Origin of the sequence: Collinsella ihumii (genome assembly GCF_900046475.1) — a bacterium.
Lineage (GTDB): Bacteria > Actinomycetota > Coriobacteriia > Coriobacteriales > Coriobacteriaceae > Collinsella > Collinsella ihumii.
In genome coordinates this window covers 288,358-346,028 of sequence record NZ_FCOU01000003.1, presented here as the reverse complement: position 1 = coordinate 346,028, position 57,671 = coordinate 288,358, and the positions used below count along the sequence as shown (strand labels likewise).

Genomic DNA, 57,671 nt, shown 5'->3' with positions numbered 1-57,671 from the left:
AGGAAGGAATAAGGGGTGATTCCCGCAGGGGAATCTCTCACAACGGTAAAGGAGGGAATTCATGACTCTAGCTGCGGCCGTTGGCCTAATCATGATTCTCATCTTCATCATCGGCGTCATGAAGCGCTGGCTGAGCCCGTATGTCGGCCTTGCCGTCGTTCCTCTGGCCGCCGGTATGATTTACTGCCTCTTGACCGGCCAGAACGTTTTGGACGTATTCGAATGGGTCTACAGCGGCGTGTTCTACGCCGTCGAGGACGGCGAGGTCTCCGCAGGCACCGTTCGCTCCGCGATGATGGTCCTGTTCGCCTGCACCTACTTCACGCTCATGATGCAGGTCGGTCTGTTCGATCCGTTGGTCATCGCGATGATCAAGCTCGTCAAGGGCGACCCGATGAAGATCATGGTCGCTTCCACGCTGGTTGCCGCCGGCGTGTCCCTTGACGGCGACGGCACCTCCACGGTCCTGATCACCACCGCGGCCTTCGTTCCGCTGTATAAGCAGTTCGGCATCAAGACGCCGTACCTGGCGCTGCTCATCTGCCTGCCCACGTCGGTCTTCAACATGTCTCCGTGGGGCGGCCCGCTCGCTCGCGTGCTTTCCGCGCTGAACCTCGACGTGACCGAGCTCTTCCCGCTGCTGCTTCCCGGCATGGGCGTCGCGCTCATCTACTGTGTCTTCGTCGCCTGGTTCCTGGGCAAGAAGGAGCGCAAGCGCCTCGGCTACGATCCTGCGAACGCCAGCCACATCACGGCTGAAGAGCTTGAGAAGATGTGCGACATCGTGCGCAACAACGATCCCGAGTACAAGCGTCCCAAGCTCGTGTGGTTCAACCTGATCCTCTCCGTGATCATCATGATCCTGCTCATCGGCGGTTACGCGAACTCTGCGGTCCTGTTCGGCGGCGGTCTCGCCCTCGCCCTGCTCGTGAACTTCGGCTTCGATTTCCACCTGCAGAAGGATCGTCTGGCTGCTGCCCTTGAGGACGGTATGCCCGCTGCGGCCATGATCGTCGCGTCCGGCTTCCTCATGGGTATCCTCACCAACTCCGGCATGGGCGACGACATCGCGATCTTCCTCGCGAGCCTGGTGCCCTCCGGTATGGAGAACCTGCTGCCGCTGTTCGTGGCCATCCTCGGTATCCCGGGCATGATCTTCCTGTCCTCCGACGGCTACTACTTCGGCATCCTCCCCGTTCTCGCCGGCCTTGCCGCCCAGTACGGCATCACCGCGACCGCTATGGGCGTCGGCGCCATGATCCCGCTGGCCACCTACTACGCAACCCCGCTCATCGCGTGGATCTGGATCCTGATCGAGCGCTGTGAGGTCGACTTCGGCGAGCACCAGAAGCAGATCCTCAAGTGGGGCCTTCCGATGTTTGCCATCTACTGCGTCGTCGCAGTCCTGACGGGCGCCATCCCCCTGTTCTAAGCGCCCCCTCTTGCCCGGATGCCGTTCAGGCAGCATGGCATCCGGGCATTTGCGCACCTCGGTGTGCTCACAATATGCACCCTTCTCTTTTCCCTTTTCCAGCCCCGGCACGCCCCGCTCAAGCGTGCCGGGGTTCTTGTATGCGAGGGGAGTGCCGATCGGGTGATCTCGGGTTCCGTGCTCCGTGGGGTCGCCTACCTTCGGTGCGCCGATGCCGCGGCTTCCTCACCGCGTTTCCGCGCCATCCCATCGCGGCGCTCTGGTGCGCGAGGGCAATCGACCGAAGCTTCTCGGGGATGAAGCGTATCCCTGTAAGGTTTTCGGCTATAGGTACAACATTATGAGATCAATTGAATTCTTATATTTGAACTATGGCATGGGGGATTCGATAATACGGGCTAACGCACCATCGAATATCGATGCATGCCATTGCGGGGGCTGACCTGAACGGTTGGCGGCAGCTCCGTCCGCTCGGGTCATTCCCCGCTGTGGCATGTGGAGGCGTCGCCATGCCGTCGCGGCATACGGTCATGCGACGTTTCAATTGGACCAAACCTGGTCCGGGGATGCACGATGAAAGCATCTCTCGGGCCGGACGTGCTGTGCGCACGTGTGATTATCGACGTTTGATTGGGGTGTTCGATGGATGCGGTGAAGCTGTACGACGAGCGCGTCTATCTGGTGGATGGCGAGCGCATCGTTCCCGCGCATGAGCGCGATGCGGTCATGGGCATGGCAGGGGACTCCGTTTCGCCCGAGGTGGCGCGACAGGGGACCATCGCATGGCGCATCCTCAAGGCGCACGCCCTGGGCGATGGGGACCAGATCCTGCGCATCCGCTTCGATGCGCTCGCTTCGCCTGACAACGCGTTCGTGAACATCATCCAGACGGCGCGCGCCTCGGGGCTCAAGGAGTTCCCGCTTCCTTATACGCTTACCTGCTGCCACAACACGCTGTGCGCCGTGGGCGGCACGATCAACGAGGACGACCATCGATTCGGGCTTTCGGCGGCGAAGCGCTACGGCGGCATCTTCGTGCCCCCGCATCTGGGCGTGCTGCATCAGGTGATGCGCGAGACGCAAGCGGGCTGCGGCAAGATGATCTTGGGATCTGACTCGCATACGCGCTACGGCGCGCTCGGCACGCTTGCTATCGGCGAGGGCGGAGGCGAGCTCGTCAAGCAGCTGCTCGGAAAGACCTACGATATCCCGACGCCTCAAGTAATCGCCGTCTTCCTGGAAGGCAGGCCGGCGCCGTATGTCGGGCCGCAGGACATCGCGCTCGCCATCATCCGCGCGGTCTTTGCAAACGGCTACGTCAAGAACAAGGTCATGGAGTTCGTCGGCCCCGGCGTGGCGACCATGCCGTGCGATTACCGCAACAGCCTCGACGCCATGATGACCGAGGCCGCCGCGCTGTCCACCATCTGGGTGACCGATGACTCGACGCGTCGGTTCCTCGCAGCGCATGGCCGTGAGGAGCAGTACCGGCAGCTCGAGCCCGCGGCGGTCGCGTACTACGACGGGTGCGTGCGCATCGACCTATCGCGCATCCGCCCCATGATCGCGTTGCCGTTCCATCCCTCCAACGTCTACGCCATCGACGAACTTTACGACAACCTGAACGAGATCTTGGCATCAGTCGAGTGCCGTGCCGACGAGATCGCGCGCCGGCACGGTGCGCTCGACCTGCGCGGAAAGGTCGATGCCGCCGGGCTGCATGTGCAGCAGGGGAGCATCTCCGGTTGCTCGGGCGGCACCTATACCAACATCGCGCAAGCAGCATGCGCCCTGCGCGGCAAGGGATGCGGCAACGGCGAGTTCAGCCTTTCGGTGTATCCGGCATCTATGCCGGTCATGTCGGTGCTCGACCGTCGCGGCATCCTGCGCGACCTGATGCTCGCGGGCGCTGTCGTGCGCACGCCCATGTGCGGACCGTGCTTCGGTGCCGGCGATACGCCTGCTAACGGGGCGCTTTCCATCCGGCATAACACGCGCAACTTCCCCAATCGCGAAGGCTCGTATGTCGGACAGGGCCAGATGGCGGCGGCAGCGTTGATGGATGCGCGCTCCATCGCGGCGACCGCGGCAAACGGGGGTGTGCTTACGAGCGCCGAGGCTCTTTCGTGCTGGGAGGAGATCGACGATTACGAGTTCGATCCGCAGCCGTATGAGCACCGCGTCTACAATGGCTTTGCGCAGCCAAGACCGGATGAACCGCTCGTGTACGGCCCGAACATCCAGGATTGGCCCGAGCTGGAGCCGCTGGCCGAAAACATCGCGCTTCAGGTCTGCACGATGATTATGGATCCCGTTACCAATACCGACGAGATCATCCCTTCCGGGGAGGCGTCGTGCTATCGTTCCGACCCCTTCAAGCTAGCGGAGTTCACCTTGTCCGGTCGCGACCCCGCCTACGTCGGGCGCGCCCGGCAGGTGCGCGAGTTCGAGATGGAGCGCCTGTCGGGACGCGTGCCCGCCCGGTACGTCCACGTGCTGAACGCCATGTGCACGATTACGCCGGATGTGCAGCCCTTCGATATCGAGATCGGCAGCCTGCTATATGCAAACAGGCCCGGAGACGGATCGGCGCGCGAGCAGGCGGCGAGCTGTCAGCGTGTGCTGGGCGGCCTTGCCAACCTGTGCCACCAATACGCCACCAAGCGCTACCGCACGAATCTCATCAACTGGGGCATGCTCCCGTTCAGACTCGAGGGAGAGCCGAGCTTCGAGGTGGGGGACTGGCTGTACGTTCCCGGCGTGCGCGGCGCCGTTACTGCGGGCGCGGGCGCGATAGACGCCTATGTGATTCGGGGGGACGTGCAGGTGGGAAAGGTCGAGCTGCTGCTCGACGAGCTGACCGACGATGAGCGCCAGATCATTCTGGACGGGTGTCTCATCAACAACAACCGCATGTGAGGGGTTGTACCGACGCGCCGCTATGGCATGCTTCATATCGGGCAGGCACAGGCGATGCCCCGGCTTTGAAGATGATCGAGCTATCGGTTTGCAGGAGTGCTACCAAGGAGTTGATACCCATGGAAGTCAAGGACTGGACGTACGAGGAGATGCCCGAGTTCACGCAGGACGTTGAGGGCGCCACCATCGTCGAGACCTCGGGCGACGAGATCGAGATCAAGTACCTGCATGACGTTGCATATCAGAGCGCCGACGGGACGACGCTTCGGCTGCAGGTGCTCGTTCCCACGTCGCGCAACGGCGTCGCCTGCCCTTTGCCCTGTATCGTGTTCGTCAAGGGGTCGGCATGGCGCACGCAGAAGCTGTACATGCTGATTCCGCAGCTCGCACAGATCGCGCGGCACGGGTATGTGGTGGCGGAGGTCGAGTATCGCCCGGCCTCGCAAGCCGCGTTTCCCGCGCAGATCCAGGATTGCCAGAACGCCGTTCGCCATATGCGCGCGCATGCGGATGAGTTCGGCATCGATCCCGAGAAGATCATCGTTGCGGGCAATTCATCAGGTGGGCACACGGCGGTGTTCGCATCGTTCTACGACGCGGGAGGTAGCGCCTATCCAGGGGTTTCTTCTCGGGTGCGCGGCGTGATCGACCTCTACGGCGCGGTGAGCCTTTTGCCTGACGATGCGTTTCCCATCACATCTGATCATCACACACCCGAGAGTCCCGAGGGCGTGCTGATGGGCGGGGCGGATATGCGCGCCGACCCCGCGTTGCGCCGCGTTGCGACCGCATCGTGCTATATCACGCCCGAGCTCGATATTCCCCCGATGCTAATCGCCCACGGCACCAAGGATCGTAAGGTCAACACGGAGGTGTCGGTCGACCTGTACCGCCGTCTGCGGGAATGCGGCAAGGACGTCGAGCTGTACCTTGTGCGCGGCGCCGATCATGGGGTCGCGGAGTTCTACACCGAGCGCATGGTCGACATCTACGACGCGTTTATCCGCCGTTGCCTTGCGCCGTGTCATACGTGGGCGTAGGGGGTCAATGATACAGAATGGGCAATTTGACACGCTAGGAGGGGCCAATAGGGGCTCTTAGCGTGCCAAATTGCCCATTCTGTGTCATTGACCCCCTCGATCATTCGGGGACGGGTTCGTTCCAACCCATCATGCCGTCCGGGCATGGGCTTCATGCCCGCTTTCAATTGGATAATGCGCCCTGCCCGTTGCACCATATGCATGAGGTACATCACGCTGCAGAAAGGGTACGCACCATGGGATCGTCTCTTGTCCATACAATCATCGAGTCGCATCTCGTCTCGGGCACCATGAAGCCCGGCGAGGAGATCTTGCTGCGTGTCGACCAGACGCTGACGCACGACATCAACGCCGTCATGACCTACTTGGCCTTCGAGGCGCTGGGCCTTGATCGTGTGCGCACCGAGCTCTCGGTTTCCAATCTCGACCACAACCTGCTCTATATCGACAACAAGACGCCCGACGACCATATCTACCTGCAGTCTGCCGCCAAGCGCTTCGGCGTGCACGTGTCGCGCCCCGGCAACGGCATCTGCCATGCGATCCACACCGCCCGCTTTGCAGTGCCGGGCAAGGTGCTGTTCGGCGGCGACTCGCACACCCCGCACAGCGGTGCGGTGGGCATGCTCTCCATCGGCGTGGGCGGCATGGATGTCGCGACCGCCATGGCCGGTCAGCCCATGCGCCTTGTCATGCCGAAGGTCGTGCAGGTCTACCTGACCGGCTCGCTCAAGCCCGGCGTGAACGCCAAGGACGTCATCCTCGAGATGCTGCGCCGGGTGGGCGTCAAGGGCGGTTTGGGCCGCGCGTTCGAATACGTGGGCCCCGGCGCCGCGACGCTCGAGGTTCCCGAGCGCTGCAGCATCGCCAACATGGGTGCCGAGATGGGCGCCACCACGTCGATCTTCCCGGCCGACGAGCAAGTTCGCCGCTTCATGGAGGCGCAGGACCGTGCGGACCAGTTCGTCGAGCTGCTGCCCGACGAGGACGCCGCCTACGACGAGCGCATCGAGCTCGACCTGTCCGCCCTCGAGCCCCTCATGGCGTGCCCCGACCTGCCCGACAACGTGCACGAGCTCGAAACGGTGGAGAAGCTGCCCGTCCAGCAGGTCTTCATCGGCAGCTGCACGAACGCGAGCTACTCCGACATCGCCAAGGCTGCGCTCGTGTTGCAAGGCCATCATGTGAACGAGAACGTGAGCTGCACCTGCGCCATCCAGTCCAAGCAGGTCTACAAGCAGCTGCTGCACGACGGCTATATCGACATGCTGCTCGACGCGGGCGTCCGCCTGCTCGAGTTCGCGTGCGGCCCGTGCTGCGCCATCGGTCAGGTGCCCGCCACGAACGGCGTTGCCGTGCGGACGTCCAACCGCAACTTCCGCGGTCGCGCCGGCAGTCCGACGGCGAAGATCTACCTGGCGAGCCCGGAGAGCGCCGCGGCGACTGCCATCATGGGCACGTTCGCCTCTGCGCGCGACATCATGGGGGTCGACGTCGAAAAGCTCGGAGCCATCCATGAGCCCGACGCCTATCCTATCGACGACAGCCTGCTCATCGCGCCGCTGCCCTCCGAGGAGGCCGAGCAGGTCGAGATCGTGCGCGGTCCGAACATCAAGTTCCTGCCGATTCCCGAGGAGCCGACCCAGCACCTGCGCGTTCCCGTTTCGCTCAAGGGCGGCGACAACATCTCGACGGACGACATCACGCCTGCCTCGGCCGAGCTCTCCAGCATGCGCTCGAACATCCCCCTGATGTCCAAGTACTGCTATATGCGCTACGATCCCGAGTTTGCCGAGCGTGCCCGCGAGATGGGCCAGTCCATCATCATCGCCGGCGAGAACTACGGCCAAGGCTCGAGCCGCGAGCACGCCGCCATCAACCCGATGTATCTGGGCGTGCGCTGCGTGATCGCGAAGAGCATGGCGCGCATCCACAAGGGCAACCTCATCAACCACGGCATCATCCCCATGCTGTTCGAGGACCCCGCCGCCTACGACTCCATCGAGATGGGCGACGAGCTGGAGATCGAGGGCCTGCTCGACCAGATTCCGACGCGCCGCGTCTGCGTGAAGAACGTGACGCGCCATTTCGAGTTCAACGTCGTGCTCGACCTCTCCGATGCCGAGATGGAGGTCGTGCTCGCTGGCGGCCAGCTTCGTCTGCTCAAGGCCAAGCTCGCCGAGCGGGACGCCTAGGCTCACCTGGGCCACATATATGCAAATCGGGGACGTACCTGTTGCGTGCAAAAATGCACGCAACAGGTACGTCCCCGATTTTGCACTATGGTTGATAATGGAGGCATGCGTTGGGCGAGCACGGGAGGTGCCGATGTGAGGGACTTCGATTGGGAGATTATCGACGAGCTGCACCGCAACCCGAATGTGTCGCGTGCCGCCGCCGCTCTCTATATGACCCAGCCCACGCTCACCAAGCGCCTGCAGCATATCGAGCGGGAGCTGGGCGTGCGCATCGCCGAGCGCACCCCGAAGGGCCTCGCCTTCACGCCCGAAGGCGAGTATCTGGCGAAGCGCGCCGCCGAGCACAAGGAGTTCGTCGAGCAGACGCATCGCGGCCTTGAGGAGCTTCGCCAAACGGCGAGCAAGATGATCACGGTCGGCTCCTCCTACACCTTCAACAAGTACAACCTATGGGACGTGCTGGGCGGGTACGCCGAGGCCGGCGATCCCGAGGTGCGCTTCACCGTCGTGAACGACCAGAGCGACGCGCTGTTTCGCATGGTGCTGGACGGCAAGCTCGACCTCGCGTTCGTGCGCGGCGACTACGAGGGCCCGGTTCGGCGGACCCTCGTCGACTGCAACCAGGCGTACCTCATGAGTCGCGAACCCGTCGACATCGATAATCTGCCGACCCTGCCGCGCATCGATTTCAGGACGAACGCCCAGTCGACCGAGCTGCTCGAACGGTGGTGGCTCGAGCGCTATGGATCGAAGATGGTCCCGGGGATGAGCGTCGGGTACATCGACTTCGTCTGGGAGCTCGTGGCGCAGGGGCGCGGCTATGCGCTGTGCTTCGTCTCGTCGAAGTTCGAAAACGAGCGCGGCCTCTGCTTGACGCCTTTGACCTGGGCGGACGGGTCTCCGCTCGTGAGGCGCACATGGTGCGTCTGCCCGAAGGCGGCGCTGCCCGCCCACGTGGAGAGCTTCATCCGTTACGTGCAGGAGGATGTGGCGATCTCCGAGGGGGCGGTGCTGCGGCCCGCCGTGCCCGAATGAACCATTTGAATATATGCTCGAATGTTCAGATGAAGATTGAGAAACCACCTCAGACCGTTCGGCTCCACGCTATCATGTCTTGGAACGTCATGCATGTACGGCGATTCAGAGGGGAAGAACGGTACGCATGAGACTAGACACGCTCGAGATCGGCAAGGACGCGATCATCGCGTCGGTCGATTCTGATGACGCTGCGCTCAGGCAGCATATTTTGGACATGGGCCTCACGCCTGGCACCGAGGTCACCATGATGAAGTACGCCCCCATGGGCGATCCGCTGGAGATCCGCCTGCGCGGGTACGAGCTGACGTTGCGCAAGGATGACGCCGCCCGCATCGAGCTGCGCGACATCCACGATGCGCATGCGCTCAAGCGCGCCGACGTGCGCACGGGCACCACGGCGCATCCGGCGCTCGGCGAGAACGCGGCGCGCCCCCGCTCCGGCGGCAGGCCCATCCCCGAGGGGCAGGCGCTGACCTTTGCGCTGGCGGGCAACCAGAACTGCGGCAAGACCACGCTGTTCAACCAGCTCACCGGCTCCAACCAGCACGTGGGCAACTTCCCGGGCGTCACGGTCGACCGCAAGGACGGCCAGATCAAGGGCCATCCCGAGGCGACGGTGACCGACCTGCCGGGCATCTACTCGCTGTCGCCCTACACGAGCGAGGAGATCGTCTCGCGCGAGTTCATCCTGAACGAGCAGCCCGACGGCATCATCGATATCGTGGACGCGACCAACATCGAGCGCAACCTCTACCTTACGCTGCAGCTCATGGAGCTCGACCGGCCCATGGTGCTCGCGCTCAACATGATGGACGAGGTCGCGGCCAACGGCGGCACCGTGGACGTCAACCGGCTCGAGGAGCTGCTCGGCATCCCCGTGGTGCCCATCTCCGCGGCAAAGGGCGAGGGCATCGGCGAGCTGGTGGAGCATGCCATGCACGTGGCGCGCTACCGCGAGCATCCGGGCCGCCTCGACTTCTGCGCGCAGGATGGACCGGACGGCGGCGCGCTGCACCGCTGCATCCACGGCATCTGCCAGCTTATCGAGGACCACGCGGCGTCGGCCGGTCTTCCGCTGCGCTTTGCCGCCACCAAGCTTATCGAGGGCGATGCGCGCGTGATCGCGGCGCTCGCGCTGGACCAAAACGAGCTCGACGCGCTCGAGCACATCATCGTGCAGATGGAGGACGAATCGGGTTCCGACCGCCTTTCCGCCTTGGCCGACATGCGCTTCACCTTCATCGAGGAGGTCTGCTCGGCGAGCGTCGTGAAGCCGCATGAGAGCCGCGAGCACATGCGCTCGGTCGCCGTCGACCGTATCCTGACGGGCCGCTATACGGCCATCCCCGTGTTCATCCTCATCATGCTGGCGGTGTTCTGGCTGACGTTCGATCTGATCGGCCAGCGCCTGTCCGACCTGCTTGAGCTGGGGATCGAGTCGTTCACCGGCGTGGTGGACGCATGGCTTACCGACTTCGGCGTGAACCCGGTGGTCCATTCGCTCGTGATCGACGGCATCTTTGCCGGCGTGGGCAGCGTGCTGTCGTTTCTGCCCATCATCGTCGTGCTGTTTTTGCTGCTCTCCATTCTCGAGGACTCCGGCTACATGGCCCGCGTCGCCTTCGTGATGGACAAGCTGCTGCGCAGAATCGGCCTTTCCGGCCGCAGCATCGTGCCGATGCTGATCGGCTTCGGCTGCAGCGTGCCGGCGATCATGGCGACCCGAACGCTTCCGTCCGACCATGACCGCCGCATGACCGTGATGCTCACGCCGTTCATGAGCTGTTCGGCCAAGCTGCCGGTCTACGGCCTGCTGACCGCGGCGTTCTTCCCGCGCTACGGAGGGCTGGTCATGGCCGCCATGTACCTCATGGGCATCCTGGTCGGCATCCTCGTGGCGCTCGTGCTCAAGCGCAGCGCGTTTCGGGGCGATCCGGTGCCCTTCGTCATGGAGCTGCCGAACTACCGTCTGCCGAGCGCGGGGACGGTGGCGCGCCTCGCGTGGGACAAGGGCAAGGGCTTCGTGCGCAAGGCGTTCACGATCGTGTTCGTCGCGACCATCATCATCTGGTTCCTGCAGACGTTCGACATCCGCTTCAACGTGGTCACCGATCAGTCCCAGAGCCTGCTTGCCGGCGTGGGCCAGGTGCTGGCGCCCATCTTCGCGCCGCTCGGCTTTGGCGACTGGCGCGCCTCCACGGCGCTCGCTGCGGGCTTTGCGGCGAAGGAGAGCGTCGTCTCCACGCTGACCGTGCTTTTGGGCGGCGACGTGTCGGCCCTCTCGACGCTGTTCACCCCGCTGACGGCGTTTTGCTTCCTGACGTTCACGCTGCTCTACACGCCGTGCGTCGCGGCCGTGTCGACCGTGCGCAGCGAGCTGGGGACCCGCATGATGTGGGCCGTGGTCGGCCTGCAGTGCGGCGTCGCCTGGATCGCATCGTTTGCGGTGCACCTGATCGGCATGGCTGTCGGATTGGGATAGCGGCACGTCTCGCCACTTCATGGAGGACGGGCCATTTAGGGACGGGGCCATTTCCACCCATGGCAGGCACTGCGCCGCCATGGACGGAAATGGCCCCTCCCCATATTTAGCGCACTTCGACCTGGCAGCTCTTCATGGTCGTCAGCGCCGCGTCGTGCGAGGCGGGGGTGACGCCGGCGCAGAGCGCCGAGTTGACGCGCACGGGGATCTCGGGGAAGTGCGCCTTGATGAGCAGGGCGTTGCTCACCACGCAGATATCGGTGCACAGGCCGATGAGCTCGATGGAGTCGATCGGCTCGGCGTCGTTTTCCTCGGCGAGCCACCAGACGAGCTGCACGGAGCCGAACGTGGGCTTCTCGAACACGAGGGCGCCGCGCTCGGTGCGAACCTCCTCGAGTTCGGGCACGAGCTCCCAGCCCGGGGTGTCGCGCACGCAGTGGACGACCGGCAGGTTGCGTCCCTCCTGCGTCTCGAGGTAGCCCTCCTCGTGGGTGTCTTTGGTGAACACGACGGTCCCCTTGAAATCGCGCGCGTAGGCGGCCGCGTCCGCAACGATCGCCTGCGCCTCGGGCGTTCCGAGCGCGCCGGATACGAAATCGTGCTGCATGTCGACGACGATCAGGTAGTTGTTGGCCATGATGGTGTCCTTTCGTCAGCGGCTGGCGAGCGCCCTTCACGGCGTTCGTGTTGAGACCATGATGATACCGCGCCGACGAACTATCCGGGAATTCTCGGCAAGTTCAATTTCTTTCTGTGGTAGACTGCCCATAAATTGAACTTTGAACCTGATTGCACATATCGCAAGCAAAAAAGTTCAATTCTGATTCGAAATTGAACTATTGGAGGCGAGATGGCGCAGAACACCGAGCACGAGTCGTTTGCCGACCGTCTCAAGACGGCCATGGCGCATCGCGGCCTCAAGCAGAGCGATATGATCCGTGCGGCGTCCGAACTCGGCAGCAAGTTGGGAAAAAGCCAGGTCAGCCAGTATGTGAGCGGCAAGACCGTTCCCCGCCGCGACGTGGTCGCCCTGCTGGCCCGCATCCTCGACGTCGACGAGGGCTGGCTTGAAGGCGCCGCTTCCCTGCAGGCGGAACCGAACGCGCCCGTCATACCGAGCGACGAGCGAGCTAGCGCGCGGCATGAGGCCGCCGACCAACCTTCCGATTCCGACCGTCAACATGACGCACCAACGCAAAGGAGCACTTCAATGCGCGAGTTCAATAAGTCAAGCAAGCTCGATAACGTCCTGTACGACGTCCGCGGCCCCATCACCGACGAAGCGGCCCGCATGGAGGCCGAGGGCCAGCGCATCCTCAAGCTGAACATCGGCAACACGGCGCCGTTCGGGTTCCGCACCCCCGACGAGGTCATCGAGGACATGCGCCTGCAGCTGACCGACTGCGAGGGCTACTCCGAGGCGCGCGGCCTGTTTAGCGCCCGCAAGGCGATCATGCAGTACGCGCAGCTCAAGGGCATCCCCAACGTGAGCATGGACGGCATCTACACCGGCAACGGCGTCTCGGAGCTCATCCAGCTGTGCATGAACGCGCTGCTCAACAACGGCGACGAGATTCTGATCCCCATGCCCGACTACCCGCTGTGGACCGCCTGCGCCACGCTCGCCGGCGGCACCCCGGTGCACTACGTGTGCGACGAGCAGGCCGAGTGGAACCCCGATGTCGCCGACATCGAGTCCAAGATCACCCCGTGCACTAAGGCGATCGTCATCATCAACCCCAACAACCCCACGGGCGCCGTGTACCCGCGCGAGGTCCTCGAGCAGATCGTCGAGATCGCGCGCAAGCACCAGCTCATGATCTTCTCCGACGAGATCTACGACCGCCTGGTCATGGACGGGTTCGAGCACGTTTCCACCGCGACGCTCGCCCCCGACCTGCCGTGCGTCACCTTCTCCGGCCTCTCGAAGTCGCACATGGTCTGCGGCTTCCGCATCGGCTGGATGGTGCTTTCGGGCAACAAGCGCTGCATGAAGGACTTCATGTACGGCGTCAACATGCTGTCGAACATGCGCCTGTGCTCCAACGTCCCCGGCCAGTCCATCGTGCAGACCGCGCTCGGCGGCCACCAGAGCGTCAACAGCTACATCGTTCCCGGTGGGCGCATCTACGAGCAGCGCAACTACATCTACGAGGCCCTCAACGCCATCGACGGCGTCACCGCGGTCAAGCCCAAGGCGGCCTTCTACATCTTCCCCAAGCTCGACGTCGAGAAGTTCAACATCACCAGCGACGAGCAGTTCGCGCTCGACCTGCTCCACGAGAAGCGCATCCTGATCACCCGCGGCGGCGGCTTCGCCTGGCCGGAGCCCGACCACTTCCGCATCGTCTTCCTGCCGCGCATGGGCGTGCTGCAGGAGGCCGTCGAGGATCTGGCGGACTTCCTGGAGCACTATCGCCAGCGCTAGTCATGGTGCCCGCAGACGGCCCCCACACATCGACTCGGCAAGGCAGCGGCACCTCGGTGTCGCTGCTTTTTTGTGCAGACATTGATTCTCTACATCTGTTGCCTGCGGAAACTCTACACTAGCTGACGGCCGGAAGGCCTGTATGTGATTGCGGTCCAAAAAAGAGGCCGCCTGTTGAGCGCCGAGGGCGCAGGAGGAACGCATGTCTGAGTACAGCGAAAACGATGTGACCATGACCGAGAACGATGAGATCGCCGTCGAGAAGACGGCCGAAGCGGACGCCGTGTCCGCTGACGTGACGGCTGAGGTCGAGGCCGAGGAGCCCGTGGCCGAGACCGTCGTTGAGTCCGAGGCTGACGTCGAGAAGGAAGAGGACGCCGAGGATTCCAAGATTGCGCCCGAGAATCTGGATGATGAACTGTTTGACAAGGTGAACCGTGCAGCCCGTCTGCTGCGCGGTCGTCGCGATATGATGCGCGAGGAGGCCGAGGAGGACGCCAAGCGCATGAACGACCTCATGCGTGCGCTCAAGCTCCTGGAGCTTAAGCCTCGCATGGAGCAGAAGGAGATGGCCGAGCTCATGGGCATGCGCCTGCGCGAGCTCGACGGCATCCTGGCCGAGGCGGAGAAGAACGACATCGTCGCGCGCATCGAGCCCGAAGAGGAGGATATGCGCAAGATCGTCGTCATCGCCAGCGAGGACGCCGAGGAGCTCATCGCCGCCCTGGGCAACAAGCGCAAGAAGCTCGTTCCGCAGCTGTCCGCTGCGACGGCCGAGAGCCTGATCGAGATGCTCGACCAGGTCGTCGAGCCGCTGGTCGCCATGGGTCTCGACTCCGACCGCGGCCCGCGCGGCGGTCGTGACGACCGGCCGTGGCGGCCGTGACGACCGCGGCGGCCGTGACGACCGCGGCGGTCGTGGCGGCTTCAGCGGCAACCATCGCGGCGGTCGCTTCTAAGCGATACGGCATATATGCATGAGCCCTTGGCGGTCTTCTCGTCCGCCAAGGGCTTTTTTGTTGCCGGTCTCGGCGGGCTTGCCGAGGCCTGCGCATAGGAGAGGCCCCGACGACGCGCCGTCGGGGCCTTTCGCCACCCGTTGGAATCGAGGATCGTCCTTACGCAGTTGTGACGGTGTCGGACGCGGCTCCTCCGTCGATACGTCCGGAGTCCTCGGGCGTGATCGTCATGCTCTCGAAGCGATGCTCCATGTAGTCGTTGTCGAAGTGCTCGGCGTAGAACTGCTCGACCGGCGTCGCGCCCGCCACGCCGGAGAGGCGCTCGAACCAGCAGTCGAGCGCCTGCAGGGTCATGACGCCGTTGACAACCATAAGCACCGTGCACAACGCGGTGAACGAGTAGCGGAGCTTCCAGGGAATGATGTTGATGAGCTTGAGCAGCCACGGTAGGCAGAGCTTGATCCATACGAATCCGAGGGCGCCCCACATGCACATGAACAGCGTGCTGGTTCTGCCGCCGAACAGCACGGCGATTGGATCGGGGAACAGGCCGAAGATGGTCGAGCCGGAATAGTCCCATGCGACGGCGCCGAAGCCCGTCTGCATGAACCAGCTGACCGCCGCCTCGAACAGGCCGCCGATGACGGCGGACACCACGAAGATGATGACGGGGTTCGAGCGGTAGAAGCGGTTGAGCGCCACCGTCATGAGCACGGCGCCGAATCCGTAGATGGGGGAGAACGGGCCGAACAGCATGCCGGCGCGGTCCTGGTAGACGCCGGGCTCCACGATCACCATGTGATAGATGGTCTCGATGATGAGGCCGAGCACGCAGCAGACCACGAAGACCCAGAACAGGTTGAAGAAGTTGAGCTGGATGTAGCCCTCGCCCTTGAGGTCGCGGCCGAGCATGCCGATGCGCGCGGCCTCGCGATCCGACAGGTCGCGGGCGGTGCGCTCGAGATGGCGCTCGTGGCGCAGCGAGGGATCGACGGTGACCGACAGCGTCAGCAGGATGACCAGCTGGATGGTGTCGGGGATGAGGCTCGTGCTGACGCCATCGAGCATGATGCGCAGGATGATCTGGACGAGCGTCGTGGCGATCAGCGCGTAGGACCATCGCGCGGCATGGCGGCGGCGGTTCTTCAACAGGGAGCGGCCGAACACGATGAGGCCGATGGCGTTGCCGAACGTGGTGACCAGCGAGATGACCAGCAGGATGACCGGCAGCGTCGGGTCGGTGCCGACGATGATAGCGCTCGGGTCGGTCTGCAGGGCGAACAGGAGCAGCAGGCCGAAGACCAGCACGGAGAAGACCGTGAAGATGCCGTCTGCCATGCAGAGGAAGCCGTATACCTTGAGGATGAGCGGAATCTTCTTATCTGCTTGGGGCTCAGGTGGGAAGACGCCGTGCTGATCGAGTGCGGTTTGTGCCATGGATGTCCCTTTTGGTCGCGTTGACGGATGGGCCATGCCGGGGATGCGCCGAGCTGCAGCGTGCATTCCGGGCATGCGCAATACAGCAAAATCATAGCCTATGCGCTGCGGCGCAGCAGGATACGGGTGGTGTCGGGCCACCCTTCAAAGAACGGTTGATGCGATGCCCCGCTTATTGACGCCCCAGATCGCTACTCAATATAATCGCCCAGTTTGTTACTGCCAGCTATATGTCGCCTTCCGTGTGGCCGGCATGCGGCGGCGATCGATGTGAAAGGACGAAACCATGGCAAGTCAGTCTAAGGAGTGCGCGATCGTCAAGGGCATCAGCGTCTTCTTCTTGGTGTTCGGCATCGCGGCCATCGCCGTCGCCGCCCTCATGTTCTTCGGCGCTCCCCACGTCGATCTCAACATGGAGGATGGCACCCAGATCGCCCAGCTCTACGCGGTCATCATGGCCCTCATCGGCCTCTTCGAGTTCGTGACCGGCTTCGTCGGCATCCGTGCCGCCAAGAAGCATTCGCTGCTCAAGCCCTATGTCTATCTGTGCGCCTTCATGGTCGTGGTCAACCTCGCCGAGACCGCTCACACCTTCATGAATGGCGGCGGTTCGGTCTACATGTATCTCGTGTACGCGGCGACCGCGTTCGCCGGCATCGTGTTCGCCTCCCGCGCCATGAAGAACGAGGGCGTGAACTAGGGAACGCTGACCGATGTGCTGGCCGACGTCAGCCGGGGCCTGCGTTGCGGCGTCGTCCGCATCGACGGTACGCTATAGGCACGTCACTCTGTTGACAGTACGCTATAGGCACGGTTTTCGCCCGAAAACGTGCCTATAGCGTACTGTGGATGGGACGGCGTGCCTATAGCGTACCGCCGATTTCTTGCTTCGCCCCGCCTGCCACGGGTGTGCACGGCGCGGGGCGCATCAATCGGCGCCTGCGGGAAACATCGAACCATGCTTTCAAGCCCGCCTGCATGAGCAGGCGGGCTTTTTCATGCCGCGCGTCAAGCTGCATGCTCAACTCTTCGTTGATGCGGGATGGATTTCTCCGCGCGGGGAAGTGCGAGACGTATTCTATTCTGATGGGCCATCGCGCCGGGTGGAGAGCGTTCCCGCGTATGGGCCGGGGATGTCTGCTGCCGAGCGGTGTTGTGGGGCGTGATTGTGAACATACGACAGCTTCAATATTTCTATCTTGCCGCATGCTGCGGGAGTTTTTCCGAGGCGGCCCGTGCGGAGAACGTCTCGGTCCAAGCGGTGTCCAAGGCGATGCTCGACCTCGAGGAAGAGGTGGGCGCCCCTTTGTTCGTGCGCGGGGGAAGGACCGTGAAGCTCACGCCGTTGGGAAAATCCCTGGTCGGTCCCGCCCGTGAGGCCGTGGCGAGTTTCGACGCGTTCGGCCGGGCGGTCGAATTGCGCACGCAGGCGGAGACCGGTAAGAAGCAGGCCGATGTGCGCCTGGCGCTGATCTCTCCGCCCTTTGCCAAGCATGAGCTTGTATGCAACGCGTTTTCCCAGCTCATCTCCCATATGGCGGGAATCAAGACGCAGCTCGAGCTCGCCATGGGGACCCAGGCGCTTGCGGATCTGCGCGCGGGGAACATCGATGCGATGATCACCATCGGCGCCTTCTCCGATCCCCGCTGCAGCTGCCTGGTGCTCGGTACCGTATCGGTCGGCGCGTTTATGGGCAAGAACCATCCGCTACGCCGCAAGCGCCTGCTGACGTTCGCCGATCTCGAGCGGTATCCGGTGCTCTACAACGAGGAGATCGATTCGTTCAACGAGACGATCCTCTCCTCATGCCGCAAGCGCGGGCTCGCCTCGCCGCTGATAAGCGTCGACACCGATGAAGGGGTCGCGGAGTTTCTCGAGCAGAAAGACGGGTATGTCCTGGGCATCCACCTGAAGGCGCTCGATATCAAGCCGCTCGCCATCATGCATCGCGTGGACCCTTCAGATGCGCCGCCCGTGCCGATATGCATGGTGACGCTGAAGGGCCGCCAGAGCGACGCGATCGATCGCCTCAACCGATTCGTCCGCAACGAGTTCCCGTTCATGAAACGCGTGCTCTCGAGTACGTAAAGGCATCCGACATGGCAGGTGCAAAAGAAAACGGCCTGGAAGCGCGTGCTTCCAGGCCGTTTGCGTTACCGCTTCTCGCAGCTATCAGTGGCGATGGGAATCGTTGAACTCGTCGAAGTCCTCGTTCTCGTCCACGAAGTTCTTGAACGCCTCCTTCTGCTCCGCATTGAAGGCGTCGGCGGCGCGCTTCTCGGCGGCCGTCGCCTTCTTGAAGACGGTCGGCTGGTTGACCACGACCTGCGGGAAGGGGATGGAGATCCTGTACTTGTCGAACAGCAGCTTCATCTCGCGATTCAGGTCGTTCGTCAGGCCGCCACGGTCCTTCTCGTTGCACTCTGCCACGATCTTGATGTTGACCGAGTTGTCGGCGAGCATCGTGACGCCGCGGTAGAACGGGCCGTCGATGATGGCGGGCAGGCGCTTCCTGATGTTCGGCAGCTCCTTGGAGAGGATGTTCTCCACGCGCTCCAGGCTCTCGCCGTACTCGATGCCGACCTCGACGGCGGCGAACGAATGCTCCTTGGTCATGTTGACCACGTTGGAGATGCCGGAGTTGCGCAGTACGAGGATGTTGCCGGAGCCGTCGTTGATCTTGGTGGTGCGCACGCCGATCTCCATGACGGTGCCCTTGCTGCCGCCGACCTGGATGATGTCGCCGACGCGGAACTCGCCCTCGAAGATGATGAACAGGCCGGCGATGATGTCGGCCACGAGGTCCTTGGCGCCGAGCGAGATCGCGAGCGTCAGCAGGCCGGCGGAGGCGAGCAGCGTCGCGGTGTCCACGCCCAGCAGCGCAAGGCACCAGTACAGCATGCCGATCATCGCCGCGTACTTGACGATGCTCGCGGCCAGACGGCACATGGTGACGCCGCGGGCTTCCACGACCTGGGCGATCAACATGAAGATCTTCTGCAGGATCGTCGCGACGGTCATGATGACGCAGGCGGACATGAGGCTGGCCGTGATGGCGAAGATGTTCGGGCCGTGCTGCCAGGAGCCGCCGAGGATGTAGGCGAAGATGGAGTCGGTGCCGAAGATGGCGTCCTTGAAGATGACGGCGAGGCACACCAGGATCACGGCGACGCCCATGAGCCAGCGGAGCACGGTGCCGAGCTTCTGCTCGGGGGTCATCTCGTCCCAGCTGAAGGCGCGGTTGAGCCAGCGGCTCGCGGCGCTCTCGGTCTTCATGGTGCGACCGCCCACGGTGACGTCGACCATGCGCGGGTCGTCATCGGACTCTTTGCGTGCGGATGCGACGGCCTGGTCGGCGCCGGGCTTGGGCTCGACGACCATGAGGCAGAAGATGACGGCCAGGCACACGAGCGCGATGCCCGCGGTCGCGATGGTCAGCGGCACGCGCTCGGCCATGAGGGCACCGTCGGATCCGACGGCGTAGACGTAGTAGTCCGACGTCTCGGCGGAGGTGGCGAAGTACTGCTCGCCGTTGACGGTGATGTAATCGCTGTAGCCGTCGATCAGCTGGTTTTCGGTCATGCCGCATGCGGTGGCCGCCTTGCCCACCGTGTTGGCGTCCGGGTAATAGGCAAACGTCCCGTCGCTCTTGTCGATGGCGAACGCAAAGCCGTCGGCGCCCACGTGCACGCCGTCGAGCACATGGTCGATCTGGACGGACTCGAGCAGGGACTCCAGGCGCGTCGGGCGGATGCCGAGCTGGACGAAGCCGTCGATGATGCCGTCGGCGTTGTGCGTCACGACGCCGATGTACTGGCGCAGCTCGCCGGAGACCTCGTCGGGGCCGGCGGGCTGGACGTAGGACTCGACGCCCTGCAGCAGCTTGCGGAACTCATAGGACTGGTCGGCGGAATCCTCGGACAGCACGAAGTTCGTGAACGTGGAGTTCGTGGCGGTCACGCGGCCAGAGGAATCGAACTTGAACAGATACTGGATCTGCAGCGCGTCTGCGAGCTCCTGGAGCTTCTCGCGCGTGGCGAGCTCGGGGTTGCGGTCGAGGATGTAGGCCGCGACCTGAGCCTTGGAGAGGTAGCGCTCGTTGTACTGGTCCTCGAGGTCGGAGGCGCGGTCCTGGCTGGTCTGGATGGCCTGGGTGATCTGCTCGACGCGCTCGGTCATGGTCAGCGACTGCGAGGACAGCGCGAACAGCGTCTGCATGTAGAACGAGATCACGATGATGCCGATAAAGCCGACGGCCGAGAGCACGGCAGCCTTCTTGGCGATGCGGCGGTTGATGCGCAGGCCGCCTGCCTTGGACCCATCCTGCTCCGTCTCGCCGCGGCGCTCGTCGTCGCGCAGGACGAAGATGCCGTACAGGGCGACGGCGGCCACGACGGCGGTGAAGGCGAACAGGATGACGCCCACGGTCACCATGGTCGAGGCGTTCATGTCGGAGGCGGGGACGGCCTGGATGTAGTACATGTCGTCGATCAGGCTGACGTGGCAGTACAGGGAGTCGCCGTCCAGGGTCATCCAGCTCGTCGTGCCATCCTCGAGCTTGGCGACCTCGATGCCCGCGTCGATCGCGTCGGTGCCGACGAGGTTCTCATCGGGATGGTACTCGATCAGGTAGGTCTGGGCGGACAGGGCGAACACGTAGCCGTCCTGGCCGACCGTGATGTTTCTGAGCACGCTCGCGGTGGAGCTCGTCGCGGCGTCGAGCTCGTCGAGTTCGACGGGGCTCTGCTCGATGACGGCCATGGTGTCGTTGTCGATCTTGGCGGCGTAGTAGCGGTACAGCCACTCGCGGTCGGGCAGATCGATCTCCACGGCACGGCTGGGCTCTCCCGTGTTCAGGGATTCGCGCAGGTAGTTGAAGCGCGCGTGGGAGAAATCGGCCTCGGTCTTCTGGGCGCACGCGACGACGGAGCCGTCGCGCTTCACGATCAGCACGTTATCGACGCCGAGGAGCTCCTGGTACTCGCGCATCTTGGCGTCGGTTGCCTCGTAGCCGGTGTTGTTGTTGGCCATGAAGGCGATGCTTTGCGCCTTGGACTGGTAGATGGCGTCGAACGTCTCCTTGTTCTGGTCGGCCTCGGAGGCGGCGTCGGCCAGCAGCGTGTCGAGCTGCTCCGCCTCGGCGATCATCTCGGAGGCGTAGTTGCTCTGCGTAAGGGTGTTCTGCATGTTGAACAGCAGGACGCCCATGACGACGATGCTGGCGATCGCAGCGACGATGATCGCTGCGATCTTGATCTTCAGGTTGCGTGTCATCTTCATCGGGCGGCCTCCTAGTCCCACTTGTCGATCAGGGTCTCGATGGTGCCGTCATCGAGCATGGCCTGGATGGCGTCGGAAACGGGGGCGGAGAGGTCGGAGCCCTTCTGCGTGGCGACGCCGAAGGACTGCTCGGCGACCACGAAGCCGGGAAGGATCGAGCGCTTGTAGTTCATATAGGTCTTGGCGATGGCGCCGTCGAGCACCATGGCGTCGACCGTTCCCTCCTCAAGCGCGTCGGAAAGCTCCTGGTAGGAGGGATACTGCAGCAGCGTCCAGGTATCGAAGATGACATGGCTGTTGTCATCTTTCACGACCTGCTTGATCTCTTTCGAGAAGTCCATCTCGGCGAACTTGTTCGTCAGCAGCGGAGCGGCGTTGGCGCCGGACATGGTGCCGAACGTCATGCCCTTCATATCGTCGATGCTGTCGAACATGGAGCTGTTCTGGACGACCGCGATGACCTGGTCATCGTAGTAGGCGGGGGAGAAGTCGAAGTTCTCCTTGCGCGAATCGGCGATGGAGTAGCAGGCGATGATGCAGTCGATCTGGCCGTCGAGCAGCATCTCCTTGCGGTCATCGGGCGTGACGGTCGTGAACTCGACGTTCGACTTGCCCATGCGGTCCGCCATCTCCTGGGCGATGTCGATTTCCAGTCCGTAGTACTTGCCGGTCCGATCGTTGAGGTAGCCGAAGCCGACGATGTCCGAGCGGACGCCGACGCGCAGCGTGTTCCCGTCGGAGCGGGACGTGGTCGTCGCCGAGCTGCCGGCGGCCGTGCCGGAATCCGTGCATCCGGTCAACCCGGCGAGCGCACAGGCGACGGTGCCCAGCGCCAGCGCGCCAAACTGCCTCCTTGTGATGACGTGCATCTTCCCTCCTGTTTCAAGAGCAAATCTATATTTCAAACTCGTTAATTATGCAGGTCAGAGCACGAAAAAGCATTGATTTTGAGCTGCGGTAAACGAACAGTTGAAACCACTTGAAAAGAAAGGGGCGCACAGATAGCGGGCAGGGCGCTTTCGCCGTCTCCTTGCGTATCCTTACACGAATATGACAGCCCCCTCACGCAACGTTGCCAATCGGCGATTACGTTAGTACTTGGTAAGGCATGCGCGGTCTGCATGCCGACCGTCCGATGAGGAGAGGGTGCCGTATGGATGCGATGAGTGGGTTTGTTCCCGAGCGTGAAAGCGAGTTCACGGGACTGAAGGGGACGTTGCTCAAGTACACGGGGTGCACCTATGCGCTGGTGATCGCAAGCCAGTTCATCGAGGCGCTCGCATTGTCCGTCGGCGACGCGACGGGCGCGCTGTTTGCGGCCTCCCGGGTTGTGTTCGTTGCAGCGTTTGTTGCATATCCCGTGGGGGCGTGCATCGCGCGTGCGATGCGGTCGGGAAAGCGCGCATAGGAGCTACGGTACGCTTGTGCAAATCGGGGGACGTACCTGTTGCGTGCATTTATGCACGCAACAGGTACGTCCCCCGATTTGCATGACCCCCTTGTGACGGGTTGAAGCGAACCCGTCCCCAAACAACCTATCCCAAACCGGCCTGGGGCAAAAGAAAGACGCGCCCCCGGAGAACCGGGGGCGCGTCTGGTGCGCAGTTACGCAGGGTTCGGCTTAGCCGAAGTAGCGCTTGAGCAGGCCAGCGAAGGCCTTGCCGTGACGGGCCTCGTCACGAGCCATCTCGTGCACGGTGTCGTGGATGGCGTCCAGGTTAGCGGCCTTGGCGCGCTTGGCAAGGTCGGTCTTGCCGGCGGTGGCGCCGTTCTCGGCCTCGACGCGCATCTCGAGGTTCTTCTTGGTGGAGTCGGTCACGACCTCGCCGAGGAGCTCGGCGAACTTGGCGGCATGCTCGGCCTCCTCGTGAGCGGCCTTCTCCCAGTACAGGCCGATCTCGGGATAGCCCTCGCGATGAGCGACGCGAGCCATGGCCAGGTACATACCGACCTCGGTGCACTCGCCCTCGAAGTTGGCGCGCAGATCGGCGACGATGTCCTCGGGGACCTCGGGCAGCTTGCCAACGCCCACGACGTGCTCGGCAGCCCAGCTCATCTCGGTCTCGCTCTGCTTGATGAAGCGGTCACCGGAGACGCCGCACTGGGGGCACTTGAAATCCTCGGGCAGCTGATCGCCGTCGAACTCCTCAACGTAACCGCAAACGGGGCAAACGAACTTCATGATCTTCCTCCGATCATAGGCGATTGCGCGATTCCCGGTCCCTTCGGACCCTCTCCGGGATGACCGCGCCGTACATTTAGGATTATGACCAAATGTTGGCGCTATAGGCCCATATTGAGACTGATTCCTAGAAGTTCAAAGGACCTTCACAGTATGTTTAATATAGCTAACTCAGTGGGTTGAACGAACGCGTCGTTATGGCGCGGAACGGGCCGACCGGCACCGCTCTACCGCATCCAGCATGTGGTGCATGAACCGCAGCCGTTGCAGATGAGGAGGCTGCCGCATTGGGCGCATTGCTCGTGGTAGTCGGGCTGGAACAAATCCCGATCGGGGATCTCGAGCCCCAGCCGGTCGGTAAGGCGCCAGGCGATCGGGCGTCCCTGGTAGCCCATCCCGGACTTCCAGGCCTGCTGGCTTTGAAGCTTCTTGCCGCGTAGGTGGTAGGTGCGTCCGTCTTTGATAAAGACGCTGCCCGTCTCGATGAAGGCGAAGGTGACATGCGCCGCGACGCATTCGCTACGCAGGGCGCGAACCCAATCGAAGTCGCAGGGGCGCGCTCCGCCATAGTTCTCGCCGCCGCATATGACCTGCTCTATTCCGTGCGGACCGAGACTTCCCGGAACGACGTGCTCTATGGAGACCGGTCCGATAAACGGAGCGCACATGATGCCGCGGTGTTTGGCGGGCGTGGCGAGCAGCGTGGGGATGCGCTCGTCAGCGCGACGCTGGTTTTCGCATGTAACGTTCAGCATGACGTTGTCCCAGCCGTCGCCCCAGTCTGCCGGAAGGCGGCCGGCAAAGCGCTCGGGCCGCTTGGTGAGGATGAAGAAGCGCACGTCGGGACGCTCGCGGATGATGTCCCATGCCTTCTCGCGCCATGGATCGGCCTCGGGTACCAGGAAGTCCGACGTCATGCAGACGCGGATCAGCTCGCCGGGCCGTATTCTGTACGACCCGTCGCGCGTCCGCTGCAGGGGGTAGTCGAAGTTCTTGGTGCGCGCGATCTGCGAGGCGTCCAGGCCGCGCCGCTCGTCGTTGTAGTACATGTAGCAGTTGTCGCACCCCTCGCTCACGCGCGTGCAGCCGTGCCAGGGGTTCCATATGTCGTGCACGGGTTGCCTCCTTTCGCACGTGGCGGGATGTGCGGTATCGATGGTACCCGATTGCACGGACATGCCGTGTGTTCTGCTATGGCTGGCAAGCACCTTTTTGACAGTGCTTGTGTCATCGTGCTCCAGGATTCCTGACGCATCTCTCGTCTGCCTGTTAATTCATGAATTAGTACGGTGTCAAACAGATGAATCCTGGGCAAACGCCGAAAATGCCTCCGGTAATTCATGAATTAGTGAAGGCCTGGGATCGGGGGACCGCCGACCGGCTCGTCCCGTGCCGTGCGCCTCGTGCCGTGCGTTCGGCGCGATAGCAATCGATTGACGTTTCTAGATAAGAATCCCGTTGTAGTGATCGATCTCGTGCTGGATGATCTGGGCGGTGTACCCGGTGAATGTCTCGGTGCGCGGGGCGAAGTCCTCGTCGAGGTAGCTTACGCGGATGCGGCGCCAGCGCACGGCCGGGCGCGTGCCGGAGAGCGACAGGCATCCCTCTTCCGTCTGGTACTCGTTGGCACAGTCGACGATAACCGGGTTGTACATGAGGCGCGCACGCGGGCCGTCCTGCACGACGATGACGCGCTTTCGCTGCCCGATCATGTTCGCCGCCATGCCCACGCATTCATGCGCATGGGCTGCAAGCGTGTCCAACAGATCCTGCCCGATGGAGGCATCGTTCGGTGTCGCGTCGACGCTCGGCATACGCAGCATGAGAGGGGAGGTGACGATGGGTCGGATCATGGGGCTCCTTGGACGAGGACGAGGCTTTGGTTTCGCTTCGAGCTTACCATCCTTTAGCCGGGAAGAACGGCCATCGGGCTTCGATTCGGTGCATGACTCTAGCGCTAGCAGCAGACATGTCCACGCAGCAAGTGGGCTCCGGCAACGAAATGGAAAAGCGACTTTTGGGTACTGGTTTCCCGGACCGCTAGGTAGACGCACTTGTTAACAATATAGAACAATTAGTAATAAATATATTACTATATTAATAGAGTGGGCTTCCGGGCCGGTCCAGATCAGTGTACCCAAAAGTCCCATGTCCGTTTAAGAGACAATATAAAAGACGCTGTGATTATTGTAATACATATATTATGTTGTGAAATCCCGTCTATCTCGGCACTTCGCCCATGCTTTATGCAGGGCTCGACACCGCTTATGCAGCCATGTAGGTCGAAAGCCCGCGATTATACGTAAAGCAGGGGCCATGTTTCCATTTCTGGCATGCGTTAATCCTATCGAAGCGCTTTGAAGGTCCGGGCGCGAAACGCAACGCTCACAGAATGGTGGGCGACTGGTCGGCGTTTAGTGGAGCCGATCGAGTAAGATCGGATCGAATTAACCATAGGTGTCACTTATTGGGGCTTGGGATGCAAGAGGTTTATCAACGGCTGCAAAAAGAGGCCGGCTTGTGCATTGGCATAATCGATGCAGATCTCGTTGATCACGGTACGCGACATCCCAACCTCGCTCTTCTAAAAATAAGTTCCTACTGCAAGTCGCACGGGCACGAGGTAGAGCTTTTGCTCGAAAATGATCTTTTGCACAGTGTGGATAGATTCGCCGTCCCGACTGCCTCGGTCGTATAATCCGAGATGACATAGCACGCCCGCGAGAGCGTCCCGCGGGGTGCCGCGCTCTCGCGACGTGGTGGTCCGGATCGCGCGGCATCCCGCGGGACGGGATCGGACCACCACCATGCGCGCAAGGAAGAAGATGCCCTCGGCGTCCGCGACGCCGTGGGACGGCGTCCCCGAATCGGACGTCACGCCCGCCCAGGCGCTCGTCGCCCGGGCCCACCGCGAGGCCTACGCCGCCAGGCACGCCCCGACCGCCGGGGACGCGGAGTTCCTCAACGGGTACGAGCGGGCATCCTGCCCGCGGTGCGCGTCGCCCGACATCGTGCGCGACGGTTTCGACTCGCGCGGCGTCAGGCGCTGGGCCTGCCGGTCCTGCGGCAGGACGTTCACGCCCGCCACGGGGACCATCTTCGAGGGGCGCAAGGTGCCGGTCTCGGATTGGTGCGAGTTCGTCATCCAGCTGCTCTCCTTCGACAGCGTCCGCGAGATAGCCCGCTCGAACCGCAGGTCGCCGACCACCCCGCCCTGGTGGCTCGCCAAGCTCTTCCTCGTGCTCGACGGGATCCAGGACGGCACCGTCCTCTCCGGGCGCGTCCAGATTGACGAGACGTACTACCCGGTCCCCGCGGCGGAGGCCGAGCGCAACGCCGACGGCTCCCTCAAGCGGGGCCTGTCGCGCAACAAGCTGTGCATCGCGGTCGCGACCGACGGCCGGGGCCGGTCCGCCTTCGAGCCGTGCGGACGGGGCAAGCCGAGCGCGCGGAGGGCGCTCGCGGCCTACTCGGGCCACGTCGCGCGGGGCTCGACGCTCCTGCACGACAAGGAGAAGTCCCACCGCGCCCTGGTCCGCGAGCTCGGGCTCGCCAGCGTCGAGTACGACTCGAGGCGGCTGAAGGGCCTGCCCGACCGGGAGAACCCGCTGGCGGACGTGAACCGGCTGCACTTCCTGCTGAAGTCGTTCCTGGACGCCCACAAGGGCTTCGACCGCGCCGACCTGAAGGGATGGCTCGACCTGTTCAGCGTCATCGCCAACCCGCCGTCAGGCGCCATGGAGAAGGCCGCGATGGTGCTCGGTCGCGCCATGGAGTGCCCCGGTACGCTGAGGTACCGGGACTTCTATGGAGGAGGCCGCAGCTAGGCGGCATATATGGAGTCAAATCTATCCACACTGTGCAAAAGAGCATTGTTGCTCGATTACGAAGGCCTGGAGAAATACGACGCCGTGTTTCTGTCATGCGTCTTCTCGTTCACGAAGGTGAACGAGGCGATCTTGAAGATGCCAAACGTCTTCTACGGCGGCACGGGCATATTTCCTGACGGGGGTGAAGATCTTCCGTTTGAGGTCGAACACTCCTGTCCCGATTACACGCTGTATGATCCCTATGTCAATCGTGAGCTGGACTTGGGCAGGCGCAGGAGCGTCCTGTCCGACTATCTTGACTACTCCATTGGTTTTACGACAAGGGGGTGCTTCAGGAAGTGCTCATTCTGCGTCAATAAGAAGTACGATAAGGTCCACTTCCATGCGCATGTAAACGAGTTTTACGATCCTAGCCGTCCGTTCATATATCTGTGGGATGATAACTTCCTGGCTTTTCCGCGCTGGCGTGAGGTGCTGGAAGAGCTGCAGGAGACCGGCCGTCCTTTTCAGTTTCGACAGGGGCTCGATATCCGTCTTATGACCGACGAGAAGGCTCGGGTCCTGTCGCGCTGCCGCTACCATGGCGACTTTATCTTTGCGTTCGATCACGTTGAGGATAAAGAACTGATCGAAAAGAAGCTGCTCGTATGGAGGACTTGGGCAGATAAGGGTACGAGATTATACGTTTTGAGTGCATATGATTCCCAAGATGAGCACGACATAGAGTCGGTGTTCGTTCGCATCGCCACGCTCATGAAATATGATTGTATCCCATACATTATGAGATATGAAAGCTATAAAGATAGCTACTGGCGTCCTCTGTACGTCAATATTGCCCGTTGGTGCAATCAGCCGCAATTCTTCAAGAAGAAGTCTTTCCGAGAATTCTGCGAAGCAAATCAGGCTTACCACAAGAACAAAGAAACGATGTGTTCTGCATACAAAGCAATGACTGATTTTGAGAGCAGATTCCCTGACATAGCAGCAAAGTACTTTGACCTGCGTTTCGAGGAGGTGAGCATTTTGAGGCGTTTTGGACGTCCCTTCTTCAACACGCCCTCTGCCGATGAGATGAATCGCCAGCTGTCAGTATGGTCACAATTCGCATCGGGGGAGTTGGACCGCCAGTCTGCGCTAACTGCATACTATGGAAAGCGCCTTGATATCGTGTGCGGGAGCATGCTGCGGGAGTCCGGAAAGTTGGGCGGGGGGGGGGTCTGTCGAAGACCTATTCTCTGTCATTAAAGAAGCATCTTTGGACGACATTTATCATGCGGTGTTAGCCATAGACGAGCCCGAACTTGTTACCACATCCAACGTTCCTCAGTTCAGCAAACTAGAGGCAGCTTTCCAGATTCCTGGGTTGCTGAATGCACTTCAAGATGTTCAGACCTTTGAGGCGCTTGGCATCTATCTCGATTATGAGATGGACAAAAAGGCGACGGCAAACAAAAAGTACGGCGAAAACCACGCGAAGCTCGCCACTCTTCTCGACCTTGTCGAGATTTCCTCGTCGCACACCATGCAAGTTTCTGAGACGTGTTTTGGAAATCTGTTTTGCATGCTGAGCGACGATGAAAAAATGAGGGTCGCGGCACGTTTGGCTTTCCGCATACCTGTGGTGCAGCGCGTCCTCATCGACGCTGCGTCCGGTGAAGTCTGCATAGCCGATTACCTTAAGCCGTTTTCCGAAAGCACAAAGAAGCGGAGACTCCCCAATGTTCGGTCGCTACTGAATCTCATCGGCTCTTGCACGGGCGAGGCGGACGTCAAGCTTATTGCTTCCCTGCGCAATGTGAGGGGGCTGCAATGGGATTAAGTGATTTGGATATTCGGCCTTCCTATGAAACGCTGGGAGACTGCGACCCTGTATCCGAGTTCTATATACCCGCGTTGGCGGAGTCGATGGAGTATGACCGCAGCGTAGGCTTCTTTTCATCTGCGAGCCTTGCACTCGCAGCAAGGGGAATTGCTGGTCTTATCAAGAATGAAGGAAGGATGCGGCTTGTCGTGAGCCCGCACTTTTCCGAGGCAGACCTCAAGGCTATTCAAGATGCTGACAAGGACAGGGACGACGCAGTAGAAGAGGCCATGAGCGCTGCAATGATGGACGTCGAGACGCTCGCCGATGAAATCGAACGCGATCATGTGCGGGCTCTTGGTTGGATGCTCAGAAGCGGCTATCTCGATTTGCGGATTGCATGCGTAGTCGACGGGGATGGAAATATAAAAGGAGACCAGCTGTTCCACCAGAAGGTGGGCATACTGCGCGATGCCGACGGGATGGCCGTTTCATTCAGCGGTTCTATAAATGAAACGGCTTCTGGATGGCTGTATAACTCCGAGGAATTTAAGGTTTTCAAGAACTGGGAGAGCGGTCAGATGACTTTTTTCCAGTCCGATGAGAAGAAGTTCGAGGAGATTTGGAATAACCGGCGATCTCTGGTTAGGGTGTTCGAGCCTCGTGGCGCTTTCTGCGAGTACCTCGTAAATGAGGGAAAAAACTTCGATATAGAGTACAACTCGCTCGGTCGGTATGGCGTCCAATCGAAAGCGAACCGCGTCTCTTTGTTCCCATATCAGGAAGAAGCGGTTCAGAAGTGGCGTGAATGCGACGGCAGGCTTCTTTTTGAAATGGCTACGGGTACGGGGAAGACAAGGACCGCCCTTGCCTGTCTAAACGAGGTGCTGCAGAAGGAACGAAGGGTCGTTTGCGTCATCGCAACCCCGCAAAGCACGCTTTCGAGGCAATGGGAGCGCGAGTTAAGAGCGCTTTCGATACGTTGTGATTCCACCATATTTGCCGACTCCTCTACCGGCACGAGCACCGAGTGGGCAAGGGAGCTTCAGGAGAATATCAGCCGAATTCTGATCGGAAGATCAAATTCGCTTATCGTTTTCACGACGCATGCGAGCGCCTGTTCCTCAGAACTAGTGGGCGAAATTGAGTCGTTGCCCAGCTCCGTATCGACATGCTTGATCGCTGACGAGGTGCACGGGCTTGGGGCTGCGAAGCAAAAGCAGGCTTTATCTGGGCGCTACGATTATCGGATTGGCCTTTCGGCCACACCAAGTAGATGGTTTGACGAGTCAGGAACCAGCTTGATCCGCAGCTTCTTCGGCGATTCTTTCGTTTTCTCGATTCGGAGCGCGCAGAATACTATCAACCCTTTGACGGGAAAGTCGTTTCTGTGCCCTTATAGATATCATCTAGTATTTACTTCGTTGACCGATGAGGAATCAGAGAAGTATTGCGCTTTATCTCGAAGGATTGCGCAGCTTTCGCATAGCGACGATCCTGACAACCAAGATAGACTCGAGAAGCTTCTGTTGGAGCGAGCGCGGGTAAAAAAGGACGCAGAGAACAAGCTGTTTGTATTTAGACATCTGATCGATTCGGAAAACTTGGCCGGGGGCATCGTCTTCACGTCTCCCAAGCATATCGGCGAGGTGGAGTCCATGCTGGGACGTTGCGGAATCGCGGCTCATCGCTATACGAGCAAACAGGGCACGGTTCGTAAGGCTGAGTTTGGAGGCTTGAGCGAGCGAGAATACATTCTCAAGCTGTTCAGGCAGGGCGATTACGAGATGCTCATCGCGATGAAGTGCCTCGATGAGGGGATTGATATCCCTGAAGCGCGTGTTGCCGTGTTGCTGTCCAGTAGCACCAACCCGCGTGAGTATGTCCAGCGCATCGGTCGGGTCATTCGACAGTCGCCCGGCAAGGAGGTTGCAGACATATATGACTTCGTGGTCGAGCCCGATTGGAACAGGCTGCGAGAAGTCGGTGACCTTCAAGAGGAGAAGAGGCTCTTTGAGCAGGAAATGCGACGTGTCGAGGATATGCGGAAAAACGCACTGAACTCTACGGAAGTCCTGATAACGATTCGAGAGCGATTGGGGAGGGCTTATGGCGATCAATAGGAGAGCTTTGGAGAAAATCGAGGAAGCATGTCAAGACGATAAGAACATGTGTGATTTCTTACGCAATCTATTGATTTACGAAGTAAATGAACCTAGTCAGTACACGGCTGAATACGAGCGTTTGGTTAAGGAGCATGCAAAGGGGGTAGAGAAGCATGCGCTTTGATTACATCAAGATAAGCAACTACAGGCAGTACCGCAATGCCGAAATAACGTTTCCGCGTTCAGCTCATGATCTGCAGATCATTATTGCGGACAACGGTGTTGGGAAAACAAATCTTTTGAACGCGTGCACCTGGTGCCTCTATGGTGAAGAGCCGCATCTTGGGCTGACGGATAAGTATGTGGGCGAGCCTATCCTTAATAAAGAGGCAATCGAAGAGGCGCAGGCTAAAGGGCACTCCCAGGAGACCGTATCGGTAAAAATTGGCTTTTCCAATGCTGGACGGTCTCGTTTCGAAGTGTCGTATTCGATGCCTATTGTCATTTTGAAAAACGGCAAGGTCCTTGAAAAGAAGGCGGAGGCCCGTCGCGTTGTTCGCGTGTTTGGTGATTCCGGTGCCTGTGAAATCTACGAGAACTGGCGCGCCACTGATTATGTCAATAGGTTTCTGCCCCGTTCGATTCGCGAGTATTTCTTCTTTGACGGCGAACAATTGAATACTTATTTCAAAGAGGGTCATGGCGATCGGGTGAAAGATGCCGTCTATCAGATTTCTCAGATCGATGTGTTTGTACGGATGATCTCTCGCTTAGATCGCGTGGTTAAGAGTGCGCGCAAGAATGCCAGCAAGTTGGACCCCAAAGCCGACGACTACCAGAAGAAGATGGAGGATATCGAGCAGACGCTTGCGGGCTGCCGGAAATATATCGAGAAGTGGGAAAACGAGATAGCCGATCTCGACCAGCGCATCGAGCAGATAGACGATAGGCTGAGAGATACACCAAATGTCGGTGCTCTGGAAAAAGAGAAGGAAGGACTGCAGCGGCAGCTCGATGGGCTGCAGAGTGAGCGCCAAGATACTCTTGCCGAGTATTACTCTTTCGTTCGCAATAAGACGATCGATTTCAACCTCTATTCTGTAGCGCATGTTGTCTACCGTTTGATTCGCAAGATGGAAGACGAGGGGCAGCTACCGCCTCAAATTGATAAGCAGTATCTTGATGAAATGCTGGCTGTTGGAGAATGCAAAGTTTGCGGGCATCGACTGGATGATGAAGACAGAGAGCGCATTCAGAAGCTATTGGATACGTTTCGTGTGGGAACCGAAACATCGACAATCTTATCGTCGATCAAGTACGAGCTGTCTCGCATTATTGACAGCGTTAAATCCTATCCTACTGAGAGGGAGAGGCAAATTAAGCGCCTGTCGTCTATTGACGCGCGCCAGAAGGACCTTGCCGATGAGCTGAGTTCGATCGAGACGAGATTGTCAAAGTATTCCGGTACGAGTGGGGAAATCAAAAAACTATACGATGATCGTCGGTTGTACCAGCAGCAAAGGAGCGAGCTGGATCAACAGATCGGCATACGGAGGGGCACTGTAAATAGGCTTGAGCCGGATCTCGCCAAGTTTAAAAAGAGGTTGGCTTCTGCCTTGGCAAACAACGCAAAAGCGAGTGGATTTCAGAATGAAGCTCGATTTGGTGAACGCGCGCTTAAGATCTTGAAACAGGTTGAAGCGTCGATTGTCGGCGAAGTCCGCAAGGAGATGGAACGACGGACGGAAGAACTCTTTCGTGGGCTGGTGTGGAAGAATTCAAAGTGCGACCACATTTCGCTATCGGACCAGTATCAGATTTCTCTGTACGATAAAGCCGGATATTCTTGTGCGGGGACGTGCTCTGCAGCAGAGAGGTCGCTTCTTGCTCTGTCATTCACCTTGGCAATGCATGAGGTGTCAGGATTTGAATCCCCCTTGTTCATCGATACGCCTATTGCGCGAGCCTCGGGAGAAAACAGGGAGAATTTTGCGCGAACGCTTGTTGGGATCAGCGAATCCAAGCAGCTCATTTTGGCATTTACCCCTGATGAGTATTCCGAGATGATATCGCGCGAGTTCGAGCCTGCTCTTTCTGCGTACATTAGGCTCGAGCTGGACGACCAGGAAAAGCATGTCGTTGTAAGGGAGGAGAAGCGCCATGGAAAGCAGTAAGATGCCAGCGGTAATGGGCGTTGACGAACAAGTATTTTCGGATGTCGTACCGCGTATGAAGGAATTTGACTTCTTCAAGAATGCCAATAATTCCGAGCTGCTTCTTTACGCTTTTGCTTTGGGCGCAGCCCATGGAATGGAAGTCCCTATTGCTCACATGCATAGTGGCGGCTTTGCGCGAACCGAGTCCTTTTCCGGGAAGTTTACTTCGGTGATCAATGCGCGTCACGTTGCGCTTGCTGGAGAAGCGAACCCTGATGTTGTTTGCAACCAGGCTGAGGCTTTTGGGGAAGCGGAGAGGTGCGCCAATGGAGGGTTTCAGATGATTGCTGGCGATCTCGAGAGGAACCCGACATCTGAAACGTACGCAAATCAACTGCTTGCCGAACTTGATAAGAAGTATGACCTTCTCAAAAGGAATCCAACTCAATAACTCCTTATTTGTTTGTCGGCGGCTCCTCTGCCCGCCCCGTCTTGCAAAAGGCCAAGCCTCCGTCAGGCCGCCGTGGATGCGGGCCTGACGGAGGTTTTTCATGAAAATGCACGGGATCAGGGGGTGCGGCAGGAATCCTGGAGCGCCGGGGCGGGAAGGAACTGCGATGTTCACACCCGAGGAGAGGGAGGCGGCGCTCGGGCTCTACGACAGGCTCGGGAGCGTCCCCGCCGTGGTCGCCGAGCTCGGCTACCCCAGCGAGCGCTGCCTCTACGGCTGGATCGCCCGCCGGGACGGCGCCTGCACCCGTCCGCGTGCGGTAAGATACCCCGCGCAGGAGAAGGCGGCGGCCGCCAGGCGCGTCCTGTCCGGGGAGAGCTGCGCCGCCGTCGCCGCCGACGTCGGGGCCTCCGCCTCGGCGGTCCTGCGCTGGCGGGACGCCTATGCAGAGGGAGGGATCGGGGCACTCATGGCCAAGGGGGACGTGGTCGCGCCGGGGCCGCGCGCGGACGCGGGCGCGCTGCCCGACGACGCGGGGGAGCTCAAGCGGATGGTCCTCGAGCTCCAGCTCGAGAACGACCTCATGCGGCAGGTGGTCGAGCTCGTAAAAAAAGACCCCTGCGTCGACCCGACGCGCCTCTCGAACAGGGAGAAGGCCCAGGTGATCGACGCGATGAGGGGGACGTATTCTCTGAGCTGTTTGGCCTCTAGGCTCGGCATCGCCGCGTCCAGCTACCACTACGCCCGGGCCGCGGCCGCCGCGCCCGACAAGTGGGCCGAGGCGCGCGCGGCGGTCGTCGAGGAGTTCGAGGGCGCCGGGCGCTCGCGCGGCTACCGCTACGTCCACCGGCGCCTCGCCGAGCTCGGGATAGCCCTCGCGATGAGCGACGCGAGCCATGGCCGAGGAGGGCTGCGTCGTCGTGTACCTGAGGCGGCCGAAGAGGTGGAGCTCCTACGCGGGGGAGGTCTCCGAGGCCCCGCCCAACCTCGTGGAGAGGTCGTTCCGCGCCGAGGCCCCCAACAGGCTCTGGCTGACCGACATCACCGAGTTCGCGCTGCCGGACGCGGGCGAGCCGAAGGTGTACCTCTCGCCCGTCGTCGACTGCTTCGACGGGATGCTGGCGTCCTGGTCCATCGGCACCTCCCCGAACGCCGAGCTGGCGAACTCCAGCCTGGAGCGCGCGTGCGAGGGGCTCGCCGACGGCGAGGCGCCCGTGGTCCACAGCGACCGGGGCGGGCACTACCGGTGGCCCGGCTGGATCTCGATCTGCGAGGAGCGCGGGCTGACCAGGTCGATGTCGAGGAAGGGCTGCAGCCCGGACAACGCGGCCTGCGAGGGCTTCTTCGGCAGGCTCAAGAACGAGTTCTTCCACGGCCGTGACTGGCGGGGCGTGGGCGCGGAGGAGTTCATGCGGAGGCTGGACGCGTGGCTGAGGTACTATAACGAGGTCCGCATCAAGGAGTCCCTGGGCTGGATGAGCCCGAAGCGGTACCGGGAGTCGCTGGGCCTCGCGGCCTAGCCCGATGTTTGCCCCGGCGCTCCAGGATTCCTGCCGCACCCCCACGAGATCTTCTCATTCATGAAAAAGTGCAGGGTAGAAAGACGCGATCCGTGGTAGCGTTCTAGGCGGCAACTCGAGAATGGCGCCAACTATGACCCCTACCACCTGCACCGTTGCGTATTTCACGGGCGCTGGGACGACGCGCGTCGTCTCTGAGCGCTTCGCCGCTGCTGTCGAGAAGGCCGGCGTCTCCGCGGGCGCCGTCGACATCACGCCGCATGGCTCCGAGGTCCCCGCGTTCGGGTCCGACGACCTGGCCGTCTTCGCCGTTCCCTCCTATGGCGGGCGCGTGCCGGCGCCGGCGCTCGAGCAGATCGCGCGCTGCGAGGGGCGCGATACGCCCGCCGTGCCCATCGTCACCTTCGGCAACCGGGCGGTGGACGATACGTTTCTCGAGCTTGCGGACACCGTGCGCGAGCACGGTTTCGTGCCGGTCGCGCTGGGCGCCATCGTCGCGCACCATTCGCTGATGATCGACGTCGCTCAGGGTCGCCCCGACGCGACCGACCTCGCTGCGGTCGATCGCCTCGCCCAGGGCGCGCTCGACAAGCTGGCTCAGGCGCCGACGGCGCGTGATGCGGGGCTCCTGGATATTCCCGGCAATCGTCCGTATCGAGATTTCAACGGCGTGCCGTTTCGCGCGCAGGCCGATCCCGGCGTCTGCATCGGCTGCGGAGCCTGCGCCCGTCAATGCCCGGCGGCCGCGATCGACCCGGCGAACCCCGCGCAGACCGACGCCGACGCGTGCGTCACGTGCATGCGCTGCATCTCCGTCTGCCCCGCTGGCGCCCGCTCGCTGACCGGCGGCGACGCCCTCGCGGCCCAGCGCGCCGCGTTCACCGAGCGCTTGGCGCAGCGCGTCGAGTCCTACGTTATGGCGTAGGGGAGAAAAGGAGTACTCCGAAAGCCTTTCGAGACCTCACGAGAAACGTCGGCAAGAGCGCTTCGCGCGGACTGCCTAAGAGCGACCCATGCCCTTGCCTTGGGAGGACGTCCAGCGGAGGTTTTAAGGACCGGAGTCGCTGAAAAATCAACCTTGTGAGCGAGTTGGATTCGAGACGGCATAAAACGGCACCTCCGGGACCGACGTTTCCGCAGGTGGCGCCCTTTGCGACGGGTGCGCTTTCCCGGGGTCTCGATCCGAGCCACTCAAAAGGTCGATTTTTCAGCAAAAGTCTGTGCCGAAACTTCCGCTGGGGCTGTTTGCCCGTGCGTTGTCTCTCAAAGCGTCTCTGTGACAGAGCGGCTTGTGGGGCTGTCGCTGCAAAAGCCTTTTCTCATCATCCGGGCGAGGCCTAAGGGACAGGCGCGCGAGGTTCCAAACGTTCCGCAACCTCGCTATATGCAGCCCCGTCTGCCGGGAGCTGACCTTTCGCCGCGGGTCGTTATGCCACAATAGTGCCGTTCGAGCACCTGCGAGCCGCTTCGCCATTGCCACCCACGTGCGCAATCGGCCGAGGAATCGCTAGGGCCTCCTCTCGCGAGCTGGTTTGGCGCTCGGCCCCCGTCGCGTCGGCTGGCCTCAACGCAAGGTTGAGGAACGCGCCCGCAGGGGGCGTGTTGGAGGGGATAACCCCGTTGTCCTGCGTGAACGTGCGGCGCCCACGCTATACTTCCGCCGTACGAGCGTTGCGGAAGGGATGGCGCCATGGCACGGGATGGACAGCGGGGACGTCACGACGAGGAGACGGCGGCAGGGGCCTCGGCACCCGATCGCGCGCCGTTTTATCGTCGTCATCCTTGGTTCGTCCGTATCTCGGCTGCCGTCTTGATCGCCGCCGTGGGCATCGGCGTTGCGCTTGCCGTCGCGGTGCATAACCGTCAGGAGCAGGAGCGCTTGGGGCTCGGAGCCGTCGAGCCGCCGAGTGCGCCCGTGAGGCTCGAGGGCTCGACCGAGCGCACCGGCGCCTTCACGGCGCATGTCGAGTACACGAGCATGGCCGCAACCGACGGCCAGCGGGTGGCGACCGACATCGTCTGGGATGACAGCTGGTTTTTCCAGGACCCCACCGTCTACAACCATGAGCTTGCGACCACGTGCTCGGTCCTCTCCGCCATCGCCAACTCGGAATCCGGGTACTACCAGGCGGGATCCAATGCGCCTGCCTATATGGAGGACGCGCTCGCCAAGCTCGGATTCCAGGATATCTCGACCGCGTCCTATCGGTACCGCAGCGAGATCTTCGACGAGATCGTCGACTTCCTTGCCGGGACGGATGACGTCGTGGCCTATTCGGTGGCCACCAAGCACCTCAGGCACGCCGACGGGCGGGAGAAGACCCTCTACCTGGTGTCCATTCGCGGCAGCTACGGATCGGAGTGGCTGAGCGACTTCAATATGGGCGATGCGTCCGATTACGACATGGAGGCCATCGACCACGAGGGCTTCATGCGCGCGGCGAGCGAGATCGTGGACGACCTGGCCGGTCGCTTGTCCGAAGACGGTGGCAGCGACGAGGTCGCGCTGCTGTTCTGCGGTCACTCGCGTGGCGCCGCGACGGCGAACCTCGCCGCGTCGTACGCCGACGACATGACGACGGGCCTGCGCGCGCTCGCGCCGCTCGACAGCATCTACTGCTACACGTTCGCCACACCCGAGGTCACCGAGTTCGGCAACGTCCGCGACGAGCTGTACGACAACATCTTCAACATCATGAACCCGAGCGACCTGGTGCCGCGTCTTCCCCTCGCGTCGTGGGGATACGCGCGCTACGGTCGCGACCTGTGGCTTCCCGGATACGGCGACGAGGCGTTCGACGCGCATTACGACGAGATGCGCGCGGCGTTCGAGGAAAACGTGGGCGCGCCGTGCCCGTATGTTCCCGAGGACCGTGAGCGCGTCGACGCCTTGGTCGACGAGCTCGCCGCCCATATCCCCACGGCTCGAGACCTTGCTTCTGCGGGAGGGCTGGCGTCGCTTGTGCACGACGTCGCCGCGGATATCGACCCCATGCAGGTCCTCTACGGTCATTATCCCAACGTCTACATCGCGTGGATGCAGGTGATCGGTGCGCATGAGCTGCGTGCGGGCGACGCCGCGTGATGCGCTGAGCGCCGGCCCATCGCGCACGACACCGTGCTTATCTCGAGCGGGCAAGCTTCGGGCGTGAAGCTTTACAGGCGGGGACAAACTTTGCTCGGAGTTTCCCATGGTGCCAAAAGGGGAGACGCAAAGGGGTACGTTGATTGGTGCGCGCCTTCGCAGACGGCGCGCAACGGTATCCGCACGTGCAAAGGAGCGCTCTATGTCCATGCTCGAGGCCATGCTGCATCGTCGCAGCGTCCGCAGCTATACCGATGACCCGGTGTCCCGGGAGCAGGTCGAACAGATCCTGCATGCCGGCCTGACGTCGCCCACCGGCAAGAACCTCAAATCGTGGGAGTTCGTGGTGGTCGACGACCGCGAGAAGCTCAAGCAGTTCGCCGAGGGCCGCAAGGGTGGCTCCATGAAGATGCTGACGCGCGCGGCTGCCGCCATCTTTGTGTTCGGTGACACGGGCGCCTCCGACGTGTGGTGCGAGGATTGCTCGGCCGCCATGGCCAACATGCACCTCATGGCCGATTCCATGGGGTTGGGCAGCTGCTGGATCCAAGGGCGCCTGCGTGAAGCCGAGGACGGTCGTTCCACCAGCGATTTCTGCCGCGAGCTGCTCGGTGTCCCGGAGGGCTATGAGATGGAGGCCGTGCTGTCCGTCGGCGTTCCCGACGATTCCGCCCCGGCGCCGCACGTCCTTGATGAGGCGGATACGAGCAAGGTCCATTGGGGCGTGTTCTAGGGAGCGCTGCCCATTGCCAATGGGTCATGTGGGGACGGGTTCATTCCAACCCATCCCCGCACGACCGATCGCCGCCGAACCCGTTTGACGGGTTCGGCGGCTTTTCTGTGCCGATATGGCATGGAGGCCAGGTGCCGCGCGTGAAAACCGAGCGCGAGGACCGCGAAACCGGCGCGCCGGGGTCTTCCGGGCGCATCAGTTGGACCTGCTGTCGAATTTGGTATCAAGTTCAAAGGTATAGAGGGGTATGCGTTGCGATGCGCGGGACGCGAAGCGGCTTTTCCGACGTTTTGGTTCTGAGACCGAGAACAAAATCGCAGGTCACAGCTGTCTGAACGAGGATGTTTCGCGTACCATATCTCACGAGTTGATACCAAATTTCTCTGAGGCGAATCGAGAGGGCATGAGCCGTATGGGCGCAGGCCCTTTTTGCGTCGCGCGCACTGTCTGTCCACGCGACGGGGTATCGTATAGGGAGATCACGAAGCCCGTCAGCGGCGGTGCATGTTTGAAGGAGAAAGCCGCATGAACGAGATCAAATGCCCCAACTGCGGAACCGTTATCCAGGTTGATGAGAGCGACTACGCAAGCATCGTGCGCCAGGTGCGCGACGAGCAGTTTGCCTCGGAGGTCCAGGAGCGCGAGGAGGCTATGAGGCGCGACCGCGACCATGCGGTCGAGATGGCCCGCGCCGAATCGAGCAGTGCGCTGCAGAAGCTCGCGGCGGAGCGCGACGCCCAGATCGCAGAGCTGACGGCAAAGCTGGAGGCGGCGAACCACGAGCGCGAGCTCGCGGCAAAGCAGGCGGCATCGGAGGCGCGCGAGGAGGCGAACAGGACCGCGACCGACCTGCAGCGCGAAGTCGATAGGCTGCAGGCCAAGCTCAAGCAGCAGGAGGACGCGTCGGTCATCAACGAGGGGGCCATCCGCCGCACGCTGGAGCAGGACGTGGCCGAGCGCGACACGCAGATCGCTCAGCTCAAAGCGCAGCTCGATGCCGCCGAGCGCGCCCAGGGCCTTGCGGTGCAAAAGGCGGAAGCGGAGGCGCGCGAGAAGCTCCAGGCATCTGAGGCGGAGTCCCAGGCAAAGCTGCAGGAGGCCGTCGAGGCGGCCCGCAAGGAGGCCGAAGACCTGCGCATCCAGCTCGCCCAGCAGCAAAGCGCCCTCGATGCGGCGAAGGAGAGCGTTCGCGCCGAGCTGCAGCGCGACCTCGCATCGAAGGATGGCGAGATCGCGACCCTGCGGCAAAAACTCGAGGCGGGCGAGACCGAGCGCGAGCTTGCGGTCACCCGCGCCGTTGCGGAGGCGGAGCGCGAGCGCGACGAGGCGCGCGCCGAGCTCAGCCGCGAGCAGGCGGTGCGCGATGCCGAGCGCCAGCAGCTTGAGACCGCCCACACCCTTGAGCTCGACCAGGTCCGCAGAAACGCCGACGAGCTGCTGCGCTACAAGGACGACGAGATCGAGCGCCTGAAGGACATGAAGATCCGCCTGTCCACCAAGATGGTGGGCGAGTCGCTCGAGCAGCATTGCGAAAACGAGTTCAACCGCCTGCGCATGACGGCGTTCCCTCGCGCGTACTTCGAGAAGGACAACGATGCCTCAGAGGGCTCGAAGGGGGACTTCATCTTCCGCGAGTGCGACGAGGAGGGCAACGAGATCATCTCGATCATGTTCGAGATGAAAAACGAGAACGAGGACACGGCGCGCAAGCACGTCAACGAGGACTTCTTCAAGAAGCTCGACGTCGACCGCACCAAGAAGGGGTGCGAGTACGCAATCCTGGTGAGCCTGCTGGAGCCGGAAAGCGAGCTGTACAACGCGGGCATCGTCGACGTGAGCTACCGGTATCCCAAGATGTATGTCATCCGCCCGCAGTTCTTCATCCCCATCATCACGCTGCTGCGCAACGCCGCCATGAACGCGCTGACCTACAAGCAGGAGCTCGCGGTGGTGCGCCAGCAGAACATCGACGTCACCAACTTCGAGGAGAAGCTCGGCAAGTTCCAAAACGGATTCTCACAGAATTTCGAGCGCGCGAGCCGTAAGTTCAACGACGCGATCAATGAGATCGATACCACGATCAAGCATCTGCAGAAGGTGAAGGACAACCTGATCTCGTCTGAGAACAACCTGCGCCTGGCGAACGACAAGGCCCAAGGGCTCACCATCCGCAAGCTCACGTGGGGCAACAAGACCATGCAGGAGAAGTTCAAGGAGGCCCGCGCCGCAGCGGAGGCCGAGCAGGCAGAGGAAGCGGTCGAGGTCGAGCTCGAGGCGGAGGAGGCCGTGGTCGAGGTGGACGAGACCGCTGAGGCCGTCGACGTTTCGGAAAACGGGGCCGGTGCCGCCGAGACCGAATAGGCACGGCGGCAGGGGACGGCGAGCTGTTCCCATGCGCGCTAAGAAGGGGGCAGAGCGCATCGAGCGCTCCGCCCCCGGCGTGTCTGGGCGATGGGCCTGCGCAATGGGTCTGCGCAGGTGTTGCCTCAGCGCGTTACAGGTACGGGCTGACGGGGTGGCGGCTGGGAAGACGGACGCCGCCCGTCACGTCGTCGAGCTCCTCCGGCGTCAGCTTGCGCTTGTCGTCGGTGGCTTCGGCGGTCTGCGCCTGCTCGTTCTGTTGCTGGTCGTCGGGCTTGATGGTGGGTTCGCTCACGGTGTGTCTCCTTGATGCGACGATGTCTCGGTCGTCCTTACGGTTGCAGTGTATACCGCGCGGGGGCGTTTGTCTTCATGAGGGAACGGGGCGCCGGTTATTGGGGCGAAGCGTCTTTTGCCCCTCGGGCCATCCGGGGGCGGGAGCGTACCCCTTGCCGCTCTGTTGACCTGCCCTGGGATGGGCTTGGATACAATCCGAGGTATAGGTCCCATGGCAGCAAGGAGGAGTCTATGGATCCCAACAAGCGTCCCGACGATATGGAGCGCATCACCACACCTGAGCAGGCACGTGCGTTTATCGACCAGCAGGTTGCCACCTGCCGCGAGCAGATCGGCGACAAGAACGTGCTGCTTGCGCTTTCCGGCGGCGTCGACTCGTCGGTCGTGGCGGCGCTGTTGATCAAGGCCGTGGGCAAGCAGCTCATCTGTGTGCACGTCAACCACGGGCTCATGCGCAAGGGCGAGTCCGAGCAGGTAATCGACGTGTTCAAGAACCAGATGGATGCGAACCTGGTGTATGTCGACGCGACCGACCGCTTCCTCGATCTGCTCGCCGGCGTCTCCGAGCCGGAGAAGAAGCGCAAGATCATCGGCGCCGAGTTCATCCGCGTGTTCGAGGAGGAGGCGCGCAAGGTCGCAGGCGACGTGAGCTTCCTGGCGCAGGGCACCATCTATCCCGACATCCTCGAGTCCGATGGCGTCAAGGCGCACCACAACGTGGGCGGTCTGCCCGATGACCTGCAGTTCGAGCTCTGCGAGCCGGTGAAGCTGCTGTTCAAGGACGAGGTGCGCGTCGTGGGCCGCGAGCTTGGCCTGCCTGAGTCCATGGTAGAGCGCCAGCCGTTCCCGGGTCCCGGTCTGGGCGTGCGCTGCCTGGGCGCCATCACGCGCGACCGCCTCGAGGCCCTGCGCGAGGCCGACGCCATCCTGCGCGAGGAGTTCGGTAACGCTGGGCTTGCCGGCAAGGTCTGGCAGTACTTCGTCGTGGTGCCCGACTTCCGCGCCACCGGCGTGCGCGACGGCAAGCGCGCCTACGACTGGCCTGCCATCATCCGCGCCGTCAACACCGTGGACGCCATGACCGCCACCGTTCCGGAGCTCGATTGGGCGCTGCTCAAGAAGATCACCGATCGCATCCTGGCCGAGGTCCCGGGCATCTGTCGCGTGGTGTACGATCTGACGCCCAAGCCGGTGGGAACCATCGAGTGGGAATAGAACAGATGTTCGATATAATAATATAGTATCAGATAGCGGGCACGGTTTCAATCGAATCCGTGCCCGCTGCTGTATGTGCGTCCTTGCACACCCAATATGCGCCGTAAAAGCCGTCTTCTTCAACGTTAAAGTGAATGCGCTTCGTTTTCGCCTCTCAAAATCTTATTTTCACGATTTGCATTTTCATCCCGTTGTCACCGACCCTTGCGAGAAACCGGAAAAAGCCGCCGACAGAAGGGTCCCTCAAATCGTTGTAGCCCAGCATATAGCCGCGACTCGTGACCTGCAGACGGCTGTCCCACGTGCCGATTTCCTTGACGGCATCCGAAACCGCAAAATATGCCCCCACATCCTTGATTTTTGCAGTCTTAAGCCATGTTTTTGCGATCATCTTCACTGCCGTCCGATTGGCAGCATCAAAGACCAGCACACCGCCGGGGAAAGCGTCCGCCATCCCCCGCACCAGTTCCCGGACCTGCTGAGCCAGAAAGTAATAGAACACCCCGGAGGCAAAGAACACCGCCCCGCCGGAGGCATCGATTCTGCCGAACCATGCGGTGTCTTTCAGGTCGCAGGGGATATTTTGCTCCCGATCCCCGGCGGGCAGTAGCTGCTGCCGCAAGGCAATCACATCCGGGAAGTCCAGATTGTAGATCTTGCATCTACCGTTGTCGCAGGTTCTGCCGGTGTTGTCCAGCCCGCAGCCCAGATTGACCACCGCCGCATCGGGGTGGCCTTTCAGGTAATCCCGCACCTCGAAAGCAAGATCACCCTGCCGCATGGCCACCTCCAGCGCACCAAAGCGCTGCATCAGGCTGCGGGAGTTTTTCTCTGCCTCTGAAAAGTCGTAGTCGATCTGGTCGAGCAGACGAACCGCTGTTTCATCCCTGTAAAGGTTCGGGTACAGCTCCGTACACAGCTTCCGGGAATACAGCGGGAGGATCAGCGTCTCCTGCACGGTGTTTTTCTCAATTTTGCATTTCATAGGCTCCTTCCTCAGTGAATTAAAACTGTCGTAATTGCCGCCAGCACAGCCGCTATGACCGTCATGCCTATCGCCATGTGCAGGATGGATGCAAAAATGCCCGTGCTCGATGCCCTTACTTCCGCGCCGTGACGCAGAGCCACTTTTTCTTTTTGCGTATCTGCACCTCGTGAAAACCCGCCTGCTCCAGGCACGCCTTCAATTCAATGTCCTTGTAGATGGTCATGCCGCCGATGATCCGCGTCCACCTCTCGTCCTTGTCCGTATCGCCATTGCTCTCGTTGCAGATAAGAATTGTCCCGCCTGGCTTCAGCGTCCGCCAGACCTCACGGAAGCATCGGGGCAAATCAGGCCAGAAATAGACGGTCTCGAAGGCCGTGGCAGCGTCGAAGCAGCTATCCTCAAACGCCATATCCGCCACACTGCCTTGCAGAACGGCGCAACGCCCCTCCTGAATTGCAGTTCGGTTGAGCTTCCTGGCCTTCTCCACGCTGACGGGCGAATAATCGACGCCCTTGACGACGCCATGCGGGCATTTTTCCAGCAGCCGTTTTATGTTCGCCCCGCCGCCGCAGCCGCAATCCAGCACCTTGGCGTTTGGCGCGAGTCGTAGAAATCGAAGTCCCCACCGCGCCACAGGGCTGTGGCCCAGGTTCATCATGGCAACCATAAGTTTTCCGCCGAGGCCCACGGGCTTGCGGGTGTTTTCAAAGAACGACATCCGGCCCCTCCGATTTCGTGCATTCCGCATAGGTCAACGGGAACGAGGCCTTCAGCACCGCGCTTTTCTGCACCGCCCAGCCGTTTTGACGCGGGAAACGCAGGTGTTCCTCGCTTGTCCACCTGCTGTGGAGGGGAAATCCGCCCATGCTCATGAAAAAGGCTTTTGCCTTGCCGGAAACCGAGTTCCCCGCGTGGGTGAAGGTTGGCGCGATGAGCACGCCGTCGTCCTTCAGCACCCGCCTGATTTCTCGTAGGGCCTTTTCCGGATGCGGCACTATGTGAAGCGCGTTGGACGCGATCACCACTTCGAAGGACTTCTGTGCATAGGGCAGGCGGAACATATCTTGTACGGAAAAGTGCAGCTTCGCGGATTGATTGCCCCGCTCTGCTTCAAGGATCATCTTTGCAGAGGCGTTCGTAGCCTCGATGTGCGCCGCCGCATCCACGATGCTCTTTGCGATAAGCCCCGTGCCGGTGGCAACCTCCAGCACGGTTTTTGCTTTCACCACCGGCCGGATCAGCCCATACATCTTCTCATACGCCGCCCGGTCCTTTCGCATGAAACGGTCGTACCGACCGGCATTCTTGTCCCAGAAGCCCTTGCGTTCGTGCATGGCTATCGCCCCCAATCAGTTAGAGTTATCTAACAATAACACGCGAATCATGCAGTGAGATAAGGCTAACCTTATTTTCTTGGCAAAGACGCATCTCTTCGGTTTTCGCTTATAACGGCGCGAGTCAGATGCTAGGCTGGAGCTGAAGAAGGAGCTTGGCGGACAGGTAGGTCGATACTGGTTCCCGGAACGGTGATCCAGCCAATTACACCAGGGCTCTAATCATGCTGGTAAACCCAATCCATGACGGGAAATAGGTCCTTTTCTCTAGCTCGACGTCTTTCGCGGGCGACGGGTTAATGTGGCTGGCGGGATTCCCTGCACGAAGCCGTTGTCGCTACCGCCTCCAGGCGCGGTTCACTCGGCAAGATGGGCGACTACGAGGCCGTGCTCGGCGAGGTCAGAAGATCCGATATGATGCGGGGCATCTGGTCCTCTTACGTCTCGGCATCGCCCTATGCGGAAGGCGTCGATTTCGAAGAGGCGGTCGATTCGGCCATCGAGCTCGCAAGGCTTTCGGAGCTTGACGATTTGGACTGATGGAGGCGAGAAGTCCCCCACCGCGCCAATACCAGACGATTGCGCTATAGGCATCTCTCCGACCCTTTGAATCACCCCTTTTCACGCCACCCGCTACGAACCCCGGCGGAAACCAGGGAGTGATTAAAGGAGCGACCTGCGGTTTCGCGAATCAATTGAGTCATTCCCGAAATCGCGAATCAAGGGGCTGATTCGCCCAAGTTGCGCGCGAATCGGCCCTTAGGCGGTACGACGCGACTCGCATCTGCAGCACCCGTACAGGATCAGTCACTGAGTGGGAGTGAGTATTAGGAGTCTAGCTCCTACATTCGATCGCTTTTCCTGAGCATGAGGATGCCCCCTTCCTAGTCGGTAGGGGGCATCCGCGTTTACTCACCGAGAAGTCGAGGGCGCCATTTACGGGATGCCCGAGCAGTTCGAGGTGGTTCCCGTCGCCGGGTCCGCTAAGTGGGCAAGGTCGGCCTGGGAGGGTCTCTATCGCAAAAGGAGTATAGAGGCCTGGTGAGAGGCCTGTATGGCGATTTTGCGGGTTGACGTGCCGCCCTCTACAGTTGGAGGATTTCGGCATCGCTCCGCTATTGCCGAAAATGCCTCTGTGGTCGCGTCGTCTGGCAGAGGGCAGCTGTTGACTCAGGGGAGCCTGGCTCCTATTTGCGCCAGGATGTCTTCGTTTGTGATATCCAGCCCGTACTCTGCGATGATCCGCACGATCTCTTCATCAGAGCAAGTGATTGACGGCGGCGCCCAGTAGCTATAGTTTTGCGCCACGGCTGTGTAGCCGTCTCCCGGGTGCTCATCTGAAGGGCGTACCGTATCGCCGAACCAGCGCCCCTCGATCTCATTTTCAGGGTCATCCAGCCAACCCGTCTGCGAGCACATGAGCTCAGGAAAAGGGTCATAGCGGACAATTTCGCCTGTGCTCTCGTCGATATGTCGCACCGCAGTGCAAAAGCGGTCCACGAACTCCTTTTTCGTTTCGTTCACCACGTAGCGGTAGCAACGGATGACGACATCGAAGGGCCCGTCATAAGGAACCCAGGTCTCGTATATGCTGTCATCTTCGTAAACGGGATGTCTGATCTCCGGATGGTCGCGCGTGTAATCAAAGCGACCGCAGATGTCGGTGCAGCTATAGATGTAATCCTCGCAGCATGTCCCGTCTAGGCGGAGCTCCGCCTCGCGCCTCTTCGGATGTGTCTCGTTCTCGAATTTGGCATAGTCGCCGAGGAACGCGACGAAATCCCCCGCCCAGTCACCGGCAAGCATGGTGAGAGCGGCGTCGGTCTCCTCGCAGCCTAGGTATGCGCTTTCATGTAGCTTGTTGCCGTTCGACCACGGCCAGTCCTCGATGATTTCGTTCTTGTCAAAGTTGACCCAGTTGAAATACTGTCCCATGTTCGCCCCCTAGCCACTTTTAAAGAATTGTATGCGCATGGGACGCTGGGTCCATATACCAGCGGCGTATCGTTCGAAATCGCGATGCACGCGGCATTGGTCAAGTAGTTGTTGATTGGGATATCGCCAGTTATGTGCTCTTGTGGTTATGCGCGCATCCCCCAGCCGATATTTCTTGAACGCCAGTGGCTTCTCGGGTTGATACAGATTCGCATAGCTCTGCCACTCGCTCGTATCGATGTGGCGCGGAGCTAGCTATTGTCGTTGCTGCGGTAGCGCTCGGAGTATTCATGGAATACTGCAGCTCTAAGCCCACACGCTCCTCGTCGCCGGCGCCCTCAGCGGCGCGTGTCGCCGCGGCGTTTCCCGCCTCGAGCTCCGCGATTCGCACGCTGCGCTCGGCGAGCGCGGCCTCGTACGCCGCCTCGGCGTCCGGGGCTGTCGACGCCCGGCCGGTATTCGTCTGCTGCTGGTTTTCCTCCTGTTGCTCCGGCACCTCGGTGCCGGCCACCTGCTTCTTCGGCTTGGGTCCTCCCGCAGGTCGGGCGGGCGCGTCACAAGGTGGAAATCGAATAGTTGGTTAGTAAAAACCAAAATCATGGTTGCGGATAACCAAACTTCTGCTATCCTTATCTCAAGTTGGTTATCAATAACCATTGTTTGAAAGGAGCCGACATTGATTTTCGGGAACAAAATGAACGACCGCGCCATCTCCGGAGTCGCCAACATCATTCACAGGTCTTTCGACACCCGTGACGAGGTGCAAACCTACCTGTGCGCCTATCTCGTGCACACCATCAAAAGTAGATCTCGCAGGTTCACGACGCCGGAGGATGCGATAGCCTGCGCGGCAGACGGCGACGACCTCATCGAATCCGCCCTCCGGAAGGCAACCGCCGGTATCGACAGCGAGGGTATCGAGGAGATGCTGGGCAGGATCGACGCTGGCGCGCTGGAGGCATTTCTCGCAGCCGGGCTCAAGCCGGGCTCGGCGATGAACGGGGCGCACTTCACGCCTGACTGCATCACGGATCTCGCGCTTCGCATCCTGGATGTCAAGCCCGGCGACAAGCTCGTCGATTACGGGTGCGGGGCTGGAGGCTTTCTAGAGCGTGCCGCCGAACTGGGCGCGGGAACGCACTCCGAGGGCGTTGAGATCGTACCGAGCTTCGTCGCCGCCGCCCGCGTGCGGGCGCGAATCACCGGATCTCAGGTCGCCTACAGCGAGGGGGACATGTTTTCCTACTACGAGGACAGCGTCGGCACGCGCGGCGCGGACAAGGTCTTCTCCAACTACCCGTGGGGCATGCGCACCAAGAAGCTCAGGAGCGACTCCGGGTTCGTGGGCAGGGCGCTCCAAGGCCTGCCCGAGTACGGACGCCCAGTCTCCTCGGACTGGGTGTTCAACCGCCTGCTGGTCGACTCCATCGACCCTGCGGCGGGGACCGCGGTCGGCATCTCATCGAACGGCGCGCTGTTCAACGGGGCCGACGCGAGGATTCGGAAGTACTTCATCGAGAACGGCTGGATCCGTGCCGTCGTCGCGCTCCCCGAGGGACTCTTCTTCCCTTGGACCAACATCGGAACGGCGCTCATCGTCTTCGGAGGCGGAAGCACCTCCGCGGTCAGGCTTGTCGACGCGACCGACCTCGGCACCAAGGAGCGCAGGGGGTCAACGCTCGGGGAGGACGCGATCGACGAGATCATCCGCAGGCTCGAGAACGACGGGGAGAGGAGCTCCAGCGTCAGCATCTCCGAACTCGCCGGACACGGCTACTCCCTCCTCGTGTCCCAGTATTTCGAGGAGGCCATCGAGATCGAGAACGCGGTGGAGCTCGGGAGCCTGGCCCTCGACATCCGGAGGGGCGCCGGCATCGGCGCCTCCGCGCTGGACGCCATCTCCTGCACCGAGGATACGGGTGTCGACTACCTCAACCTCTCGAACGTAGCCGACGGTGCCATCGAGGGGGAGCTGCAGCATATCGGCAAGCTCGACGGCGGGCTGGAGAAGGGGTATGTCGCCACCGGCGACCTGCTCGTGTCCAAGAGCGGCTCTCCCTTTAGAATCGCCGTCGCGGAGGTGGCGGATGGCCGCAAGCTGATCGCCAGCGGAAACTTCTTCATCATCAGGCTCGATGCGCAGCGCGCCGACCCCTACTACGTGGCCTCCTTCCTCAGCAGCCCGCGGGGGGCGAGGCTGCTCGAAGCCGCTTCGCGGGGGACCACGCTCCGGGCGCTCTCGCTCGGCGCGCTTAGGGGCATGCCGGTCCCTCTCGTGGACCTCGATGCCCAGAGGCGCGTGGGGACCGCATACCGTGCGAAGCTCGACGAGATCGGCATCCTCAAGATGCGTCTCGAGCGCGCGCGGGCAGAAATCACCGACCTGTTCGACATGGAGGCCTAGCATGCCGCCGCTGACGAAACAGGAGCTCGATGATCTTGCGTCCGCCATGCTCGAGCGGATGGAGGACGAGCTGCTCCCTGCACTCACCATAGCGAACCGCACGGGCGAGCTCGAGGGCCTGCTTGCCTCGCTCGGCATGGACGACCTCCTCGACAGGGGCGACCGCGACGATGCGGACGCCGCGGGACGCATCATCGTGATCGGGCAGAGCATGGTGCCGGAGGACAAGCTCCGCAGCATCGCGAGGAGGAGGGGCTTCGACCCCGACCGCTTCGAGTTTCGCCTCGAGTACGAGCGGCTCAAGCACTTCGATTTCGGGAAGATCAGGGGCAGCATGGGGTATGCGGCCATCCTCGCGGGACCCATACCCCATAGCACCCCGGGCACCGCAGAGGCAAGCAGCTTCATCGCCAGGGTGGAGCGCAACCCGCAGGACTACCCCATACTCATCAGGCTCGGTCGTCCCGGCGCGCTCAAGATCTCGAGCAACAGCTTCAAGCGCGGCCTCATCGAGCTCGAGACCGCCTGGTGCTAACCATTCGCACCCATATCCGGCTATCTCCGCCTGCACGGGCCCGGACGTGCGGACATAATCGGCGGCAAGGACAAACCCGATTCACATCAAGCGCAACGCCGCCCTTCCTGTAGCGAAGCGGCACTGGGATAATCAAGGGGAATCCGGGCTTACGCCCGGTCTTCCCGCACAGACAAGGAGTGAGCCTCCGTGGCAGATACCACCAAAGAGCAGCAGCGCTCCGAGCTGCACAAGACCATCTGGAGCATCGCCGAAGATTTGCGAGGCAGTATCGACGGATGGGACTTCAAACAGTATGTACTCGGCATGTTGTTCTACCGCTTCATTAGCGAGAACCTTTGCGACTATCTTGCCGAGCAGGAGGACGACCCCGACTTCGATTACGCGGCGCTTTCGGACGAAGACGCCGAATGGGGGCGTGAGGACACCGTTAAGGAAAAGGGCTTCTTCATCCTTCCGAGCGAGTTGTTCTCTCGCGTCCTCGAGACTGTCGACAAAGACGGTATGAAACTCAAGGAGGACGGCGAAGACATCAATGAAAGCCTCGCACGCGTCTTCAAGAGTATTGAGGGGTCAGCCGTAGGCACCGACAGCGAATTCGCCCTCAAGGGCCTGTTCGACGACGTCGACGTCAACAGTCCCAAGCTCGGCACCACGCTCGAGGAGCGCAACAAGAAGCTCGTCAAGCTCGTCAACAAGATCGGCGGCCTCGACTTCGGCGGCGGCCTCAAGGACAACGAGATCGATGCCTTCGGCGACGCCTACGAGTTCCTCATGACCATGTACGCGAGCGGCGCCGGCAAGTCGGGCGGCGAGTTCTTCACCCCGCAGGAGGTCGGCGAGCTCCTCGCGCGCATCGCCGCGGCGGGCCGTTCGAGCGTGAACAAGGTCTACGACCCCTGCTGCGGGTCGGGCGGCCTCATGCTCAAGTTCGCCAAGGTGCTCGGCGCGGACAACGTCCGAACGGGCTTCTTCGGTCAGGAGAAGAACCTCACCACCTACAACCTCGCCCGCATCAACATGTTCCTGCACGACGTCAACTTCGACAAGTTCGACATCGCCTACGGCGACACGCTCGTGCATCCCGCCCACTGGGACGACGAGCCGTTCGACGCCATCGTCTCCAACCCGCCCTACTCCACGAAGTGGGAGGGCAAGAGCAACCCGCTGAACATCAACGACCCGCGCTTCAGCCCGGCGGGCGTTCTTGCGCCCGAAGGTTTTGCCGATCTCGCCTTCACCATGCACATGCTGTCCTGGCTCTCCACAGAAGGGACCGCGGCCATCGTCGAGTTTCCAGGTGTTTTGTATCGAGGCAGAGCAGAAAAGAAGATCCGCGAGTACCTCGTCAGGAACAACTACGTCGACGCCGTCATCCAGCTGCCCGCCGACCTCTTCTTCGGCACGAGCATCGCCACCTGCGTGCTCGTCCTCAAGAAGTCGAAGACGACGAGCGACATCCTGTTCGTCGACGCAAGCTGTGAGTTCGCCCGCCAGGACTCGAAGAACAAGCTCATGCCCGAGCACATCGACCACGTCGCAGAAACCGTGCTCTTCCGTAAGGAAGAGGAGTATTTCTCCAAACTGGTTGCCAACGACGAGGTGCTTGCCAACGAAGCCAACCTTTCCATCGGAACTTACGTCGAGAAGCCCGACACCCGCGAGAAGATCGACATCGCGGAGCTCAATGCCCGTATCAAGGGAATCGTCGCCCGCGAGCAGGAGCTCCGCGAGCAGATTGACGCCATCGTGGCGGAACTGGAGGCGTGAGGCTATGGCATCGACGATTTGTTGGCACTGCCATGAGCGCGCCCAGATGGTTGCACCAAGAAACGGGGCAGACTCGATGCGTGCATTAATGAGCTCCTACGATATGCCCATCTTGTTTCCCGATCCCCGTTTTGCAAAAGATGACGAGTTCAGCCCATTCGAGGGATTATTCATCTACTCCTGCGTTAACTGTGGATTCCCAAACATCGCCGAAGTCCGTGTGACACTAGAAGAAGCGAGAAGTAGTTACGACCCAGAGGACCACATCGTTCGCTGGCTTCCAATCGAACCTATGGGCAAAGACTATCCAAATGTGCCCGATGGTATCGCCTCAATAGCGAACGAGGTTCACAAATGCCGGGAAATTGGAGCAAATCGTGCAGCAGTGATACTTGCGAGAAGCGCCGTTGAAGGCATCGTTGCCGATCAAGAGGAGATGCCATCCAAGAAAAAACTGTACGAACGCATAGAGGACCTAAAGAAGGCGGGAAAGATTACGTCACGCACGGCGGAGGCGGCAACAGCCATACGTCTCTGCGGCAACGATTACGTGCACAACGTGCTCGAGCCGGTCGATAGGGAGTACACAGAAATCGTAATCCAGATCCTTGATTCCATAATCGATGACCTGTACTCAAACCCATCCCTCGTTTCACAGGCAATGGCTTACGCTGAAAGACGGAAGAAAGCGCAGCGGGAGGAACACAATGAGTCGAATCGATGAGATAATCAGCAGTCTCTGCCCGGATGGGATAGAGTACCGCTCTATCAGAGATATAGCGGCAATCAAAAACGGAAAGGATTACAAAGGTCTCGGCGAGGGCAAGGTCCCTGTTTACGGCAGCGGAGGCCCCATGGACAAGTTCGTCGACTCCGCATCACATGTGGGTCCGACCGTTCTGCTTCCCCGAAAGGGATCAGTAAGCAACATTTTCTATGTTGACGGGCCAATTTGGAACGTTGATACGGTGTTTTATACCGAGATAGATGAATCAAAAATGCTGCCGAGGTTCTTCTATCACGTAATGCTTAATGAGCATATTGAGAACCTTGCTACAGGCAGCGCGGCTCGCCCTTCGCTCACCCAGAGTGCGCTGTATAAAGTGCTGATTCCAGTACCACCTCTAGAAGTTCAAAGCGAAATCGTTCGTATGTTAGACGCCTTCGCGGAGCTGGAGGCGGAGCTGGAGGCGGAGCTGGAGGCGCGCAAGGCCCAGTACGCCCACTACCGCGACGAGTTGCTGTCCCGCGAGAGCCTCGAGCAGATGGCAGGAAGTGAAGTCGCTCTTTGCAAAGTTGGAGAGCTGTTTGAATTCAAGAACGGAATCAACAAAAACAAAGAGTTTTTTGGACGCGGCGTACCAATAGTCAATTACGTTGACGTATACAAGCGCAATGCAATTACCCGAGATTGCCTAAAGGGTCTAGTGGATGCAAATGAGGCAGAACGCAACAGATACGATGTCAAAAGGGGCGACGTATTCTTTACCAGAACATCGGAAACACAAGAAGAGGTCGGCATCGCCTCCGTTGCATTGGAGGACGTCCCAGAAGGCGTGTTCAGCGGATTCGTCTTGCGGGGCAGGCCGAAAGATAATCGCTTGCTTCCAGAGTATTGTGCCTACTGTTTCTCATCGTTTTCTGTAAGAAGTCAGATAGTCAGGTACAGCAGCTTCACAACAAGAGCCCTTACGAATGGCAAAAGCCTATCGAAAGTCGAAATCCCGCTTCCGCCCCTCCACGTCCAGCAGCAGGTCGCCGACATCCTCGACCGCTTCGACGCGCTCACGACCTCCCTCGCCGACGGCCTCCCCGCCGAGATCGAGGCGCGCCGCAAGCAGTACGAGTACTACCGCGACAAGCTCCTCGACTTCCCCCGCAAGGAGGCGTAAAGCGTCATGTCCAAGGGCGTCATCTACATCCTCACGAACCCCAGCTTCCCGCAGTACGTCAAGATCGGCTACGCGTCCGACCTGCAGCGGCGCCTTCGCGAGCTCAACCGCTCAGAAGCCCTGCCGTACGCCTTCCGCGCCTACGCGACCTACGACGTCGACCACAAGCTGACCGACAAGGCCCTCCACGAGCTCATCGACCAGCTGAACCCCGACCTGCGTACCATCGAGACGTTCAACGGCCAGAAGCGCACCAAGGAGTTCTTCGAGATGGCGCCCGAGGACGCCTACGCCATCCTCGAGGCGATAGCCCGCATCTCGGGCACCGAGGACAGGCTCCACCGCGTCACGCCCACGGGCGAGCAGATCGAGGAGGAGCGCGAGGCAGAAGAGGCGCGCCAGGACGCCGCAACGGGCAGGCGTACCCGTTTCCGTTTCTCCATGGTCGGCATCAAGCCCGGCGAGACAGTGGCCTTCGCCAACGATCCGTCCAAGGTCGCGACCGTGGTCGACGATACCCGCGTCGAATACAAAGGCGTGACCACCTCGCTCTCGGCGCTCGCCAAGGAGCTCCTTGGCCGCAAATGCGGCGTTCAGGGCCCGCTCCACTTCACCTACGGCGGCGAGCGCCTTTCTGAAAGGCGCGACCGCATGGAGCGTGACGCGGACCGCTAGGCGACCACCGGCTATCCCGTGAGACCGCCGGCGCCCGCCCCACAGTTATCATGACGACAGTACCAGCATCTAAGATGAAAGCAGCGTAGAGAATCATGAGCATAGGCCCCGAGTACACAACGCCCCTCGCAGACGACCTGCCCGGATCGGTCAGGTTCGACGTCATGGCCTTCGGCGGGCAGGCCACGGTGTGCGCCGCCCAGCCGGCGGAGGGACCACGATCGTCGGCCTACCAGTCCGAGGCCGCGCTCGAGAAGGCGTTCATCGCGCAGCTGACCCGCCAGGGCTACGAGCGCTTCACCCCTCAGACCGAGGGCGACCTCGTCGCGAACCTGCGCGCTCAGCTCGAGGCCCTCAACGGCATCACCTTCACCGACGGCGAGTGGCGCGGCTTCTTCCGCGGCGTCATCGCCTCGGAGGGCGACGGCATCACCCAGAAGACCCGCCGCATCCAGCGCGACCACGTCCAGGTCCTGCACCGCGACGACGGCTCGGTCAAGAACGTCCGCCTCATCGACAAGCGCAACATCCACAACAACCGCCTGCAGGTCATGAACCAGTACACGCAGCTGGGCTCCTACGAGAACCGCTATGACGTGACGGTCCTCGTCAACGGCCTGCCGCTCGTGCACGTGGAGCTCAAGCGCCGCGGCAAGCCCATCGAGGAGGCCTTCAACCAGATCGAGCGCTACCAGCGCGACAGCTTCTGGAGCGGCTGTGGCCTCTACGAGTACGTGCAGATCTTCGTCATCAGCAACGGCACGCACACCAAGTACTACTCCAACACCACACGCTCCAACCACATCGCCGAGATGGCGGGGCGCGCCCGCTCCGGCAAGAAGTCGTCGAACAGCTTCAAGTTCACCAGCTGGTGGGCGGACGCCGACAACCTGCCCATCCGCGACCTCGTCCCGTTCACCTCGACGTTCTTCTCCAAGCACGCGCTGCTGAACATCCTCACGAAGTACTGCGTGTTCGACGTCGACGAGAACCTGCTCGTCATGCGCCCGTACCAGATCGTCGCCACCGAGCGCATCCTGAACCGCATCCTCATCAGCGAGAACGACAAGAAGATGCTCGGCACCCTGCGCGCCGGCGGCTACGTCTGGCACACTACGGGCAGCGGCAAGACGCTCACCAGCTTCAAGACCGCCCAGCTCGCGAGCGGCATGGAGGGCGTGGACAAGGTCCTGTTCGTCGTGGACCGCAAGGACCTCGACTACCAGACCATGAGGGAGTACGACCGCTTCGAGAAGGGTGCTGTGGACAGCAACACCTCCACGGCGGTGCTCACCCGACAGCTCTCCGACCCCGAGAGCCGCATCATAGTGACCACGATCCAGAAGCTCTCGAACTTCATCAAGCGCAACGCCAAGCACCCCGTCTACCAGGCGCACGTCGTCATCATCTTCGACGAGTGCCACCGCAGCCAGTTCGGCGAGATGCACATGGCCATCACCAAGCACTTCAAGAACTACCACCTGTTCGGATTCACCGGCACGCCCATCTTCGCGCAGAACGCCGGCAGCGGCGGCAACCCGCAGCTGCGCACCACCGAGCAGGCGTTCGGCGACAAGCTGCACACCTACACCATCGTGGATGCCATCCGCGACGAGAACGTCCTGCCGTTCCGCATCGACTACATCAAGACCATCCGCGAGCGCGACGACTTCCCCGACCAGAAGGTCTACGACATCTACCGCGAGGGCGCCCTCAAGGCGTCAGAGCGCGTCGACGCCGTCGTGAACTACGTGCTCGACCGCTACGACCAGAAGACCAAGCGCAACCGCAGCTACGTCTTCAAGGGCAACCGCGTCATGGGCTTCAACTCCATCTTCGCGTGCGCCTCGATCGACATGGCCAAGATCTACTACTCGGCCTTCAAGCGCATCATGGCTGAGCGCGGCGGCGAACCGCTCAAGATCGCGCTCATCTACAGCTTCGGCCCCAACGAGGCCGACGACGGATGCGGCCTTCCCGACGAGTCGTTCGACACCGAGAGCCTCGACACGCCGAGCCGCGACTTCCTCGAGGCCGCCATCGGCGACTACAACGCCATGTTCAGCACGAACTACGACACGTCTTCGGAGGGCTTCCAGAACTACTACAAGGACCTCTCCGACCGCATGAAGTCGCGCCAGGTGGACATGACCATCGTGGTCAACATGTTCCTCACCGGCTTCGACGCCACGACCCTGAACACGCTGTGGGTCGACAAGGACCTCAGGAACCATGGCCTCATCCAGGCCTTCAGCCGCACGAACCGCATCCTGAACAAGGTGAAGTCCTACGGCAACATCGTGTGCTTCAGAAACCTCGAGGACGAGGTCAACCGCGCCATCGCCCTGTTCGGCGACAAGGACGCCGGCGGCGTCGTGCTGCTGCGCCCCTACGCGGAGTACCTCGTCGAGTACACCGAGAAGGTGAACCAGCTCTACGAGGAGTTCCCGCTCGGCCAGATCATTGAGGGCGAGGGTGCGGAAAAGGCGTTCATCGCCCTGTTCGGCGCCATCCTGCGCCTGCGCAACATCCTCACGGCGTTCGACGACTTCCAGGCCGACGACCCCATGACGCCGCGCGACGAGCAGGACTACCGCAGCGAGTACGCCGACCTCTACCAGAAGTACCGCGTGACCGACGTCGAGTCCACCATCATCAACGACGACCTCGTCTTCGAGGTCGAGCTGCTCAAGCAGGTCGACATCAACATCGACTACATCCTCATGCTCGTGCAGAAGTACCACGACTCAAACGGGACCGACAAGACGATCGCCGCCGACATCGAGCGCAGCATCATGTCGAGCCTCGAGCTGCGCGACAAGCGTGACCTCATCGAGCGCTTCATCGAGAGCCTCGACGCGAGCGTAGATATGACCGCCGAATGGCATAGTTACATCGCTGTGGAATACGACAGCGAGATCGCTAACATTATCGAAGAGGAGAAGCTCAAGCCGGACGAAACGCGCGAACTCATGGCGCGCGCGTTCAAGGATGGTGGCGTTCCGGAGACGGGGACCGCTATCGCAAACCTCATGACGAAGAAGCCGTCCCGATTCGCTCCGCAGAACGCCTACGCGACGATGAAAGCGCGTGTCGTCGATCGCCTCAAGGTCTTTTACGAGCGCTTTTGCAATTTGGGTGTAGACTAGGGGCCTCGATGGAAGCGCAGCGAGTCCATTGGGTCTTAG

General features: G+C 61.3%; 43 protein-coding genes and 1 pseudogene. 31 read left to right on the top strand and 13 right to left on the bottom strand.

What is annotated here, in order from left to right; translation table 11 throughout:
* The first annotated feature begins 61 nt into the window (after positions 1 to 61).
* The 6 genes from BN3789_RS02755 to feoB all read left to right on the top strand — a co-directional run bounded on the left by BN3789_RS02755 (position 62) and on the right by feoB (position 11,109).
* Positions 62 to 1,432, top strand: a complete 1,371-nt coding sequence (locus BN3789_RS02755) for a citrate:proton symporter (RefSeq protein WP_079989045.1) — start codon at positions 62 to 64, stop codon at positions 1,430 to 1,432.
* Between the two features lie 642 nt (positions 1,433 to 2,074).
* Complete coding sequence (locus BN3789_RS02750) at positions 2,075 to 4,351, top strand: hydratase (RefSeq protein WP_066829620.1); 2,277 nt, start codon at positions 2,075 to 2,077, stop codon at positions 4,349 to 4,351.
* Positions 4,352 to 4,470: 119 nt separating this feature from the next.
* Positions 4,471 to 5,391: an alpha/beta hydrolase gene (locus BN3789_RS02745; RefSeq protein WP_066829618.1), complete on the top strand. Its 921-nt coding sequence runs from the start codon at positions 4,471 to 4,473 to the stop codon at positions 5,389 to 5,391.
* A gap of 236 nt (positions 5,392 to 5,627) precedes the next feature.
* A complete protein-coding gene (locus BN3789_RS02740; protein WP_066829616.1) occupies positions 5,628 to 7,586 on the top strand; it encodes an aconitate hydratase in 1,959 nt (652 codons plus the stop codon).
* A 135-nt stretch (positions 7,587 to 7,721) separates the two neighbouring features.
* Positions 7,722 to 8,624 carry a LysR family transcriptional regulator gene (locus BN3789_RS02735; RefSeq protein ID WP_161938968.1) on the top strand — a complete coding sequence of 301 codons (903 nt, stop codon included), beginning with the start codon at positions 7,722 to 7,724 and terminating at the stop codon, positions 8,622 to 8,624.
* A 127-nt stretch (positions 8,625 to 8,751) separates the two neighbouring features.
* Positions 8,752 to 11,109, top strand: a complete 2,358-nt coding sequence (gene feoB / locus BN3789_RS02730) for a ferrous iron transport protein B (RefSeq protein ID WP_066829611.1) — start codon at positions 8,752 to 8,754, stop codon at positions 11,107 to 11,109.
* Positions 11,110 to 11,215: 106 nt separating this feature from the next.
* On the opposite strand, the gene BN3789_RS02725 is transcribed toward feoB, so the two are convergent.
* Positions 11,216 to 11,746, bottom strand: a complete 531-nt coding sequence (locus BN3789_RS02725; protein WP_066829607.1) for a cysteine hydrolase family protein — start codon at positions 11,744 to 11,746, stop codon at positions 11,216 to 11,218.
* 213 nt (positions 11,747 to 11,959) lie between these two features.
* Here BN3789_RS02725 and BN3789_RS02720 point away from each other — a divergent pair, with 213 nt between their 5' ends.
* Together BN3789_RS02720 and BN3789_RS12990 are read left to right on the top strand one after the other, a co-directional pair.
* Positions 11,960 to 13,537 (top strand): aminotransferase class I/II-fold pyridoxal phosphate-dependent enzyme, encoded by a 1,578-nt coding sequence (locus BN3789_RS02720; RefSeq protein WP_202615055.1) that lies wholly within the window; start codon positions 11,960 to 11,962, stop codon positions 13,535 to 13,537.
* Positions 13,538 to 13,739: 202 nt separating this feature from the next.
* Positions 13,740 to 14,423, top strand: coding sequence for a helix-turn-helix domain-containing protein (locus tag BN3789_RS12990; protein WP_066829598.1), 684 nt, complete (start codon positions 13,740 to 13,742; stop codon positions 14,421 to 14,423).
* Between the two features lie 232 nt (positions 14,424 to 14,655).
* On the opposite strand, the gene BN3789_RS02710 is transcribed toward BN3789_RS12990, so the two are convergent.
* Positions 14,656 to 15,933, bottom strand: coding sequence for a putative ABC transporter permease (locus BN3789_RS02710; protein WP_066829597.1), 1,278 nt, complete (start codon positions 15,931 to 15,933; stop codon positions 14,656 to 14,658).
* Between the two features lie 286 nt (positions 15,934 to 16,219).
* On the opposite strand from BN3789_RS02710, the gene BN3789_RS02705 reads away from it, so the two are divergent.
* Both BN3789_RS02705 and BN3789_RS02700 read left to right on the top strand, forming a co-directional pair.
* Positions 16,220 to 16,633, top strand: a complete 414-nt coding sequence (locus BN3789_RS02705) for a hypothetical protein (protein WP_066829596.1) — start codon at positions 16,220 to 16,222, stop codon at positions 16,631 to 16,633.
* Positions 16,634 to 17,101: 468 nt separating this feature from the next.
* A complete protein-coding gene (locus tag BN3789_RS02700; RefSeq protein WP_066829594.1) occupies positions 17,102 to 18,022 on the top strand; it encodes a LysR family transcriptional regulator in 921 nt (306 codons plus the stop codon).
* 84 nt (positions 18,023 to 18,106) lie between these two features.
* Here BN3789_RS02700 and BN3789_RS02695 read toward each other — a convergent pair whose 3' ends face one another.
* Both BN3789_RS02695 and BN3789_RS02690 read right to left on the bottom strand, forming a co-directional pair.
* Positions 18,107 to 21,214 (bottom strand): mechanosensitive ion channel domain-containing protein, encoded by a 3,108-nt coding sequence (locus BN3789_RS02695; RefSeq protein ID WP_079989042.1) that lies wholly within the window; start codon positions 21,212 to 21,214, stop codon positions 18,107 to 18,109.
* 11 nt (positions 21,215 to 21,225) lie between these two features.
* Positions 21,226 to 22,083 (bottom strand): transporter substrate-binding domain-containing protein, encoded by an 858-nt coding sequence (locus BN3789_RS02690; protein WP_066829592.1) that lies wholly within the window; start codon positions 22,081 to 22,083, stop codon positions 21,226 to 21,228.
* 284 nt (positions 22,084 to 22,367) lie between these two features.
* Between BN3789_RS02690 and BN3789_RS02685 the strand changes: the two genes are divergently transcribed.
* On the top strand, positions 22,368 to 22,622 hold the full coding sequence (locus BN3789_RS02685; protein ID WP_066829590.1) for a hypothetical protein: 255 nt from the start codon (positions 22,368 to 22,370) through the stop codon (positions 22,620 to 22,622).
* A 213-nt stretch (positions 22,623 to 22,835) separates the two neighbouring features.
* Here the strand turns inward: BN3789_RS02685 and BN3789_RS02680 are convergent, their stop codons facing one another.
* From BN3789_RS02680 to BN3789_RS02670, 3 genes are all read right to left on the bottom strand, one after another.
* The gene (locus tag BN3789_RS02680) at positions 22,836 to 23,396 is read right to left on the bottom strand and encodes a ferritin family protein (RefSeq protein ID WP_239455980.1); all 561 of its coding nucleotides are present in this window, start codon (positions 23,394 to 23,396) and stop codon (positions 22,836 to 22,838) included.
* A gap of 227 nt (positions 23,397 to 23,623) precedes the next feature.
* The gene (locus BN3789_RS02675; protein WP_066829588.1) at positions 23,624 to 24,511 is read right to left on the bottom strand and encodes a DUF5131 family protein; all 888 of its coding nucleotides are present in this window, start codon (positions 24,509 to 24,511) and stop codon (positions 23,624 to 23,626) included.
* 327 nt (positions 24,512 to 24,838) lie between these two features.
* Complete coding sequence (locus tag BN3789_RS02670; RefSeq protein ID WP_066829587.1) at positions 24,839 to 25,249, bottom strand: peptide deformylase; 411 nt, start codon at positions 25,247 to 25,249, stop codon at positions 24,839 to 24,841.
* 972 nt (positions 25,250 to 26,221) lie between these two features.
* Between BN3789_RS02670 and BN3789_RS02665 the strand changes: the two genes are divergently transcribed.
* The 11 genes and pseudogenes from BN3789_RS02665 to BN3789_RS02615 all read left to right on the top strand — a co-directional run bounded on the left by BN3789_RS02665 (position 26,222) and on the right by BN3789_RS02615 (position 41,438).
* Positions 26,222 to 27,223 (top strand): IS1/IS1595 family N-terminal zinc-binding domain-containing protein, encoded by a 1,002-nt coding sequence (locus BN3789_RS02665; RefSeq protein ID WP_066829586.1) that lies wholly within the window; start codon positions 26,222 to 26,224, stop codon positions 27,221 to 27,223.
* A 48-nt stretch (positions 27,224 to 27,271) separates the two neighbouring features.
* Positions 27,272 to 28,471, top strand: a complete 1,200-nt coding sequence (locus BN3789_RS02660) for a radical SAM protein (protein WP_066829579.1) — start codon at positions 27,272 to 27,274, stop codon at positions 28,469 to 28,471.
* A 10-nt stretch (positions 28,472 to 28,481) separates the two neighbouring features.
* A complete protein-coding gene (locus BN3789_RS02655; RefSeq protein WP_066829574.1) occupies positions 28,482 to 29,045 on the top strand; it encodes a hypothetical protein in 564 nt (187 codons plus the stop codon).
* Positions 29,036 to 31,150 carry a DEAD/DEAH box helicase family protein gene (locus tag BN3789_RS02650; protein WP_079989041.1) on the top strand — a complete coding sequence of 705 codons (2,115 nt, stop codon included), beginning with the start codon at positions 29,036 to 29,038 and terminating at the stop codon, positions 31,148 to 31,150. The genes BN3789_RS02655 and BN3789_RS02650 overlap by 10 nt, the downstream gene beginning before the upstream one ends.
* A gap of 155 nt (positions 31,151 to 31,305) precedes the next feature.
* The gene (locus BN3789_RS02645) at positions 31,306 to 33,306 is read left to right on the top strand and encodes an AAA family ATPase (RefSeq protein ID WP_066829572.1); all 2,001 of its coding nucleotides are present in this window, start codon (positions 31,306 to 31,308) and stop codon (positions 33,304 to 33,306) included.
* Positions 33,293 to 33,739 carry a hypothetical protein gene (locus tag BN3789_RS02640; RefSeq protein WP_066829566.1) on the top strand — a complete coding sequence of 149 codons (447 nt, stop codon included), beginning with the start codon at positions 33,293 to 33,295 and terminating at the stop codon, positions 33,737 to 33,739. Before BN3789_RS02645 ends, BN3789_RS02640 begins: the two co-directional genes overlap by 14 nt.
* 166 nt (positions 33,740 to 33,905) lie before the next feature.
* Positions 33,906 to 35,259 (top strand): annotated as a pseudogene (locus BN3789_RS02635) (IS3 family transposase).
* A gap of 133 nt (positions 35,260 to 35,392) precedes the next feature.
* Positions 35,393 to 36,184 (top strand): 4Fe-4S binding protein, encoded by a 792-nt coding sequence (locus BN3789_RS02630; RefSeq protein WP_066829565.1) that lies wholly within the window; start codon positions 35,393 to 35,395, stop codon positions 36,182 to 36,184.
* Between the two features lie 765 nt (positions 36,185 to 36,949).
* Positions 36,950 to 38,344: a lipase family protein gene (locus tag BN3789_RS02625; RefSeq protein WP_066829564.1), complete on the top strand. Its 1,395-nt coding sequence runs from the start codon at positions 36,950 to 36,952 to the stop codon at positions 38,342 to 38,344.
* A 202-nt stretch (positions 38,345 to 38,546) separates the two neighbouring features.
* Entirely contained in the window at positions 38,547 to 39,077 is a 531-nt protein-coding gene (locus tag BN3789_RS02620; RefSeq protein WP_066829563.1) for a nitroreductase family protein, read from the top strand.
* Positions 39,078 to 39,602: 525 nt separating this feature from the next.
* Positions 39,603 to 41,438, top strand: coding sequence for a DUF2130 domain-containing protein (locus BN3789_RS02615; RefSeq protein WP_066829562.1), 1,836 nt, complete (start codon positions 39,603 to 39,605; stop codon positions 41,436 to 41,438).
* Positions 41,439 to 41,571: 133 nt separating this feature from the next.
* On the opposite strand, the gene BN3789_RS12615 is transcribed toward BN3789_RS02615, so the two are convergent.
* Entirely contained in the window at positions 41,572 to 41,733 is a 162-nt protein-coding gene (locus BN3789_RS12615; RefSeq protein WP_154018716.1) for a hypothetical protein, read from the bottom strand.
* Positions 41,734 to 41,966: 233 nt separating this feature from the next.
* Here BN3789_RS12615 and guaA point away from each other — a divergent pair, with 233 nt between their 5' ends.
* Positions 41,967 to 42,950, top strand: coding sequence for a glutamine-hydrolyzing GMP synthase (gene guaA / locus BN3789_RS02610; protein WP_079989040.1), 984 nt, complete (start codon positions 41,967 to 41,969; stop codon positions 42,948 to 42,950).
* A 154-nt stretch (positions 42,951 to 43,104) separates the two neighbouring features.
* On the opposite strand, the gene BN3789_RS02605 is transcribed toward guaA, so the two are convergent.
* From BN3789_RS02605 to BN3789_RS02595, 3 genes are all read right to left on the bottom strand, one after another.
* Positions 43,105 to 43,935: a class I SAM-dependent methyltransferase gene (locus BN3789_RS02605; RefSeq protein ID WP_066829561.1), complete on the bottom strand. Its 831-nt coding sequence runs from the start codon at positions 43,933 to 43,935 to the stop codon at positions 43,105 to 43,107.
* 115 nt (positions 43,936 to 44,050) lie between these two features.
* On the bottom strand, positions 44,051 to 44,656 hold the full coding sequence (locus BN3789_RS02600) for a class I SAM-dependent methyltransferase (protein WP_066829560.1): 606 nt from the start codon (positions 44,654 to 44,656) through the stop codon (positions 44,051 to 44,053).
* On the bottom strand, positions 44,643 to 45,272 hold the full coding sequence (locus tag BN3789_RS02595) for a class I SAM-dependent methyltransferase (RefSeq protein ID WP_066829559.1): 630 nt from the start codon (positions 45,270 to 45,272) through the stop codon (positions 44,643 to 44,645). Before BN3789_RS02595 ends, BN3789_RS02600 begins: the two co-directional genes overlap by 14 nt.
* 369 nt (positions 45,273 to 45,641) lie before the next feature.
* Here BN3789_RS02595 and BN3789_RS12985 point away from each other — a divergent pair, with 369 nt between their 5' ends.
* The gene (locus tag BN3789_RS12985) at positions 45,642 to 45,812 is read left to right on the top strand and encodes a hypothetical protein (RefSeq protein ID WP_187119102.1); all 171 of its coding nucleotides are present in this window, start codon (positions 45,642 to 45,644) and stop codon (positions 45,810 to 45,812) included.
* 630 nt (positions 45,813 to 46,442) lie between these two features.
* Here the strand turns inward: BN3789_RS12985 and BN3789_RS02590 are convergent.
* Entirely contained in the window at positions 46,443 to 47,207 is a 765-nt protein-coding gene (locus tag BN3789_RS02590; RefSeq protein ID WP_066829556.1) for a hypothetical protein, read from the bottom strand.
* Positions 47,208 to 47,337: 130 nt separating this feature from the next.
* A complete protein-coding gene (locus tag BN3789_RS12895; protein WP_066829554.1) occupies positions 47,338 to 47,718 on the bottom strand; it encodes a hypothetical protein in 381 nt (126 codons plus the stop codon).
* 165 nt (positions 47,719 to 47,883) lie between these two features.
* Between BN3789_RS12895 and BN3789_RS02580 the strand changes: the two genes are divergently transcribed.
* From BN3789_RS02580 to BN3789_RS02550, 7 genes are all read left to right on the top strand, one after another.
* Entirely contained in the window at positions 47,884 to 49,611 is a 1,728-nt protein-coding gene (locus BN3789_RS02580; protein ID WP_147569511.1) for an N-6 DNA methylase, read from the top strand.
* Position 49,612: 1 nt separating this feature from the next.
* The gene (locus BN3789_RS02575; protein ID WP_066829546.1) at positions 49,613 to 50,146 is read left to right on the top strand and encodes a hypothetical protein; all 534 of its coding nucleotides are present in this window, start codon (positions 49,613 to 49,615) and stop codon (positions 50,144 to 50,146) included.
* Positions 50,147 to 50,335: 189 nt separating this feature from the next.
* A complete protein-coding gene (locus tag BN3789_RS02570) occupies positions 50,336 to 51,916 on the top strand; it encodes a type I restriction-modification system subunit M (protein WP_066829545.1) in 1,581 nt (526 codons plus the stop codon).
* A 4-nt stretch (positions 51,917 to 51,920) separates the two neighbouring features.
* Positions 51,921 to 52,640: a DUF4145 domain-containing protein gene (locus tag BN3789_RS02565; protein WP_161938967.1), complete on the top strand. Its 720-nt coding sequence runs from the start codon at positions 51,921 to 51,923 to the stop codon at positions 52,638 to 52,640.
* Positions 52,624 to 53,808 (top strand): restriction endonuclease subunit S, encoded by a 1,185-nt coding sequence (locus BN3789_RS02560; protein ID WP_066829542.1) that lies wholly within the window; start codon positions 52,624 to 52,626, stop codon positions 53,806 to 53,808. The genes BN3789_RS02565 and BN3789_RS02560 overlap by 17 nt, the downstream gene beginning before the upstream one ends.
* Positions 53,809 to 53,814: 6 nt before the next feature.
* Positions 53,815 to 54,483 (top strand): GIY-YIG nuclease family protein, encoded by a 669-nt coding sequence (locus BN3789_RS02555; RefSeq protein ID WP_066829540.1) that lies wholly within the window; start codon positions 53,815 to 53,817, stop codon positions 54,481 to 54,483.
* 95 nt (positions 54,484 to 54,578) lie between these two features.
* Entirely contained in the window at positions 54,579 to 57,632 is a 3,054-nt protein-coding gene (locus BN3789_RS02550) for a type I restriction endonuclease subunit R (RefSeq protein WP_066829538.1), read from the top strand.
* The last annotated feature ends 39 nt before the right edge of the window (positions 57,633 to 57,671 follow it).

Coding starts and splice junctions, on each gene's coding strand:
- BN3789_RS02720 (WP_202615055.1), top strand. CDS start 11,960: ATGGCGCAGAACACCGAGCACGAGTCGTTTGCCGACCGTCTCAAGACG.
- BN3789_RS02550 (WP_066829538.1), top strand. CDS start 54,579: ATGAGCATAGGCCCCGAGTACACAACGCCCCTCGCAGACGACCTGCCC.
- BN3789_RS02710 (WP_066829597.1), bottom strand. CDS start 15,933: ATGGCACAAACCGCACTCGATCAGCACGGCGTCTTCCCACCTGAGCCC.
- guaA (WP_079989040.1), top strand. CDS start 41,967: ATGGATCCCAACAAGCGTCCCGACGATATGGAGCGCATCACCACACCT.
- BN3789_RS02555 (WP_066829540.1), top strand. CDS start 53,815: ATGTCCAAGGGCGTCATCTACATCCTCACGAACCCCAGCTTCCCGCAG.
- BN3789_RS02685 (WP_066829590.1), top strand. CDS start 22,368: ATGGATGCGATGAGTGGGTTTGTTCCCGAGCGTGAAAGCGAGTTCACG.
- BN3789_RS02670 (WP_066829587.1), bottom strand. CDS start 25,249: ATGATCCGACCCATCGTCACCTCCCCTCTCATGCTGCGTATGCCGAGC.
- BN3789_RS02620 (WP_066829563.1), top strand. CDS start 38,547: ATGTCCATGCTCGAGGCCATGCTGCATCGTCGCAGCGTCCGCAGCTAT.
- BN3789_RS02560 (WP_066829542.1), top strand. CDS start 52,624: ATGAGTCGAATCGATGAGATAATCAGCAGTCTCTGCCCGGATGGGATA.
- BN3789_RS02750 (WP_066829620.1), top strand. CDS start 2,075: ATGGATGCGGTGAAGCTGTACGACGAGCGCGTCTATCTGGTGGATGGC.
- BN3789_RS12985 (WP_187119102.1), top strand. CDS start 45,642: ATGGGCGACTACGAGGCCGTGCTCGGCGAGGTCAGAAGATCCGATATG.
- BN3789_RS02705 (WP_066829596.1), top strand. CDS start 16,220: ATGGCAAGTCAGTCTAAGGAGTGCGCGATCGTCAAGGGCATCAGCGTC.
- BN3789_RS02725 (WP_066829607.1), bottom strand. CDS start 11,746: ATGGCCAACAACTACCTGATCGTCGTCGACATGCAGCACGATTTCGTA.
- BN3789_RS02680 (WP_239455980.1), bottom strand. CDS start 23,396: ATGAAGTTCGTTTGCCCCGTTTGCGGTTACGTTGAGGAGTTCGACGGC.
- BN3789_RS02595 (WP_066829559.1), bottom strand. CDS start 45,272: ATGCACGAACGCAAGGGCTTCTGGGACAAGAATGCCGGTCGGTACGAC.
- BN3789_RS02740 (WP_066829616.1), top strand. CDS start 5,628: ATGGGATCGTCTCTTGTCCATACAATCATCGAGTCGCATCTCGTCTCG.
- BN3789_RS02745 (WP_066829618.1), top strand. CDS start 4,471: ATGGAAGTCAAGGACTGGACGTACGAGGAGATGCCCGAGTTCACGCAG.
- BN3789_RS02690 (WP_066829592.1), bottom strand. CDS start 22,083: ATGCACGTCATCACAAGGAGGCAGTTTGGCGCGCTGGCGCTGGGCACC.
- BN3789_RS02650 (WP_079989041.1), top strand. CDS start 29,036: ATGGGATTAAGTGATTTGGATATTCGGCCTTCCTATGAAACGCTGGGA.
- BN3789_RS02605 (WP_066829561.1), bottom strand. CDS start 43,935: ATGAAATGCAAAATTGAGAAAAACACCGTGCAGGAGACGCTGATCCTC.
- feoB (WP_066829611.1), top strand. CDS start 8,752: ATGAGACTAGACACGCTCGAGATCGGCAAGGACGCGATCATCGCGTCG.
- BN3789_RS02615 (WP_066829562.1), top strand. CDS start 39,603: ATGAACGAGATCAAATGCCCCAACTGCGGAACCGTTATCCAGGTTGAT.
- BN3789_RS02575 (WP_066829546.1), top strand. CDS start 49,613: ATGCCGCCGCTGACGAAACAGGAGCTCGATGATCTTGCGTCCGCCATG.
- BN3789_RS02625 (WP_066829564.1), top strand. CDS start 36,950: ATGGCACGGGATGGACAGCGGGGACGTCACGACGAGGAGACGGCGGCA.
- BN3789_RS02665 (WP_066829586.1), top strand. CDS start 26,222: ATGCCCTCGGCGTCCGCGACGCCGTGGGACGGCGTCCCCGAATCGGAC.
- BN3789_RS02695 (WP_079989042.1), bottom strand. CDS start 21,214: ATGAAGATGACACGCAACCTGAAGATCAAGATCGCAGCGATCATCGTC.
- BN3789_RS02565 (WP_161938967.1), top strand. CDS start 51,921: ATGGCATCGACGATTTGTTGGCACTGCCATGAGCGCGCCCAGATGGTT.
- BN3789_RS02590 (WP_066829556.1), bottom strand. CDS start 47,207: ATGGGACAGTATTTCAACTGGGTCAACTTTGACAAGAACGAAATCATC.
- BN3789_RS02600 (WP_066829560.1), bottom strand. CDS start 44,656: ATGTCGTTCTTTGAAAACACCCGCAAGCCCGTGGGCCTCGGCGGAAAA.
- BN3789_RS02630 (WP_066829565.1), top strand. CDS start 35,393: ATGACCCCTACCACCTGCACCGTTGCGTATTTCACGGGCGCTGGGACG.
- BN3789_RS02755 (WP_079989045.1), top strand. CDS start 62: ATGACTCTAGCTGCGGCCGTTGGCCTAATCATGATTCTCATCTTCATC.
- BN3789_RS02645 (WP_066829572.1), top strand. CDS start 31,306: ATGCGCTTTGATTACATCAAGATAAGCAACTACAGGCAGTACCGCAAT.
- BN3789_RS12990 (WP_066829598.1), top strand. CDS start 13,740: ATGTCTGAGTACAGCGAAAACGATGTGACCATGACCGAGAACGATGAG.
- BN3789_RS02640 (WP_066829566.1), top strand. CDS start 33,293: ATGGAAAGCAGTAAGATGCCAGCGGTAATGGGCGTTGACGAACAAGTA.